The following is a 56169-nucleotide window of genomic DNA, read 5'->3' as shown; positions in this document are numbered from 1 at the left end:
CCCGAGGCGGCCGTGATCCGGTTGTCGAAGCGGTAACCAGGTGGTGTCACCGACTGCCATCCTTCGAGAGCGCCGGGCTGGTTCACGAACGCCAGGTCCCCGGGCTTTCCGACCAATGGGACGTAACGGCGCGGCCGGCCGAGTGTGGCGCGGACCAGGTCGGAGACGATCGGAACCGTGAACCGCAGCAGATGCCGTACCCCCGCCCGTGACACGACGGCACGCCCGCTGAAGACCGGACACTGAACCACCGCGGCGCGAAGGTCATCGTGGCGGGCGGCTGCGGCCAGGACGTGGCTGGCGCCGAATGAGGTGCCCCACAGCGCGATCCGGCGTGCGTCCAGTTCGGGGCGGGAGCGGGCGAAAGCCAGAGCGGCGTCGACATCCTCGGTGTAACGGCGCTGACTCACCAGCTGGCGCGGCTGACCACCGGATTCTCCGAGGTGGCGGAAATCGAAGGCGACCACGGCAAGACCCGCTTCGGAGAACCACTCCTCGTACTGGGCGAGCATCATCTCGTGGGTTGCGCCACCGCCGTGGACGAGCACCACAACAGGATGCGGACCGGGGCCGTCCGGGAGGGTCAGCCATACCGCGCACTCGTCGCGGCCGGAAGTGAAGGTAGTGCGAATGGTCATGACACCTCGATATAGGTACGTTGTACGTGAACAAGCTCAGTTAAACACGTACCTTGTACTTAAACAAGGAGGAGTATGCCCGCCCCCCGAAAATTCACGCGCGAGCAGCTACAGATCGCCGCACTGGCCTTGGTCGACAGCCAAGGCCTGGTCGGCTTGACTATGCGCAGTCTCGCGTCGGCGCTGGGCACCGGTCCGATGACGATCTACAACTACGTCGATGGACGTGAGGGCCTGGAGCAGCTCGTCACCGAGGCCGTGATGGCCGAAGCTCGCTGGGACTGCGTGCCGTCCCTCGACTGGGATGACGAGGTGCTCACCGTCGCCGAGGGAATGTGGCAAGCCGTGCGCGCACATCCCCACGCGATCCCACTGATTCTCACCCGGCGCAGCCTCGATCTGGCGACACTCCGGCCGACCGAAGCCCTATTGCAGGCGCTCGCGCGTAGCGGTAGGTCAGGAGCTGAATTGCTGGTGGCGTTCCGCGCAGTGTCCGGCTTCATCACCGGGTACGCGCAAGCCGAACTCGTCGGTCCCCTATCTGTGGCCCGCGATGAGGACCTCATGACAATCACCGACCGGATCGCGGCCTTGCCGTCCGAGCGGTTCCCCAAGCTCATCGAGATCGCGCACGCCGCCGTATCGAGCGACCCGGCAGCCGAATTCCGGGCCGGGGTACGCATAATCCTGGCAGGACTCATGGCGTAGATGTCGCGCCCGCCAAGGTCGCGGCGTCAGGATCCTGCCCGACGGGAATGTCGGTGAATCCGGTCTCCCTACCGCTGGGTACGTGGTCAGAATTCTTCCTGAGAGTGGTCGAGTGATCCGCTGGGTCTTGACGCGGGCCGGCGATTCCGGGAGGCCGCGGGCGGGGTCGGCGCGAGTGGGCGTGCGTTACGGCAGGCTGCTGTGGACCGGTTGGCCAGGCTCGATCGTGGGGGTTCTGTGGCGGTGGGTCGAGCGCGGCAACTGCCACCGACCCGCTCGACAGCCCTGGTTTGGCTTGCCCCCCACCTCGGGACCGCCCACCCGGTCATAATACATTGTTTTGTGAATCCATTTTCAGATGTACTATCCGGGTTCATGGGGACCCGGACCTTGCTGCATACCGACGCGCTCTCCCGTTTCGGGCACGCGCTATCGGACCCGACCCGCACGCGGATCTTGTTGAGCCTTCGGCAGGCCCCGGGCTACCCGTCGGAGCTGGCCGAGCAGATCGGGGTAACCCGCCAGATCCTGTCCAACCACCTCGCCTGCCTACGCGGCTGCGGGCTCGTGGTCGCGGCACCCGAAGGCCGGCGGGTCCGTTACGAACTCGCCGACGCTCGGATCGCCGCCGCGCTCGGTGATCTGCTGGGACTGGTGCTGGCGGTGGATCCGGCCTGCTGCCCGACCGCCGAGACCGAGGGCTGCTGCTGATGGCCTCCCTCGATATGCCCGCCCTGCCGTCCGCGGTGAACCCCGGGCCCGTTCCGGACCGGAAGGCGGTGTCGGCGCGGCGGATTCGCTGGTTCGCCGCCGAGACCATCACCTACAACGTCATCGAGGCGATCATCGCGCTGACCGAAGGCGCCCGGGGTAAGAGAAGGCCGCAACGCCTGCAAAGGCGACGCCTGCTGTCCCGCACCGACCATCATGACCGCCGCGGGCACCGGCCCGTCCCGCGACTGCTGCGTCCACCTCACCGGAAAGGAACACTGATGTCCCGGCTTCCCGAATCCGCCCGCGCCCGCGTCGGACCGCGGCAACCGATGCCGACACCGCCGGACCCCGCCGCGTTACCGGACCCGACCGCCGCCTGACCCATCGAAGGATTGGGCGGTAGTCGGACCGAGAGATCAACCCACAGATACAGGACGCCGGAGGGCAGGCGCCCACCGGCAAACCAGGGACAAGGAGTGAAACGGGCATGAAAAGACGCACTATCGTGCGCGGGACCGGTATCGCAGGAATCGCGGCCGCCGCCGCATACGCCGTCAGCGACGTCCTGCTGCTCGGCCGCCGCACGGATCCCGAACAACACCCCGCGCTGCGCGGTCTGGAACAGGTCGACAAACCCCTGATGCCGCTGCTGTCGATGGTGCCGGCCCCCACTCGCCAACTCGCCGCAGGTGCGCTGCTCGGGGTTTACGCCACACCGCTCTACCTCGCCGCCGCATGGCACATCCACCAGGGCCTGGCCCCGGCCGGCCCCCGCCGCGCAGTACCGCCTGCCCTGCTGCTGGCCGGTGGACTGGCCTTGACCTCGTTCGCCCACGGCTCGTTCTTCCACATAGGACGGGCCTACCAAGACCTCGAAGCCCTCGACGGCGATCCTGAGGTCCGGCAACGACTGCTCGCCACAGCCGAGGCATTCGAACAGGCCACCGTCAGCGCTTACATCCCACTCGGCGCGGCAACCGCGGCGGCGTCCGTGCTCATACTCGACACCATCCGACGTGGCGATACCGCCTATCCACGCTGGTCGGCGCCCCTCATCGCGCCGCTGATCCCGATCACCGCAGCTACGGCCCTCACCACGACCAAAATCCTGCCCGGGCGAGCTCGTTACGCGCTGCAAGGCGCGGGAGTCAACCTCGGAACCCTGGTCAGCCTCACCGCCAGCACCCTTCTCCTCTGGCGCAACCGCAAAGCAGGAACCGCCCGACCAAGCGGTGACGCGCCGAAAGCTCTGGCCGGCTCATAGGCTGGTGCGGACGCTCGCCGCCGCGCGAGCACCTCGCGAAACCATGCGCGATGGGTTCGGATCCCGGTGCGGCCGGGCCAGGCGATCTGTGCCACGTATGGCGACCGCTGTCCGAAAGCCGGCGCTGACGCCAGGGGGTGGCCGGGATATGCTGCCCTGCACGCGAGTTCACCATCCCGGTGCGACGAGCGGCACTGTCATGCGATCAACCGAGAGGATGTGGCCGGTAGCGTGAGTAGCTATCTGGTTGTCCAGCTGTACTGCACACCCGCGCAAGCCGACTCCGTGTGCTCGGCCGCGGCCGGTGAACTTGCGAAGTTCCCCGAATTCGCCGAGGCGAGAACAGAACTGGCGCCGAAGGCCGGTGGCGAACACCGGATGCATCTGGCCTGGGCCGAGGAGCACCCCGGCCAGGATCCGGGCGAACGCACCTACTTCTCTCTCGAGATGACCTCCCCGGTCGATGCGCCGGAGCCCGTATTGCGGAAAGTGGAGGACCAGATCCTCGAGTGGATCGACACTACCTTCAACGACGAGGCGAACGATATCGCCGAGGTCCAGTGGGCGAGCTTCGCGGAGATCAGACAGAACGCCTGACGGCTCCACGCGCCGCCGCGACGGGTGGCTGCCGGCTCCGGTCGGCCGGATGAGCGACCGCGACGCCGGCCGTAAATCCCGCTGTTCGACGAGGTCGGCCGCCACAATGTGGCGATGCGAACCTATGTCCGTGTACTGACGGCGGCCATCGCCGGAATACTCGTCGTCTTCGCGCCCACCGCTGCGGCGGCCCCGGTTCCCGGTGGCTCGGCTCAGCTCCCGTTTCCACTGACAACGCAACCGGAGGGCGTGCGGGCGCCCGCCGCGGCGCTGGCGGAGGCCGGTACCGGATTGATCGTGTGGTCGCGGCAGCCGGATACCCGCGTCCCGATCGCCAGTATCACCAAGGTGATGACGGCGGTGGTCGTGCTCGAATCCGGGGACCTCGAGCGTCCGGTCACAGTGCCGCGAGCGGCCGTCGACTATGCGGCCGCCTACGGCGGAAGTACCGCCGGTCTGGTTCCCGGAGAGGTGCTCACCGCGCGGGAGTTGCTGTACGCGATGATGCTGCCCTCGGGCTGCGACGCAGCCTATGCCTTGGCCGAGGCATTCGGGCCGGGTCAGGACGCTTTCATCGCCCGCATGAACGCCACCGCGCAACGGCTGGGGATGCCGAACACGCATTTCAGCGATCCCAGCGGTCTGCCCGCCCCCGACGATTTCGCCACGTACTCCACCCCGGCGGAGTTGGTGCGGCTCGGTCGGCATGCGATGGCCGATCCGGTCTTCCGGGAGATCGTCGGATCGCGGGTCCACCACCTGCCCGCCGGTCCCGCCAACCGCGGACACGTCTGGGAGACCACCAACGGACTGCTCCGTGATTATCCGGGTACCACCGGAATCAAAACCGGGTCCACGAACGCTGCCGGGACCTGCTTGTTGTTCGAAGCCTCCCGGGGTGCGCAGCGGCTGATCGGTGTGGTGCTGAACAGCTCACCCGACGACCTGGCCGCCGCGGCGGCCGACGCAGCGCGCATCATGGACTGGGGTTTCGTCCCGATCCTCAGTGGGCTGCCGGTCGGCTGACCGGGCGGCTTTCCGCGCGCCGGTTCCGGAGAAGCAGGGCACTCTGCGAACATCGCACAGCAGAGTGACCGGTGCGAGGCGGACGCCGAACCATCCGGTGCCCCGCCCCGCCCGGAGCCGGCTGTGCCGGTGGACCGGCTTCAGCTCTGTGGTGTCCCGCTGTTGCGGGCCTCGACTGCCTCGACCGTCTTGTGGAACGCCTTACGCAGGACGCCTCGGCCGACAGATCCCACCACTGCCCCGAGCACCCGGCCCGTCGCATTCTTGCCCTCGCGGACCACGACGACATCCACGTCGGTCTTTCCGTCGGGGCGGGGTGTGAACTGGTAGGTGTGGCCGGAACGACCACCCCACAGATTGGAGTCGGTGGTCGTCATGACGACCCGGTGCGGGTTCGACCAGTCGTAGTGCAGGCGTTCCCAGATTCCGCGCGACCCCTCCGTGACGTCGGCTTCGGTGGGGCCGCGGGTGTGCACCTCGAGGTATTTGTCCGCGCTGTTCCCGAACAGTTCCTCCCGGCCGGGCCCGAAGTCGGTGAGCGCGGCGACGAACTGTTCGGGCGTCGCGTCGGTCGTTTCCGTGAAGTGGACAGTGGCCATGGGTGCTCCTGTGCTCGCGGTGGCATCGTCTCGGTGACCAGGAACTACGCGTGTCCTTCCAGGATAGGAAGCGAGCGGGGTGCGGGGGAGTGCCGGCGGTGTCTCCGGACACACGGGCGCGGTATGCGCGCCGGAATGTCAGGGGTGGGGAGTAGGCAGGGGCCATGACTGCTTCCACCGCGGCACCGGGTCCGGTCCGGCCCACACCGGGACCACGCCTGCTGGACATCCGTCGCCTGTGGGCCGAACCGGACGCGCTGGCGAGCCCGCGCGGGCAGCAGGTGCGTGCCCGCTTCCCCGACGCCGAGATAATCCCCGTCGCGTCCCACTGGAAGATCGACCGGTTGCACGGCAACGCGGGCAATATCGACCGCTGGATCCGGGTCAAGACCGAGGACCTGGTGCTCGGGGTCAAGAAGTCACTGACGGCCCGGGAGAACGGGCGCTCGGCCGACTGGATCGCCCCTTCGACCGCCAACGGTTGCGCGATGGCGTGCGCCTACTGCTATGTTCCCCGCCGCAAGGGCTACGCCAACCCGATCACGGTGTTCACCAATATCGACAAGATCGTCGGTTACCTCGGCCGGCATGTGCGCAGGCAGGGGCCCAAGACCGTGCCGAACCAGTGCGATCCGCACGCGTGGGTCTACGACCTGGGAGAGAACAGCGACTGCTCGATCGACGCACTGGTCAGCGACAATGTCGCCGATCTGATCACGGCGTTCCGCGCCTGGCCCACCGCGAAGGCCTCGTTCGCCACCAAATACGTCAACCGTGATCTGCTCGATCTGGACCCGCGTGGCCGGACCCGGATCCGGTTCTCGGTCATGCCCGAGGCCGACTCCCGGCTACTCGACCTGCGTACCACGCCGATCCGGCAGCGCATCGCCGCGATCGACGACTTCGTGGCAGCGGGCTATGAGGTCCACGTCAATTTCTCCCCGGTCGTCGTCCGCCCCGGCTGGGAGCGGGACTGGGCGGAACTGCTGGAGCAGCTCTCGGACGGGACCGGCGCCGCCTTCAAGGCCCAGGCGGCCGCGGAGATCATCATGCTCACCCACAACGAACAGTTGCATGAGGTCAACCTCGGCTGGCACCCGAAGGCCGAGGACCTGCTGTGGCAGCCGGCGACCCAGCAGGCCAAGCGCTCCGGTTCGGGTATGTGGAACGTCCGCTACCGCAACAATGTCAAAGCCGCCGGGGTCGATACCCTCACCCGCCTCATCGCCGAGCGGACCCCCTGGCTGACGGTGCGTTACGCATTCTGAGGCGCCCGCCACCCGGCTTCGGGGCCGCGCTCGCAGGGGTCAGCGAGCGCGGGCGACGAGCACATCGACTCGGCGATCGGGTAATGCCCGGGCCTCGTCCCAGTCCAGGTGTTGTGTCCGGACGTGAGCGTCGGGAAGGCGGCGGCGCAGGTGGTGGTTCGCAGCTCTGAGATACGCCGATCCGTGACCGGAACGCCGCCGGGGGCCGGGCCACCCGGCGGCGTTCGGGGTCAGACAGGGATCGGGGCCGCGCTCACCGTGGCCGCGATAGCGGCGGCCAGTTCCGCGCCCTTGAGCTCGAAGTGGCGGGTGAAGTACTCCAGATGCTCGGCGTGTTCGTGGAAGTGATGCGGGGTCAGGACCGCCGAGAAGACCGGTACATCGGTGTCGAGCTGTATCCGCATCAGCGCGTCCACCACGGTCGCCGCCACGAAGTCGTGGCGGTAGATACCGCCGTCCACCACCAGGGCACAGCCGGCGATACCCGTGTATCGGCCGGTCGTGGCCAATTGTTTTACACGTAGGGGGATTTCGAAGGCGCCGGGGACTTCGAACACATCGATATCGACGAAGCCGCGCTCGGTGAGCCCGGTGCGGCAGGCCGTGACGGCCCGGTCGACGATATCGGCGTGCCACCGGGCGGCGACGAGTGCGATGCGGTTCGGTGTGGGTGACATTCTGTTCCTCCTGCTCGCTGTGTCACCCAGGGCATGACGACGCGAACAGGGGCCACCCGCGAGCGGGCACTCCGGTGCCGCGTTCTCTTTCATCCGGACTGTGACCGTCGGCTCCGGGCTCACACCGGAATCTGCTCGACCCACGGCGTCCGAGGACACCGTGGCGCTCGCGGGCTCGTGCACCGGCTCCGACCGGATGCCATGACCGCCGGTGGGGAATTCCACCCCGCCCTGAGAACGTGTACGAGACGGACAGTAACAATGCCGCGCCCCCGGGACAACCCGAGGCCGTCCGCTCGACCCCCGCGTGGTCATGGTGGTGGGAGATGCTCGCGGCGGTCGTAGCACAGCAGGCGATAGTCGCCGGCCTCCCACGCCCACGCGGTGACCGAGGCATTACCGGCCAGCCCCTGGGCGGCGACGGCGAGTGTCCCGGTGTCGTCGAGGTGCTCGAGCAACCGGCGCAGCAGCAGGATGACCGCGTCGTGCGCGACGATCAGTACCCGCCGGTGCCGGGTATCGGCGGCGATACGGTCGAGCACCCCCGTCATCCGAGCGGCGACATCGTGGAAGGATTCGCCGCCGGGCGGCCGGTAGCCGAGCGGGTCGGCCTGTTCGGCCGCGTATTGCTCGGGGTATCGCTCCCGGACCTCCGAGACGGGAATATGTGCCAATGTGCCGCGGAACCTGTCGTACAGGCGTGGGTCGGTCACCCGGCAGGGCAGTGCGACGCCTGCCGCCCGGAGTTCGGCTTCCGCGAGTTGCCAGGTCTGTACCGCCCGCCGATACGGTGAGCACAGGACAATATCCGGGAATTGCTCGGGCGGTAGCGCGGCAGCCCACCGTCCGAGCGCGGCTGCCTGGCGTTTCCCGAGGTCGGTCAGTTCGATGACCATATCGTCGGCTTCGGCAGGGGTCGCGGGCCGGACACCGGCATTGATGGTGCTCTGGCCGTGCCGGACCGCGTAGAGCAGCCGCGGGCCCGTGTTGTCGTCGTGCGTGCAGGAATTTTCGGGCGCGCCGGGAACCTCGGGGTCGGCGGGCGGCTGCGTACTCATACCCAGAGGATGTACCGGGAGACACCGCGGGTGCCACCGTGCCTGCGTTGCAATGCGGATGGCGGCGATAGAGCGGCCGCTGCCTCCCCCGGGTACGGGCGCAATCACCTGCCACACCATGGGCAAGGCTCCGATATTCGTACGGCAGGCGAGTCACTATAAAGGCACTTGCACTTCGTCGGGGGTCTTGTCGTTGCGTAGCCCCCGCCAGCTCGGATGCCGCAGACCTTCCCCGGTGTACTCGCGGTATTCGATATCGCCGACGAGCACCGGATCCACCCAGTGCGGGGTCCCGGGCCGGCCGAATCGTCCGGGAGTCAGTGGGAACAACGCGTCGGGACGGGCGATCTCATCGAGGCGGGCCCGCAGCGCCCGGCGCGCGGCCGTCGTGAATCCGGTACCCACATTGCCGATGTGCACCAACCGCCCGTCGGCGTCGTGGGCGGCGAGGATCAGCGAACCGAATGTCGCGCCCGCCGAGCCCGTGCCGGCAGTCCAGCCGGCCACGACGGCCTCGGTGGTCTTGCGGATCGGGGTCTTGATCCAGGACCGCGAGCGACGGCCGGGATGGTAGGTCGAGTCGAGGCGTTTGGAGACGATCCCTTCCAGCCCGTTGTCCCGCGCCACGGTGAGCAACCGGTCGGCCGGTACGTCCACCCAGTACGGCGGGGTCTGCAACGGAGCGGTGTCCAGTGTGAGCGCCTGGAGGCGTTCGCGACGGTCGAGGTAGGTCAGGCCGGTCACGTCCGCACCGGCGTCGGTGAGGATGTCGAAGGCGAACAACTGCACCGGCACCGCACTGATCAGCGCCCGGCCCGGCCGCGCCACGTGCATACGGCGCTGCAGCAACCGGAACGACGGCACGCCGGCGGGGGTCTGGGCGATGATCTCACCGTCGAGCACCAGGTCCCGGCCACCGAGGTGATCGGCCAGGGCGGTGACCAGGTCGGGATAGGAGCCGGTGATCTCGCGGAGGTTGCGGCTGTAGAGGCGGTAGTCGGTCCCCGAGCAGATCACGATGGCGCGGACCCCGTCCCATTTCATCTCCACCGCCCAGTCCGGGTCGTCCGGCGGGCGGCCCGAGGTGGCGAGCATCGGCGCCGGGACCGCCGCCCGGCCCGCGGGGCTCAGCGGCCGGTGCTCCGGCAGGCGACCACGGCCGCGGGCGCGCTCGGGCGCCACCGGAATGCCGCGGCCCGATCCCGGCCGCGTTCTATTTCGCCCGCCATGCCTGCCTCCCGCTCGAGTGAAGCCGGATAAAGCCTGGTCGGGCGCAGAATACGGTGTGTTCACGCGGCGGCCGGGCAGACACGCGGGACTGCGGTCGGCGATCCCTTCGGTGCTACCTGTCCGGTTCTCCTAGGCGATTCGTTCGAAGACGGCCGCCAGTCCCTGCCCACCGCCGATACACATGGTTTCCAGACCGTAGCGGGCCTCGCGGCGGTCCAGTTCGCGCAGCAGGGTGGCGAGGATGCGGGCTCCGGTGGCGCCCACCGGGTGGCCCAGTGAGATACCCGAACCGTTGGGGTTGAGGCGTTCGTCGTCGGGCTCGATCTTCCAGTTGCGCAGGACCGCGAGGGTCTGCGCGGCGAAGGCCTCGTTGAGCTCGATGACCGACATATCGTCGAGCGTGAGATCCAATCGGGCCAATGCCTTTTCGGTCGCGGGAACCGGGCCGATGCCCATGGTGCGGGGCGGTACTCCGGCGACGGCCCAGGAGGCGAGGCGAGCGAGCGGCCGCAGGCCCAGGGCACGGGCGCGGGCCGTGGTGGTGACGATACAGAGCGCGGCGCCGTCGTTCTGTCCACTGGCGTTACCGGCGGTCACCGTGGCGTCGGGATCGACACCACCGCGGATCGGACGCAGTCTCGCCAGGGCTTCCACGGTGGTGTCGGCGCGTGGGTGTTCGTCGGTGTCGACCAGGATCGGATCCGATTTGCGCTGCGGCACCGCCACCCCGACGATCTCGTCGGCGAAGCGGCCGGCCCGCTGGGCGGCTACGGCCCGCTGGTGCGACTGCGCCGCGAGTGCGTCCTGTTCGGCGCGGCCGATGGAGTATTCGGCGCGCAGGTTCTCCGCGGTTTCGATCATGCCGCCCGGAACCGGAAAATTGCTGCCTCCCGCGCTCACCCGCGCCCGGGCCAGCCGGTCGTTCAAGGCGAGACCGTCGCCCTTGACGCCCCAGCGCATATCGGTGGCGTAGAACTCCGCCCGGCTCATGGATTCTGTACCGCCGGCCAGCACCAGGTCGCTGCCGCCGGTGGCGACCTGCATACACGCCTGCAGGACGGCCTGCAGTCCAGAGCCGCAGCGCCGATCGACCTGTAGGCCGGGCACCTCGACCCCCAGCCCCGCGTCCAGCGCCGCGACCCGGCCGATTGCCGGTGCCTCGCCGTTGGGGGAGGCCTGGCCGAGGACGACGTCGTCGATCTGGTCCGCGGACAGACCCGTGCGGTCGAGGAGTTCGGTGATCAAGGTGGCGGCCAGGGTCTCCGGGGCGACATCTTTGAACACCCCGCCGAACCGGCCCACCGGGGTGCGTAAGGGTTCGCAGATGACGGCGTCGATCATGGTATTCCTTCGTCGTATTCAGGCGCGGTTCTGGACCTGCGCGAGATCGGTAGTGATGGCCGCGGCCGTGGCCAGCAGCGGGGGCAGCAGGTCGGCCCGGACGCTCTCGGCGGTGTAGCGGGCGGCGTGGGTGGAGATGTTCACCGCGGCGCACACCGTGCCGGTGTGGTCGCGGATGGGGGCCGCCATCGAGCGCAACCCCTGCTCGAGTTCCTGGTCGACCAGGCAGTAGCCGGATTCCCTGGTGCGGCGCACCTGTTCGCGCAGCTCGTCGGCGGTGAGAACGGTGCGGTCGGTGAGCGGGGTGAGGGTCACCTTCGCGAGGTACTCCTCGAATGCCGCCTCGGAGAGCCCGGCCAGCAGTACCCGGCCCATCGAGGTGCTGTAGGCGGGGAAGCGGGTACCGATGGTGATCGAGACGGTCATGATGCGGCTCACCGGTACGCGGGCCACGTAGACGATGTCCTCTCCGTCGAGAATGGAGACCGAGGTCGACTCGTGCACCTGGTTGGCCAGGCTCTCGAGATGAGGCCCGGCGACCTCGGGCAGGCTCAGACTCGACAGATAGCTGTAGCCGAGTTCCAGTACGCGGGGGGTGAGCCAGAACAGCGAGCCGTCGGTGCGTACGTATCCCAGTTCCACCAGGGTCAGCAGGAAGCGGCGCGCGGTCGCCCGGGTCAGGTCGGTGGCCTTGGCGACCTCGCTGAGGGTGCGCCGGGGATGGTGGGCGTCGAAGGATCGGATCACGGCGAGGCCGCGGCCCAGCGATTGCACGTAGTCCGGTGAGGGTTCGGTCATGGTCGATGTATTTCCTCGTCGGCGGGTCCGGCCGCGGTGTCGTCGGCCGGGCGGGACCCGACACCGTCGGCCAGTGCCGCCTTGCCGAGTCCGAAGGCGAGGTTACTGTTCGGCACACCCGCGTAGACCGCGGTGTGCAGGAACACCTCGGCGAGCTCGGCCGGCTCGAGTCCGGCCCGCAGGGCCGCGCGGATGTGCATATCGAGCTCGTGGGTGTTGCCCACGGCGGTGAGCACGGCGAGGGTGAGCAGCCGCCGGGTGTGCTGATCCAGGCCGGGCCGGCTCCAGACATCGCCCCAGGCGGTGCGGGTGATGAAATCCTGGAAGGGCTCGGTGAATTCGGTGGTCCCGGCCACGGCGCGGTCGACATGGGCGTCCCCGAGCACCGCACGCCGCATCCGCATCCCCTGCTCGAATGCCGTGGCGCGTTCGCGCCGCCCGGCGATATGCGTGGTGATCAGCGCCGACACCTGCCCGGCCTGTTCGACATTGGCCAGGTGCGCGGCGGGATCGAGCACGTGCAGTACGGAATTCGCGATCCCCTCGGCGAGGTGGCGCATATCGCCGGGTGTGGTGGCCGGGTCCTGGGCACCGGCGATCACCAGGGTGGGTGCGGTGATCCGGGCGAGATCGGGGCGTCCGTCCCAGTGCGCGAGGGCGACACAGCAGGCGGCATAGCCCTCGTCCGGCGTGGCGGCGACCATGGCCCGGCTGCGGGCGACGAGTTCGGGGTCACGGGCGGCCAGGCCGGTGGTGAACCAGCGGCCCACTACGGCCTCGGCGAGAGATCCGGTGCCCTCGGCGCGTACCGCGGCGGCCCGGTCCAGCCACGTCTGCGGGGTACCGAATTTCGCTGCGGTGCAGAGCAGGGTCAGAGTGTGGACCCGGGTGGGATGGTAGGCGGCGATCCGCTGGGCGACGGCACCGCCGAGCGACAACCCGACCAGGTGCACCGCGTCGCGGCCCAGCCGGTCCAGCAGCGCCAGTACGTCCCCGGCGAGCTCGGCGATGGTGTAATCGCCTGCCGGAGAAGGTGATTCGCCGTGTCCGCGCAGCTCGACGGCGAGTACCTCGTGGCCGGCGGCCAGCGCGACGATCTGCGGGTCCCACATCGACCGGTCCGAACCGAGCGAGCCCAGCAGAACGACGGTCGGCGCGTCACCGGTTGGGCCGAAAGCCCGGTAGGAAAGTTCGACGCCCATGGTTGGATCCGCTGCGGTCGACGCCATATCACCTGTTCCGTTCTGTTTGTTCTTCGTCGCGTATCCGGGTCACGGTGGCCCGGCGGCCTCGGGGGCTGCCGGGCTGCCGAGCTGGTCACCGCGTTCGTCGAGCACCCGCGTGACGAAATCTGCCGCGTGGCCCAGATATCCGGCGGGGTTCAGCAGTTCCCGAACCCGTTCCGCGCCCAGGTATTCGACTATCGCGGGGTCGTTGTGCAACGCCGGCGGGTCGGCAGTGGCCGCGGCGGTGACGATCTCGCGCGCCCGCTCGGTGTGTTCGGACAGTGCCGCGGTCACCCGCTCGGCCAGCAGCAACCCGCCGGTGACCGCGAGATTGCGCGACATCGCCGCGGGATCGACTCGCAGCCCGGCCAGGCTCTGGGCCAGCCGGTGGGCGGCGCCGCCGGTCAGGCGGAGCAGGTCGGTGACGGTTTCCCATTCGGCGTGCCAGGCTCCGGCGGCCCGCTGCATTTCGTGGTCCATCGCGCCGAGCGCGGTCGCGACCAGCCCGGGGACGCGCCGGGCCGCGGCGCGCGCGGTGATCGCGGCCACCGAGTTCCGCTTATGGGGCATCGCCGACGAACCGCCGGGCGAATCCTCGCTCACCTCGCCGATTTCGGTCGCGGACAGCGTCACGATATCGGTGGCGATCTTGCTCACCGCACCGGCGGCCACGCCCAGGGCGGTGGCGAGTTCGGCGAGGGGTGTGCGGTCGGTGTGCCATGGCACCCGCTGCGGCGCCAGCCCCAATTCCGCCGCGAGCGCGGCGGCGACCGCCGGACCGTGCGGGTACAGCGCGGCGAGGGTTCCCGCGGCACCGCCGAACTGGACCGGCAGGTCGGCCAGCGCGGCGGTGACCGAGCCCGCCGCCCGGTCGAGTGCGACGCACCAGCCGGCCGCCAGCGCACCGAAGGTGGTGGGTAGCGCTTGCTGACCGAGAGTGCGCGCGGCCATCGGAGTGTCCCGGTGGTCGCGCGCCAGGGTCGCGGCGGAGTCCGCCGCGCCGCGCAGGTCGTCCACGATCAGCGTCCCGGCCCGCTGGGCCAGCAGCAACAGGGCGTTGTCGAGGATGTCCTGGCTGGTGGCGCCCTTGTGGACGGCCGCCGGTGGCACGTTCGCCGCCGCGCAGGCCCGGCGCAGTTCACCGACGAGCGGAATGACCGGGTTACCGCCGGCCACCGCGGCACCGCCGAGCTGCTCCGGGCCCAGTCGTCCGGCCAACTCCGGTCCGGCCGCGTCGATGGCGTTCGCGTATTCCTCGTCGAGCACCCCGGTGGCGGCCTGGGCGCGGGCCAGCGCGCACTCGACCTGGATCAGTGCGGTGATCCAGGCGCGGTCGGACAGGGTGGCGCCGAGCTCGGCCGCCCCGAAAAGCGGATCGAACAGCTCTCCACGCGGCACTCGGATCCTCCTAGAAGTGGAAGAACGGCGTCTCGGCACCGTCCGGATCGGCGTCCTGTACGACGATGTCGAGGTGGTAACCCTCGGCGGTGGCTCGGGCGATCAGCTTGTTCCGCTGGGTCGCCGGCAGCGCGGCCAGGACGGGATCGGCGGCGTTGGCGGACTCTTCGTCGGCGAAGTAGAGCCGGGTGACCAGCCGGTTGAGCATGCCGCGCGCGAAAATCGACACGTTCAGATGCGGCGCTTCGATTTCCCCGTCGCCGCCGGTGAGGGCTCCGGGTTTCACCGTGGTGAACCGGACTGTACCGGTCGCGTCGGCGGGGCAGCGGCCGAAACCGCGGAAAGCGGGGTCGGTCTGCGGGCGCGCGTCGTCCGGATGCTCGAATACGCCGTCGCGATTGGCCTGCCAGACCTCCACGAGCGCGTCCGCGACCGGGGTCCGGGCCCCGTCGCTCACCGTCACTGTGACGGTGATGGCGCCGTCCGTGCCGGGGGCGACCACGTCGGGACCGTCCGGCCACGGGAGTCCGATATGGAGGAAGGGGCCCACGGTCTGTGACGGGGTGGGGCCGAACTCCACCGTGGTGACATCGCCGGTGGTCACCGGATAGCGGGGGGCGAAATCGGTGTCATTCATCGTGGTCGTCGTCCTCCTCGAACGGGGTCGCGTCGCGGCCGCGCAGCACGATGTCGAACCGGTAGCCCACCGCCCAGTTGTCGGTGGTGGCCTCGTAGTCGAATGCGCTCACCATGCGCTGGCGGGCGCCGTCGGGGACCGAGTTGTAGATCGGGTCCTGGAAGAACATCGGGTCGTCCGGAAAATACATCTGGGTCACCAGGCGCTGGGTGAAGGCACGCCCGAACAGCGAGAAATGGATATGGGCGGGGCGCCACGCATTGTGGTGGTTGCGCCACGGATAGATGCCCGGCTTGATCGTGGTGAACGAGTAGTGTCCGTCGCTGTCGGTGAGTACCCGGCCGACGCCGTCGAAATGCGGGTCCAGCGGGGCCGGCCACTGGTCGCCCTGGTGCCGGTAGCGGCCGGCCGCATTGGCCTGCCAGACCTCGACCAGTGTGTTCGGTACCGGTTTGCGGTCGCTGTCGAGGACCCGCCCGTGGACGACGATGCGCTGCCCGATCGCCTCGCCGCCGCGGGCGAGCGTCAGGTCGGCGTCCGCCTCGGTGATCCGGCCTTCGCCGAGCACCGGACCGGTGAGCTCGCCGAGTCGCTGGGGGAGCAGGATCAGCGGCTGTTTCGGGTGGCGGAGGGCGGTGGTGCGGTAATCGGCGAAGTCGAGCGGTGCTTCCTCGTCCTTGTCGATACCGCGGTACCGCGGGGGCAGTTGGAGCATGCGCGCGACCTCGCGTTCGGGATGTGGACATTGCTACGGGATGCGAACAGCATAGAACCCGGCTCGGGCCGGATCAATGACCGTGTGCGAGGTTCACTATACGCACATGAGTTCACATTCCGCACAATTCTGGCTACTGTGGAGCGCGTGATGGACAAAGTCATTGCCACAGCCGCCGAAGCGGTCGCCGATATCCCCGACGGCTCTTCCCTGGCTGTCGGCGGATTCGGGCTGGTCGGGATCCCGGAAATACTGATCAACGCGCTGCTCGACCAGGGCGCCACCGATCTGGAGGTCGTCAGCAACAACTGCGGCACCAACGGCTTCGGTCTCGGCGTGCTGCTCGCGGCCCACCGCATTCGCCGCACCATCAGCTCCTACGTCGGCGCCAACGAAGAATTCGCCCGCCAGTACCTGTCCGGCGAACTCGAGGTCGAGCTGACCCCGCAGGGCACCCTCGCCGAGCGGATGCGGGCCGGAGGCGCAGGTATTCCGGCCTTCTTCACCCCGGCCGGTGTCGGCACCCAGGTCGCCGAGGGTGGCCTGCCGCTGCGCTACGACGGCGCGGGTGGCATCGCGGTGGCCTCCCCGCCGAAGGAGACCCGGGTATTCGACGGGGTCACCTATGTGCTCGAGCGGGGGATCGTCACCGACTACGCGCTGGTCCACGCCTGGAAGGGCGACCGCCACGGCAACCTCGTCTATCGCGCCAGCGCCCGCAACTTCAACCCGCCCGCGGCCGCGGCGGGCCGGATCACCATCGCTCAGGTCGAGCACCTGGTCGAACCCGGCGAACTGGACCCCGATCAGGTGCACACCCCGGGGATCCAGGTCCAGCGGGTCGTACCCGTCGGCAAGGTCGAAGTAGGAATCGAGAACAGGACGGTGCGCGCATGACGCTGACCCGCGAACAGATGGCGGCCCGGGTCGCCGCCGAACTCGAAGACGGCCAGTACGTCAACCTCGGCATCGGCATGCCGACGCTGGTGCCCAACTATCTGCCCGGCGATATCACCGTCGTGCTGCATTCGGAGAACGGTGTCCTCGGGGTGGGCCCGTATCCGACCGAGGACGAACTGGATCCCGAACTGATCAATGCCGGCAAGGAAACCATCACCGTGCTGCCCGGCGCCTCGTTCTTCGATTCCGCGCAGTCTTTCGGCATGATCCGTGGCGGTCAGGTCGACGTGGCGGTGCTGGGGGCCATGCAGGTCAGCGCCCGCGGCGATCTGGCCAACTGGATGATTCCGGGCAAGATGGTCAAGGGGATGGGCGGCGCCATGGATCTGGTGCACGGCGCCCGGCGGGTGATCGTGATGATGGACCATGTCTCGCGGTCGGGGGAGCCCAAGATCGTCGAAGAGTGCACCCTGCCGCTGACCGGGCTGGGCTGTGTGGACCGGATCGTCACCGATATGGCCGTGCTCGACGTGACCGAGCGTGGGCTGGTGCTGGTGGAAACCGCGCCCGGGGTCACTGTCGCCGAGGTCCGGGCGGCCACGGGGGCGGCCGTCGAGGTCGACGACGCACTGGTCGAACGGGTCGGCTGAGGGCGATGCCGTGATTTCGGCCTGCTCACAGGGCCGGCAGCTTGTCCATGGCCGTCCGGATCACCTCCAGGAAGAAGCGCTGAGCAGTGCTGCGTCCGGGCGCGTGCCGCGTGTAGGCCGCCACCTCGACCGGTTCGATGGACCAGGGCAGCGCGAAGATCCGCACCGAATGGGTCCGGGCCAGCGCGCGGGCGACCCGCTCCGGGACGATCGCGACGAGTTCGCTGTCCTGCACCACGTACGGAAGTGTCGCGAACCGGGTGACCCGGACCGCGATGCGGCTCTCCAGTCGATGTTCGACCAGTGCCCGGCGCGGACCCAGATGACCGCTACCGCCGTCCACCACCACATGCCGCTCCCGCTCGAGGTCGGCGTGTGTCGGTGTGCCGGTGTGCAGCCGGGGATGATCGGCGGCGACCATACCCGCGTATCCCTCGGTGAACAGCGGTGTCCGCCGCAGCCGGGGCGAATCGAGGACCGGGCTGGCCACGATGGCGTCCATCTCGCCGCGGGCCAGCCGATCGGTCGCGGTGTCCATCTCGAACGCCTGGACCCGCAGGCCGGCCCGCGGGGCCTGGGCCGCCAGCTCGGCCAATACCAGCGGCAGCACCGTCACCTCACCCAGATCCGAGAGTCCGAGGGTGAAGCGGGTGGGCCGTCCGGGGTCGAAGTCCGTGGTCGCGCCCAGTGTTTCGGTGACCTCCGCCAGTGCGGCGCGCAATGGGGGGTAGAGCCGTTCGGATTCCGAGGTGGGGATAAGACCGCCGGGCCCGCGGACGAACAGTTCGTCGTCGAGCCGCCTACGCAATTTGCCCAGGCCGTAACTGACGGTCGGCTGGGTCACGCCCAGCAGATCTGCCGCGGCCGTGACGCTGCGTGTCTCGTAGAGCAGGACGAATGTCCGGACCAGGTTGAGGTCCACCTCGGATGTCATAGATCTCCTCTATTCCACTTCAGAAAATCATCTATTGGATTTCTGAGGAACCGGAGCTTAGCGTGAGTGCCGTCACAGACCGGGTCGCGTCGTCCGACCCGAAGATCAGAAGAGAACTCCCATCATGAACAAACTGCTGTCGTGGCCGGCCGCGCTGTGCTGGCTCACCGTGCTCCTCGACGGGTACGACCTCGTCGTCCTCGGGGCGGTCATCCCGACCCTGATCGACGAGAACCACGTCGGGTTCACCGCCTCCGGTGCGACTTTCGCCGCGACCATCTCTCTGGTCGGCGTCGCCATCGGCGCCGCCGGAGTGGGCCCGCTCGCCGACCGCTACGGCCGCCGCTCGGTTCTGCTGGCCTCGATCGCCCTGTTCTCGGTGTTCACCATCGCCGTGCCGTGGGCCGGATCGGTGGCCGTGTTCGGCGCCTTCCGGTTGCTCGCGGGGCTCGGGCTCGGCGCCTGTATGCCGACCGCGCTCACCTTCATGGCCGAGCATATGCCCGCCTCGCGCCGGGCGTTCGCCAGCACCTTCACCATGACCGGCTACCACTTCGGCGCGGTTTTGGCCTCGCTGTTCGCGCTCTGGCTCGTGCCGAACTGGGAGATCCTGTTCTATGCCGGAGGTATCGCCGGATTCCTGCTGTTGCCGCTCATGTGGTGGAAGCTGCCCGAATCCGATGCCTATCTGGCGGCCCAGAGCAAGACCGAACGCGTCGGCCCCACCGTGGTCCTGCAGCCGAAGTACCTGCGCACCACCCTCGGCGTGTGGGTCGGCTCGTTCATGGGACTGCTGCTGGTCTACGGGCTCAACACCTGGCTGCCGAAACTGATGCGCGACGCCGGGTACAACATGTCCACCTCGCTGACCCTGCTGCTGGTCCTGAACATCGGCGCCATCATCGGCCTGATCGTCGCGGGAACCCTGGCCGACCGGCGCGGCACCAAACCGACCATCCTGGTCTGGTTCGGCGCGGCCGCGGTGCTGCTCGCCCTGCTGAGCATCAAGGTGCCCAACACGTTCCTGCTCAATGCCCTGGTATTGGTGACCGGCATCTTCGTCTTCTCGGCCCAGGTGCTCGTCTACGCCTATGTCACCCAGGCCTACCCGGCCGAGGTCCGCGCCACCGCGCTCGGTCTCGCCTCCGCGGTCGGCCGCCTCGGCGCCATCTTCGGGCCGAGTATCACCGGTGCGCTCATCGTGGCCGGTTCCGCCCATCCGTGGGGTTTCTACTTCTTCGCGGTGGTCGCCGCGATCGGATTGCTCGCACTGGCGACAGTCCCGCGCCTGGCCGCCCGGTACTCCGAACCCACGGCACCCACCACCGGACCCGGCGATACGAAGGAGTACGCACTGTGACCACCACTCGGACCCAGGTAGCGATTGTCGGGGCGGGCCCGGCCGGGCTGCTGCTCTCCCATCTGCTGCACCGATCCGGAATCGACTCGGTGGTGATCGATATCCGCAGCCGGCACGATATCGCCACCACGATCCGCGCCGGAATCCTCGAAGCGGGATCGGTGCGCACGCTGGTCGACACCGGGGTGTCGGATCGGGTGATCACCGACGGCGACCGGCACGACGGTGTGGTGTTCCGGTTCGGCGGCGAGAACCACCGTATCGATTTCCAGGAACTGGTCGGCGAATCCGTCTGGCTGTACCCGCAGAACGATGTCTTCGCCGACCTGGCGGCCCGCCGGGAGACCGACGGGGGCGATGTGCGCTACGGCGTCTCCGATACCGCGGTCGACACCTCCGGTGCCCGGCCCGTGGTGTCCTTCATCGATTCCGACGGTCGCCCCGGCCGGATCGAGGCGGAACTGGTGGTCGGATCCGACGGCTCCCGGTCCATCTGCCGCAAGGCCTTCCCGGTCGGAACCCGGGCTGAATGGTTCCGCGAATACCCGTTCGCCTGGTTCGGGTTCCTCGCCGAGGCGCCGCCCTCGCATCCGGAACTGATCTACGCGCAGTCCGAGCACGGCTTCGCGCTGGTGAGCCAGCGCACGCCCACGATGCAGCGGATGTATTTCCAGTGCGCACCCGGCGAACGACCCGAGGACTGGGACGACGACCGCATCTGGGCGGAGATGCGCCGCCGGGTCAACGGGAACGGTTTCGAGATCCAGGAGGGGCCGATCAGCGCGAAGATGGTGCTGCCGTTCCGCTCCTTCGTCACCGCCCCGATGCGCTACGGCCGGTTACTGCTCGCCGGTGATGCCGCGCACACCGTACCGCCGACCGGTGCCAAAGGGCTCAACCTGGCGCTCGCCGATGTCCGTGTGCTGCACGAGGCGATCACCGATTTCCTGGCCGGCGCCGGGGACGAGGCCCTCGACCGCTATACCGAACGGGCTCTGGACCGGGTATGGAAGGCTCAGCACTTCTCCTATTGGATGACCACCATGCTCCACTCCGTGGAGGGGGCCTCCCCGTTCGATATCGCACGGCAGCGCGGCGAGCTTGCGCTGGTCACCGGTTCCCGCCACGGCGCCGCCTACCTGGCGGAGGCCTATACCGGATGGCAGCAGGCGGCCTGACCGCCTGCGGTCGCCCACCCGGCGGCCGCTGACGGATCGCCGCACGACCGAACGGTCGGGGCCTGCCCCGATTCCGGCTCGGCGGAGTCGCGGACCGGGGCGATGAGGGCCCCGGTCCGCGGCGCCGAAGCCGACATTTTTGGACACAGCCGGCGTGTGCCGCGAGGATGGTCGTCCTCGCGGCTACTGCCTCCGATATACGACACCGCAGGAGTTCCTCCATGACCACCCCCGCCGACTCGTCCGACACCGTCTGGCGCGACGCGCTGTTCGACGGCGCCTTCCGTCCCGCTTCCCGCACCCTGACCGTGGTGTCACCCGCCACCGGCGCGACACTCGACACCGTGGGCGAAGCCGGGAGCGCGGACCTGGAGACCGCGGTGCACTCGGCGACTGCGGCGCAACAGGACTGGGCGGCCCGTACCTACGACGAGCGAGTCGCCGTCCTGTTGCGTGCGGCGCAGTTGCTGGGGGAGAACCCGGACCGGCTGGGTTCCTGGCTGGTCGCCGAAGCCGGCTCGGGGCAGGGCAAGGCGGCCTTCGAGGTCGGTTTGGTGCGGAGCGAACTGCAGGAGTCCGCGGCCCTGGCCGCGCACCCGTACGGGGAGATGCTGCGTTCGGGGAAACCTCGCCTGTCGGTGGCCCGCCGGATTCCGGTGGGGATCGTGGGCGTGATCTCGCCGTTCAACTTCCCGGCCATCCTGTCGATGCGGTCGGTCGCGCCGGCGCTCGCCCTGGGTAACGCGGTGATCCTCAAACCGGATCCGCGTACCCCGATCTCGGGCGGGCTGGCCCTGGCCGAACTGCTGCGGGAGGCGGGGTTGCCCGCGGGGGTGCTGCATGTCCTGCCCGGCGGCGGCGAACTGGGCGCGGCCATGGTCGAACACCCGCGTATTCCATGCCTGTCGTTCACCGGATCCACGGCCGCCGGGCGCAGGATCGCCGCGGCGGCCGGGCCGCTGCTCAAGAAAGTTCACCTCGAGCTGGGCGGTAACAATGCTCTGCTGGTGCTGCCCGATGCGGATGTGCAGGCGGCCGCGTCGGCGGGCGCCTGGGGATCGTTCCTGCACCAGGGGCAGATCTGCATGACCACCGGCCGGCATCTCGTGCACCGGTCCGTCGCCGAGGAGTACGTGGCCGCCCTGGCGGACAAAGCGCGGCACATTCCGGTGGGCGATCCCACCGACCCGGGGAATGCGCTGGGACCGATCATCGATGCCGGCCAGCGCGACCGGGTCCACGGACTGGTCACCGCGGCCGTCGAGGCGGGTGCGACGGTGGCCGCGGGTGGGCAGTTCACCGATCTCTTCTATCGGCCGACCGTTCTCACCGGCCTCACGCCGGACAATCCCGCCTGGACCGAGGAGATCTTCGGTCCCGTGGCGCCGGTCCTGGTCTACGACACGATCGAGGAGGCCGTGGACATCATCAACGCCTCCGAGTACGGCCTGTCCGTGGGCATCCTCACCGGCGATGCCTTCAAGGCCTACGAACTCGCCGACCGGATCGTCTCGGGCGCCGTGCACATCAACGATCAAACCGTGGACGACGAGGCGCCGATCCCGTTCGGCGGCCTGAAGGCCTCCGGAGTGGGCGGCCGGTTCGGCGGGCCGACCGCCAACCTCGATACCTTTACCGAAACCCAATGGATCACTGTGCAGTCCGAGATCCAGCGCTATCCGTTCTGATCCGGGCCGCGCAGGTCACTTGTCAGGCGAGCAGGGCCTTGGTTTCCACCGCGTGCGGGGCGGCGAGTACCTCGGCGGTAGGGCCCTGTTCGACGACGGCGCCGTTGCCGAGGACCACGATCTGCTGGCAGTAGGCGGCGACCACGGCCATATCGTGGCTGATGACGAGTGTTCCGATCCCGCGGGTGTGCCGGGTGCGCTCGATCAGATCCATGATCGACCGGGCGGTCCGGTCGTCGAGCGCGGAGGTTATCTCGTCGCAGATGAGGAGGTCGGGCTCGGCGCCGAGTGCGCGAGCGATGGCCACGCGCTGGCGCTGACCGCCGGAGAGCGCACCGGGGTAACGGTGCAATAGTCCGGGGTCGAGGTCGACGCTGCGCAGCAGGGCGGCCGCGCGTTCGGGAATCTCGGCGCGGGCCGTGTTGCCGCTGAGACGTAGCGGTCGTGACAGGGCTTGCAGCACTGTGTGTTTCGGGTTCAGCGTGGACAGCGGGTGCTGCGGGATCAACTGGACGCGGCGCCGGTCGCGACGGGTTCGGCGGGCCCGGCCGACGGCCAGCGGACGGCCGTCGACCAGCAGGGTGCCGGTGGCCTCGGTGTGTATTCCGGTGAGAACCCGCGCCAGCGTGGTTTTCCCGGCCCCGGACGGGCCGGTCAATGCCACCGACCCTGCCGCCGGGACTGTGACAGCCACGGAGCGGAGCAGGCGCGTGCGCCCGGCCGTCGCGGAGATCGCGGCGGCCTCCAGTGCGGGCGGACCGGAGATCGGCGCCTCCGCGGCGCACGCGGCGAGCCGAGCCAGGGCCGTCCGTGACTCGCCCAGTTCGACGACATCGTCGGCAAGACGGTGCAGTATCTCGGTGTTGTGCCCGGAGACCACCAGCGCGATGTTGTCATCGGTGGCCAGTGAGCGCAGGAGGTCGGCGATCGCATTGCGCAGGTTCGCGTGTAGACCGGCGAGTGGTTCATCGGCGACGATGACGCCCACCTCGCGCACGAGGGCGATAGCGAGCGCCACCCGCCGCTGTTCGCCACCGGACAATTCGCCGGGTCGCCGGCCCAGGAATGATTCGGGCAGGCCCACCCGGGCGAGGGCGGCGCGGAGCATGCTGTCGCTGGGCCGGGACGCGGCTTCTCGGAGCAGGGTGCGCACGCGCAGGGCAGGGTTGAGCGCACCGCCCGGGTCCTGATCCACGAAGGCGATGTTCCGCCGCCGGAAGTGTTGCCGTGCGGCGGGACGCAGGGCGAAGACATCCTGCCCCGCGACGTGCACGGTGCCGCCCGTCCGGGTGGCACCGGGGGCAAGGTGCCCGAGCAGAGCCCGCATCAGCGTGGTCTTGCCGGTACCGGACGGGCCGGTCAACGCGGCCACCTTCCCCGGCGGTACCCGCAGCGATATCGGTGCCAATAGTTGGGCGCCGGACAGTGTGTGGATCGACAGATCGTCGACGACTACGCCGTCGCTCATATCGGTCGCTCTCCGGCAAAGGCCGTCACGGCGCTGTTGACGCTCACGGCCAGCAGGCCGATCGCCAGACTCGGGGCCAGCACCGCCGCCGGATTGAGCAGGATGCCCGGCGCGTTCTCCCGTACCATCACCGCCCAATTGGCCTCACCCAACGAGGCCGGCAACTGCAGAAACGACACCGTACTGACGATGTAGATGCCCTCCACGAACCGCAAACCGAGTTGAGTGAGCAGTGTGTGACGCAGGTTCGGCAGCAATTCGCGCAATACCAGGTAACCCAGTCGTTCGCCGCGCGCTCGGGCGGCCTCGACGAAGCCCGAACGCGCGACACCACTCGCGGCCGCGGCGAATACGCGTGCCGAATAAGGGGTTCCCGCAACGACCGCGACAGTGATGAGGCCGGCGGTACCGGACTCGGGCCAGGACAGCATGAACAGCAGAATCGCCAGCACCGGCGGCAGCAGCATGCACAGATCCGCGGCGCGTTCGATCCACGCGCCGGCGCGCGCGTGCAGCGCGGCCGTCGAACCCAGGACGGCCGCGCAGGTGGTGACCAGCCCGGCGATGACCGCTGCGACAACCAGCAACCCCCAGCCACCGTGCAGCAGCCGGCTCGCGACATCCTGGCCGACCCGGTCACCGCCCAGCCAGGCATGGCCGCTGGGCTCTTCGAACGCGATGCCCACCGGATGGTCGACCGGATGCGGCGCGAGGAAGGGGCCGGCCACCGCGAGCGCGGCGATCAGGACGGCGGGGGATACGGCCGCCGCGGCCCTGCGGCGAGTGAGTACGGGCATCATCGACGGCCCCGGTTCGCCCGGATACGGATGCCGTCGGCCGCCAGCAGTACACACATGATGGTTGTGCCGGTCAGCGCCACGATCGCGGCGACCAGCGCCGTATCGCGGTCGGATACGGAGCCGGCGATCAGCGCACCCACCCCCGGGTAGTTGAATATCGTCTCCACGACGAGGGCGCCGCCGAACAGGGTCCCCACCGAGGTGGCGAAGGACGCCGCGATGGCCGGCAGCGCGAACGGAACCACATGCCGGAGCAGGACCGTCCGCTCCGGCAGTCCGTTCAACAGGGCGTTGACGACGTGGGGAGCCGTCGCCGCGTCGAGCACCGCGCCCCGGACGACACGCGCGTTCCAGGCCGCCTGCGGTATCGCCAGCGCGAGGACCGGCAGCACCAGCATTTCCGGGCCGGCCGGGTAGCCCGATCGATCGGTGAAGGTCACCGAAGGCAGGACACCCAGCCACAACGAGAACACCAGCACGAGAAGGATCGCCACGACGAACTCCGGAATCGCGGTGGCGAAGGCTGTTCCCGGTTGCAGTACCCGCGCGGCGAGACCGGAGGGCCGTGCCGCCCACCACATCCCGCACAGCAGCGAGACCGTCACGGTGACCAGCATGGCGAGCGAGGCAAGCAGTAGTGTCTGGGGAAAGTTCTCGGCGAGCAGCTCGTTCACCGACTGCCCATGGGCGGTGGTACCGAAATCGCCCGTCACGGCACCGGTGAACCAGGACCGGAAACGCTCCGGCAACGGGCGGTCGAGACCCAGTTCGTGTTCTTTGGCGGCGATTCGATCCGCCGGCGCGTCCCGCCCGAGCACGGCGCGGGCGGCATTGCCCGGCAGCAGATCGACCACCAGGAAGACCAGGGCGAGCAGGACGAACAGCAGAGCGAGCCGGCGCGCCACCAGACCGGCGACCTTCCTCAACTCGACAACCACGCTCGTTCGAGCTGTACCCGGCCGTACCCGCCGAGGTCGGGCAGCCCCTGAACCGAGGCCGCGGCGATATCGATTCCGTCGGCCATGCCCCACACGATGTAACCACCACGGTCGTACTGGATCTGCTGGATTTCCCGGCTCGCCTCGATGAATTCGGTACCGGCGGGCGCGGCGAGTGCCCGGGCGTAGGCCTTGTCGAAGGCAGGATCGGCGAAGTGGGTCTCGTTCCACGCGGTCTGCGATGTCATGACCTTGCTGGCGAAGAACACCACCGAGTCGTTGGTGCCCCAGTTGACCGTGTAGAGAGGCGCCTGCAGCCAGGTCCGGTCGTAGAAGTCGTTGGCCTCTTGGACGACGACCTCGATCGTCAGGCCGGCATCTGCGGCCTGGGTGGCGAAGACTCGCGCGGAGTCGACTTCGCCGGCGGCCTCCTGTTTGGTCACCAGCCGATAGGTCTTGGACGTGTCGAACTTCGCCTCCGCCAGCAGTGCCTTCGCCCGGTCGATATGGCGCGTGCGCTGTGGCAGGGAGCGGTCGAGGCTCGGATCCGCGGTACCGAGAACATCGTTGGCGACCGTGCCGTACCCCGACAGGACCTGTGCCACCATCGCGTCGCGATCGACGATGAGACGCAGTGCTTCCCGCACCCGCGGATCGGCGAACGGCCCGTCCGAGGTGCGCATCGCGATCGCCACCGCGACATCGTCGGGCCGCCGGACGACCTTCAGATCACCTCGGCGTTCCGCGGTGCGCCCGGCCACCGCGCCGACACTGGAAGCCAGATCGATCTGACCGGCCATGATCGCGTTCGACATCGACTCCGGGCTCTCGAACAAAGTGACCTCGATCGCGTCGAGCAGGGGCGGGCCGCCGTGCCACGCATCGTTACGCACCAGCCGCGCGTTGCCGCGGTCGAAGGACTCGAGCCGGAACGGACCGCTACCCACCCCCCTGGCGAAATCGGTGGTGCCCTCGGGTACCACGAATGTCATCATCCGCAGCAGCAGCGGCAGCTGACTGTTCGGAGCAGCGCAGGTGAGCTCCACCGCAGCCCGGCCCGCGGGCCGGATGTCGGCCACCGAAGACACCGGAACCTTGGTTTCCCCGGCTATCTCGCGCAACCGGCGAAGCGACCACACCACATCCGCCGAGGTGACCGGCCGTCCGTCATGGAAACTCGCACCTTCGGCGAGAGTGAAAGTCCACTTGCGCTGGTCCGCGTCCGCCTCCCAGCGAGCCGCCAGCCGCGGAGCCACATTGGGGTCGGCGCCGGGCACGGTCAGCGGATCGTAGAGAAGCGACATGATCAGGAAATCGCTGTCGTTGCTCAGCGTGGCGTGGGGGTCGCGCTCGATCTTGGACGACTTACCCAGCGCCCCGACGCGCAGAGCTCCGCCACGTCTGGGCGGACCACCGGCGTCGTGACTCGAACCGGGCGAATTGCTTCCGCACGCGGCGACTGCCAGAATCGCGCTCACACCGAGGCCGGCTCGGAGCAGTCGGCGCCTGTTGATATCCACTACCCGACCTCGTCCGCTTGCTCGATCAGAGGTTAGCCTCTGCTAACTCGATTGAGGTTATCGCGCTGTGCACACCGGGACAACAGTTTTGGCCGGCCGTTGCCGACTCAGGCGAGTGCCAGGGCGAACCAGGCGCAGGCGGCGAGCAGGACGAGGGTGATCGCCCATACGGCGCGGGTGGTGTAGGTGTGTCGCACAGTTGGGCCTCCGGATCAGACGAAGGTGAATCGTTCGGTATGAACGCGGTCGGCCGGTACGCCCAGGGCGGCGAGGGCGTCCTCCATGGCGGTGACCATGGGGGTGGGCCCGCAGATGAAGAACTGCCGGTGTCGATATCGGTCGGGGAGGTGGCGCTGCAGCAGTGCGCGGTCCACGAACCCGTTCTCGCCTTCCCACTCCGGTGGTGGGTCCTGGGGGACCGGCACCGTGGTGAGGTCCAGACTCCGGGACAGCGCGCGGATATCGTCGCCGAAAGTCTGTTCGACCATGGTCCGGACCGCGTAGATCAGCAGAAAGGGGCGGCGGTCGCCGCGGTCGGCCATGGTGCGCAGCATCGAGACCATGGGGGTGATGCCGACGCCGCCCGCGATCAGCACGAATCCCGGGCCTTCATGGCGGTCGGGGCTGAACACTCCGTGCGGGCCGTCGAGGAAGGCGTGGGTCCCGGGTGCGATGTCGCCGACGGTGGAGCTGAAATCGCCCAGCGCCTTTATGGTGATCTCGACTCGGTCGGGGTCTTCGACGCTGGATGAGAAGGAGAAAGGGTGCGCCGTGACGGCAAAGGGGGATCGGCCGACGGTCAGCCACCCGAACTGTCCCGGCGCGAACCGCAGACCGTCGTGTCCGGCCGGAGTGAGGATCAGTGTCCGGGCATCACCACGTTCGGCGGTGTTCTGCTCGACGCGCCATGGCCGCCGCAGTCGCCGGATCGGCGCGAGGACCCGCACCCACACCAGCAGCCCGACCAGCGCGAGGGTCATCACCGTCCACAACCACACCTTCCAGAGGGCGTCTAGGTAGTAACCGACCAGCAGCATATGTGCCAGCGCCAGGGCCACCACCGCCACCGAGAGCACGCCGTGCGCCAACTGCCACACTTCGTAGCGGATCCGCAGGCGCCGCCGCCACACCGAGGTCGCCACCACGACCAGCAGCAGCACCGTGGACGCCACCGCGCAGCGGGCCCGCCACGGCGCCTCGGCGAGGTTCAGCAGCGCCACGGTGTCGACGCCCCCGATCTGGAGCAGGATCGGGTGGGCGAGAACGAACGCCAGTGCCACATAGGAGACCTGGCGGTGGAACTGCACCAGGGCGTCTTCACCGAAAGGTGCCGCGACAGCCCGGAAACGGGCGACCAGTGCGAACTGCGCGCCGAGCATCGACATTCCCACGAAGCCCAGCGCCACCGAGAATTCCACCCAGAACCCCCGTCCGCCCTCGACGGGTCCGATGACGGCGAAGATCAGCGGCACCACCGCCACCGCCACGTACAGCGTGATCCACCCGATCCCCCGGATCACCACAGACATCGCTACCTCCCGTCGAAGGGCGCTTCGCTGTGCCCGGCCGGCACGCCGCCCCACGCTAGCCCCGCCTGTCCGCCTACCCCGGTTTCCCGGCTCTCTGCGTGTCCGGGGTCTCCCGGTCGTGGTTTGCGCCGCCCGGCATACTCGGCGGGTGGCGAACGACGAGATCTGCGGTACCGCGGTGGCCCTGGACACCGCTGTGCTGGACGACCCGGTGGGCGAATCACTGCGCGGGCGCCATGCGCATCTGGCCCGCCGGAGCGGCCGGGCCCTCACCTACCTGCCCGATGTCGCGACCTTCGCCGCGGTCGGTGTGGATCCGGATCCACAGGCCTGGGCCGATCTCGCGCGGCTGCTCGGACCGGGCGAACTCGCCGATATGTTCAGCTGTGCGGCGGCGCCGCCGGTGGACTGGGAAGAGGTCTTCACCCTCGCGGGCCGGCAGATGATCTTCTCCGGCGGCGGCTCGCCCGCTCCGACGGCTGATCGCGGGGTGGTCGAACTGGGGGTGGACGACGTGCCCGAAATGCTCGACCTCGTCGCGCGCACCCGGCCGGGCCCCTTCCGGCCGCGCACCCGGGAACTCGGCACCTACCTCGGTATCCGCGACAGCGGCCGGTTGGTGGCCATGGCGGGGGAACGGCTCCGGCCACCGGGGTGGACCGAGATCAGTGCCGTCTGTACCGCCCCCGAAGCGCGGGGTCAGGGCCATGCGGCCCACCTGATCCGTGCGCTCATCACCCGTATCGAGGCCCGTGGCGAATATCCATTTCTGCATGTCGCGGAAGGGAACACGGGTGCGATCGCCCTCTATGAGCGGCTCGGCTTCCGGTCCCGCGTATCCGTGATCTTCCGGGGGTATCGCATTCCGTAGCCGCCGCAACCCGGCGCGTTGTCACGGAACTGCTCGTGTGGAGTCGCGCAGTGGCCGCCGCCTCGGTCGTTCGATGCGGCGGCGTGCTGCGCGGCGGGGCGCGGCGCGGGACACCACCGAAGCGGTGGTCCACCGGGGTCGTCGCCGGGTGCACCCCTCCACTCCTGGGCGCCCTCCCAGGCCGGAGGGACTGCTTCGCCTTGTTCGATGCGTCATATTTTCTACCGGCACCACTTGCACTCCTCTGTGGAGAGTGCTAAAAATTATCTCTGTCAGATGACACAGATAATCTTAGTTCCCTTCGACAGTGAAATGGAGTGAACTGGAGGTGGCGACCATGCTGATGCGTACCGACCCCTTCCGCGACCTGGACCGCCTGACCCAGCAGGTGTTCGGTACCCCGGCGCGCCCGGCAGTGATGCCGATGGACGCCTGGCGTGAGGGCGACGAATTCTTCGTGGAACTGGACCTGCCCGGGATCGACCCTGATTCGCTGGACCTCGATGTCGAACGCAATGTGGTGACCGTGCGCGCGTCACGGCCGGAGCTGAACTCGAGCCGGTCGATGATCGCGGCCGAACGCACCCGCGGGGTGTTCAGCCGACAGCTGTTCCTCGGCGAGAACCTCGATACCGAGGCGATCCGGGCCGACTACCGCGACGGCGTCCTACGGTTGGTCATTCCGGTGTCGGAGAAGGCCAAACCACGCAAGATCGAGGTCGCCCGCCACGACAGCGAGCGGCAGGCCATCAGCGCCTGACGGCCCCGCCCGGCGGCCGTACCGGTGAACGTGAAATGGTTCGGCCGACGCTGTCCATCCGATCTCTCCTAGTCCCTCCGGCGGTGGGCCCGCCGAATGCGCCGGGCCCGCCGCCCGCTGCCCAGGAGTCACCCGCATGTCAGCCAGCAATGTTGTCATGACCAGTACTGCCGCCGCTTCCGTGATCACCGGGTCGGCCTCCGTCGGCGAATCGTCGCCGGGCCGGGTCGTCCCGCGCGATATCGACGTGCAATGGCCCGACCCCAGCCCGCTGCAGAGCTGGTGGACAGAGGTCATGGACGGTGTCCCGATGCCCCGCGGCCGTAGGGCCGCCTGACCCGTTGCCGCCCCGGCGATAGGCCGAGTGGCGTGCCCTTGGCCGATTCGAATCGTGCTCCGGTGGGTTCTCGTCCAACCGGCGGCCGAGGGCTCCGAAAGAAATCCTAGGCGGTGCGCTATCCGGTGTTCCACAGCGAAAACCTCGGCGAGATAGAGGCATTTCTTCGTACCGCGTACCCCGGGGTGTCGATCGGCCACACCGGCCCGCGGCACACCTCGGTGGGCCTGCGCCGCGACGTGCTGGGTCCCGTCACACTGGACCGGATCGCTCTCGGGTTCGATCTCTCCTACGGTGTCGAGCGGTCGGACACGCTGTGTCTGGCGAGTGTGCACGCCGGAGCGATCGCACACAACGGTCCCGGCGGCGGAACCGAGGACCTCACGCCCGGCCGGATCGGGCTGCTCGGTGCGAACGAGCTTCCGTCCGCGGGAATCATCCACGCCGGCCGCTACGACCTCACCCTGTTCGATTCGACACTGTTGGACCGCTTGGCCGCCGGCGAGGGCGGGACACCGGTGCGGATCACCGCTGCCGCGCCGCGCACTCCGGCCGCCACCCGTCGGCTCACCGAGGCGATCACGCATCTGAAGAACCTCGCCGCCGACCCCGCCACCGCGGGCAATCCACTGCTGATCGCGACCGCCACCGACTATCTGGCAGCGACAGTACTGGCGACCGTGTCCACCACCGCGGTCACCGCACCGGGGGCAGCCGACCGCCGCGACGCCCATCCCGACACGGTGCGTCGCGCCATCGCCTACCTGGAAACCAATGTGCACGACGACATTACCGTCGCCGCGGTCGCTGCGGCGGCCTTCGTCACCCCGCGGGCCCTGCAGCTGGCATTTCGCCGCCATCTCGGCACCACTCCGCTGCGTTACCTGCAGCGGCTACGGCTGGCGGGGGCGCACGAACGACTCCTCGCGGCGGCCCCCGGCGATGGACAGACCGTCGCCTCTATCGCCCGTGCGTGGGGATTCGCCCACCCGGGGCGCTTCGCCGCCGCCTACTACCGCTGTTATGGGCGTAGCCCCTCCGACGTTCTGCACCACAGCGGGTGAGTCGGCCCGGAGGCCGAAGCGAAGGCTCCGGCGGTGCGGCGAATCGAGGAGATATGCGCACGATTCGGCGGCCGTGTTCACCGAGGAGGTAGAGCGCGCCCTGCCGAACGGTCCTCGTCCGTGTCGTCGAGTTTGTCGAGGATGCGGCCGGCGATCGACGCCAGGGCATCCACCTGGTCGTCGGTGAGGGCGTCGAAGATCAGCTCGCGCACGGTGTCGACATGTCGCGGCGCGGCTTGTTCGATCGCGGCACGGCCCTGCTCGGTGAGCGCGATGTAGGCGCCGCGGGCGTCGTCCGGGCAGTCCTCGCGCAGTACCAGCCCGCGCCGCTGCATCCGGCCCAGGTGGTGGGAAAGCCGGCTCTTCTCCCATTGCAAGGCCTGGCCCAGCTCGCCCACTCGCATCCGCGGCTCGGACCGGTCGGTGAGCTGGACCAGGACGTCGAAATCGGCCAGCGACAGACCCGAATCCTGCTGTAGCTGCCGGTGCAGGCGGGCGACCAACCGGGCATGCATCGTCAGGTAGCCCCGCCAGGCCCGGCGCTCGCGCTCGTCGAGCCATCGCGTCTCGGTCATACGTCCAGCGTAACCCAGTAGTTGACATATCACCAATAGCGGAGGAGGCTTTATATGACACATCAACAACCAGGACTCGGAGGCACAGGATGACGACCGCGACGAACGTGAACGAGCTGAGCGGTACCTACGTACTGGACCCGACCCACACTCGGGTCGGTTTCGTCACCAGGCACGCCATGGTGACCAAGGTGCGCGGCGCGTTCAACGACTTCACCGGCCGCGCGTTCTTCGACGGCGAGAACCCGGCCAACTCCTCGGGGGAGGTGACGATCCAGGTGGCCAGCATCGATACCCGCAATGCCGACCGCGACAAGCATCTGCGCGGACTCGATTTCCTGGGCCTGGACGAGTACCCCGAGATCACCTTCCGCTCCACGGCGATCACGCCGACCGGTCCGGACACGTTCGACGTCACCGGCGACCTCACCATCAAGGGCGTCACTCGGCCCGTGACCGTCCCCTTCACCTTCGAAGGCCAGGCCACCGACCCGTTCGGCAATGTCCGGGTCGGCTTCGAAGGTTCGGCCACCATCAACCGCAAGGATTTCGGCATCACCTGGAACGCGGCGCTGGAAACCGGTGGTGTGCTGGTGGCCGACAAGGTCGTCCTGGAATTCGAGGTGTCGGCGATCAAGCAGGACCCCGCGGCGAACTGACCATCGCCGCTCCGGATGGCGCGGGCAGGCGCGGTGGAGCGTGTCATGCCTCCACCGCGACGGCTCAGTCGCGCCGGGGACGAAGTGCGTCGGGTTTGTGAACGGCGTCGCGGCCGCTCTTCGCGCTGCGCACCCGGTACTGCGGGTCCTCGTCGGATGCGCGGACCGTGCGGCCGACCGCCTCGGTGTCGGAGGTGATCACCTCTTCCACCTCACCTTCGACCGTGCTGCCGTGGCTGTTCCATTCGACTTTGTCACCTGTGCGGAAGGATTTCTCGCTCACGGCTGCCTCCTGTCCTGTTCAGGCCCCCCGCCGGCCGCCTTACCCGTGGAAAGGCACGAGAAACCGGGTAGATCACCCCGGGCCGCGACCGCCGGGCCGGACCGTGCGGTACCAGTCGAGCAGATCCGGACGGTCCACCGCGCTGGGATCGACGACGCGAGCCGGGTCGGCGCCCTGGAACAGTTTTTTGATCGGTACCTCGAGTTTCTTGCCGGTGCGGGTGTGCGGGATACCGGGGGCGGGAATGATCTCGTCGGGCACGTGCCGGGGGGAGACCTCGGTGCGGATGGTGCCGGCGATGAGCGCCTCGAGTTCGGCGGTGAGTTCGGCGCCGGGCGTCGGGACCACGAACAACGGCATCCAGTAGCCGCCGTCGGGCTGTTCGACGCCGATCACCAGTGCTTCGGCGATACCCGGCAGCCGTTCGACCGCCTGGTAGATGTCGGCGCTGCCCATTCGGATACCGTGCCGGTTGAGGGTGGAATCGGAGCGGCCGTGCACGACGACGCTGTGGCGATCGGTGACGGTGATCCAGTCGCCGTGCCGCCATACACCGGGAAACGTATCGAAATACGCCTCGCGATATCGCACACCGTCCGCGTCGTCCCAGAAGCGGACCGGCATCGACGGCATCGGCGCGGTGATCACGAGTTCGCCCACCTCGCCCCGCACCGGCCGCCCCGCCGGGTCGTAGGCGTCCACCGCGACACCGAGGAAGGGCGCCGACAGTTCGCCCGGCCACACCGGTACGGTGCGTGCGCCGCCGAGGAACGCCGACACCACATCGGTGCCGCCACTGATCGAACAGACCCGTACGTGGTCGCCGGCGTGCTCGCTCAGCCACCGCGCCGAAGAGGCCGGTAGCGCGGAGCCGGTCACGCCGACTGTGCGCAGTGCCGACAGATCGTGGTCGATATGCGGAACCGAGCCCGCTTTGATACAGGCCAGCGCATAACCCGGACTGATACCCAGGACGGTGGCGCCGACGTCGGCGGCGATCCGCCACAGCGCGTCCGGGGCCATGGCGGTGGGGCTGCCGTCGTATGTGACGACGGTCGCCCCGGTGAGCAGACCCGCGACCTGGAAATTCCACATCATCCAGCTCGGGCTGGTGTACCAGAAGAAGGTATCTGCGGGGCCGATATCGGATTGCAATGCCACGGCCTTGAGGTGTTCCAGCAACACGCCCCCGTGCCCGTGCACGATGCCCTTGGGCGGGCCGGTCGTGCCGGAAGAGAACACGATCCATAAAGGATGGTCGAAATCCACGGGTTGCGTGACTATCTCCGGTGGCACTGGCCCGGGGTCGCCGATCGCGTCGTCCCAGGAGATCGCATCCGGTACCGCGAGTCCCAGACGTGGGATCACCACCGTGCCGCGGATCGAGTCCAGGCCCGCACGCAAGGCGGCGATATCGGCGCGTTTATCGTGTGCCCGGCCGCCGAATCGGTAACCGTCGGCGGTGACCAGGACGGTGGGTTCGAGTTGCCCGAGCCGGTCCAGCGCGGCTTTCGGCGAGTAGTCCTGTCCGCAGGCGCTCCATACCGCGCCGATACTCGCGGTGGCCAGGAACGCGACGATCGCTTCGGGAATATTGGGCAGATACCCGGCCACCCGGTCGCCGGCCCGGACGCCCAGGGCGCTCAGGGTACGGGCGAAAGCGGCGGTGTGGTCGAGCAGTTCGGCCCAGGAGATATCGCGGACCGGGGTGTCCTCGCCGACCGCTCTGATCGCGGGACGGTCGGAGCGCGCCTGGCTGATCACCTGGTCGACATAGTTGAGCCGGGTCCCGGGGAACCATCGCGCGCCCGGCATCCGCGTGTCCGCCAGCACTTCGCCCGCGATATCACCGAGTGCGAAATAGTCCCAGAGCGCGTGCCAGAATCCCTCGAGGTTTTCGACCGACCATCGCCACAGCGCGTGATAATCGTCGAAGTCCTCGCCTGTGCGTTCCGCGACGAATCGCGCGAAGTCGGTGAGGGTGGCCTCGGTGAGGTCCTGTTCGGTCGGCACCCACAGCGGTCGCATTCTATTTCTCCTGCCGGGCCGGGCGGCCGGAGCGCGCCCTCATCGCGCGCTCCAGCCGCCGTCCATCGTGTACGCCGCACCGGTGACCATCCCGGCCTCCGGGGCGGCGAGCCAGCTCACCAGGGCGGCGACCTCGTCCGGCTCGACGAGCCGTTTGATCGCGCTCTCGGTGAGCAGGACCTTCTCCAGCACTTCCTGTTCGGGAATGCCGTGCGCCGCGGCCTGATCCGCGATCTGTTCGTCGACCAGGGGAGTGCGCACATAGCCGGGATTGACGCAGTTGCTCGTCACGCCGTGCGGGCCGCCCTCCAGCGCGGTCACCTTCGACAACCCCTCCAGCCCGTGTTTGGCCGTCACATAGGCGACCTTGTAGGGGGAGGCGCGCAGGCCGTGCACCGAGGAGATATTGACGATCCGCCCCCAGCCCTGCCGGTACATATGTGGCAGGGCCGCGCGCACCAGCAGGAACGGCGCCTCGACCATCAGCGTCAGCAGGTCGCGGAACCGCTGTGGCGCGAACTCCTCGATGGGGGAGATGTGCTGCACCCCGGCGTTGTTCACCAGGATGTCGGTGCCCAGTTCCAGTTCCTCCAGTGCCGTGACGTCGAGCAGATCGACCGCCCACGACTCGCCACCGAGTTCCCCGGCGACAGCCGCGGCGCCGGCCGCGTCGATATCGGCCACCGTCACCGTGGCGCCGCGCGCCGCGAGCGCCCGGGCGCATGCCGCGCCGATACCGCTCGCACCGCCGGTGACCAGGGCGCTGCGCCCCACCAGGTCGCTCATCGCGCGGCCACCTCGGTGGCGCGCGGGGCCAGGCTCTCGGCGTCGGCGCGATCGATGCTCTCCAGGTCGAGTCCCTTCGTCTCGCGTGCGGCCAGGACGGCGATCGCGCTGACCGCCGCCGCGCCCGCCAGATACCAGGCGATCGGCACCGAGGACCCGTAGGTATCGAGCAGCTTGACCGCGATGATCGGCGCGAGGGATCCGGCCACGATCGAGGTCACCTGATATCCCAGGGACACACCGGAATAGCGCATGCGGGTCGGGAACATCTCGGCCATGATCGCGGGCTGCCCGGCGTACATGAAGGCGTGGAAGACCAGTCCGATGATGATGGCGGACACGATGATCAGGTTGTTACCGCTGTCCATCATCGGGAAGGCGAAGAAGCCCCAGGTGGCCGCCGTCAGCGCGCCGATCATATAGACGGGCCGGCGTCCGATGCGGTCGGACAGGCTGCCGACCAGTGGAACGACCACGAAGTGCACGGCGTGCGCGGCGAGCAGCCACCACAGGATCACCGAGGTGTCGGCGTGCACCTCGACCTTCAGATAGGTGATGGTGAAGGTGACCACCAGGTAGTACATGATGTTCTCGCCGAACCGCAGCCCCATCGCGGTGAGCACACCGCGCGGGTAGCGGCGCAGCACCTCGACGACACTCAGCGAGGTGGCCTTGATCTCCTCGGCTTCCTGCTGCGCGGCGACGAAGATGGGCGCGTCGGTGATCTTGGTGCGGATGTAGTACCCCACCAGCACCACCACCGCCGACAGCCAGAACGCGACCCGCCAGCCCCAGCCGAGGAACGCCTCGTCGGACAGTGTCGTGGTCAGCACCAGCAGCACGACCGTGGCCAGCAGATTTCCCGCGGGCACGCCCGCCTGCGGCCAGCTCGCCCAGAAACCGCGGCTGCGGCTCGGACTGTGCTCGGCGACCAGTAGTACCGCGCCACCCCATTCACCACCGACCGCGAAACCCTGGATGAAGCGCAGCGCCACCAGCAGGGCCGGGGCCCAGTAACCGATCTGGCCGAAGGTCGGCAGACAGCCCATCAGGAAGGTGGCGCCGCCGACCAGGACGAGACTGAACTGCAGCAGTTTCTTGCGGCCGTATTTGTCGCCGTAGTGTCCGAAGACCACGCCGCCCAGCGGGCGGGCCGCGAAACCGACCGCGTAGGTGACGAACGCGGCGAGGATCGCATCCAGGTCGCTGGTGCCCTCCGCGAAGAACACCTTGCTGAACACCAGCGTCGCGGCGGTGCCGTAGAGAAAGAATTCATACCACTCCACGACTGTGCCCGCCATCGACGCGGCCACCACGCGCCGCAGGCCGGCGGCCGTTCCACCGGATCCGGCGTCCTTCGATACCGCCGGGTCCGGTCCGGCGCTGTGCTCCCTCATCGCACTTCTCCTTTGTGCCCGGGGCCACCTCACCTCTGGTGATGTGACGGGCCCCACATTGCTCGGCTGCATCGAGTATTGGTGCAGACCGAGGGCCCCGCAATGACCATTACTGCAGTGCGGATGTGCAAAACTGCAGATATGAGCACGGCCTTCCCTGGTCGCCCCAGCGCGGACGACCTTCTCGTACTGCTGGCCGTCGGTCGTTCGGGACGATTCGTGACCGCGGCCGAGCAACTCGGCCTCAACCACACCACCATCTCCCGCCGGATCGCCGCGCTGGAGCAGACCCTCGGCGGCCGGGTACTCACCCGGGTGACCGGCGGCTGGGAACTGACCGATCTCGGCAGAGAAGCCCTGGCCGCGGCCGAGGCGGTGGAGTCGGCGGTGGAATCACTCGCTGCGGACGCGGGTGGGAACCGGGTGCTGGCAGGTGTGGTCCGGCTCTCGGCGACCGACGGCTTCAGTGCCTATATCGCCGCCCCCGCAGCGGCGGCGGTACGCCGGCGGCATCCGGATATCGCGGTCGAACTCGTGGCGACTACCCGGCGGGCGTCGCAACAGCGCTCCGGGCTCGACCTGGAGGTCGTCGTCGGGGAACCGCGGGTGCGCCGCGCCACGGCGACCCATCTCGCCGACTACCGCCTGGGCCTCTACGGTTCGCGCGCGTACCTGCGAGAACACGGCGTCCCGGCGACGATCGATGAGCTCGCCCGGTATCCACTGGTGTACTTCATCGATTCGATGCTCCAGGTCGACGATCTCGACCTGGCCTCCGGTCACGTCCCCACCATGCGGGAATCGGTGACCTCCACAAATGTTTTCGTGCACGTGGAGGCCACCCGCGCATCCGCGGGGCTGGGCCTGCTGCCCTGTTTCATGGCCGATCGCCATCCGGACCTGGTACGGGTCCTGGCCGATTCGGTGGCCGTGACTCTCGGTTACTGGCTGGTGGCCCGCACCGAGACCCTGCGTCGTCCGGAAGTCGCCGCGGTCGTCGCCGCGATACGGTCCGTGATCGACGACCAGCGCGACACGCTTCTCGGCGCCGGGTGAATCGTGCCCGGGCGCAGGAGCTCACCCTCTCGTTCGGCCGCCTCGTAGGCGCGGTCGCCCAGGATACGGCGCACGGTATCGATCGTGTTGTAGGGGCGGTCCTACCGATGTCGTCGATCTACCTACTGGGCGATCCTTGGACCGCTCACGACCGTGCGACAGTCCGACGGCCGCGGGCACAGACCTTGCACTGAAGAGCACCGTCCTGTCGCTGGAGTCGTCCACTTGCCCATACCCCCGGCCGTCACCGGCCATCACGCTTCGCCCGCCGGTCGCGACGAGCCCCGCGTACCCCTGTACTCCGCCGAGTTCGCGGCCGATCCGCACGCCGCATACCGCAGGATGCGTGACCGATACGGCTCGCTGGTACCCGTGGAACTGGCACCCGGGGTGCCCGCCACCCTGGTGGTCGGATATCGCGCCGCTCTGCGCATTCTCAACGATCCCGAACGATTCCCCGCCGACCCCCGTGCCTGGCAGCGCAGTATTCCCGCCGATTGCCCGGTGCTGCCCGTCCTGGAATGGCGGCCGAGCGCGATCCGCAGCGCGGGCGCCGAGCATGCCCGCTACCGCGGGGTCAACACCGCCGGTATCGACGGCGTCGATCTGCACGCCTTGTACGGTGTCGTCGGGCGGATCGCCGTCCCGCTGATCAACGCTTTCTGTGAGACCGGGGCCGCTGATCTCGTTACCCAGTACGCGTTTCCGCTGGCGTTCGAGGCGATCAACGCGATGCTGGGCTGCCCACCCGAAATCGGCCGGAAGGTCGCCGAAGCCACCCAGACAGTGTTCGACGGTGTGGACGCCGAACGCGGCAACCGGATGCTCAGCGCCGCGGTGCTCGAACTGGTCGAGTTGAAACGTGCCGAACCCGGTGACGACATCACCTCGCGGGTGCTCGCCCACCCCGCGAATCTCGACGAAGCCGAACTCATCCATCAGATCGTCATCCTCTACGGTGCCGGAATCGAGCCCCTGCAGAACCTCATCATCAACACCGTGCTGCTGATCCTCACCGACGACCGGTTCGCCGGTAGTCTCCTCGGCGGCGCGCTGGCCACCCGGGACGCGCTGGACGAAGTGTTGTTCACCGACCCGCCGATGGCGAATTTCAGTGTCACCTACCCACGGCAACCGATTCTGATCGACGACGTCTGGCTGCCCGCGGACCAACCCGTAGTGATCAGCCTGGCGGGGTGCAACAACGATCCCGCGATCATCAACGGAGACCATACCGGTAACCGGTCCCATCTGGCCTGGGGCGCGGGCCCGCATTCCTGCCCGGCCAGGTCCGCGGCATACCTGATCGCCCAAGGCGCCATCGATCAATTGCTGGACGCCCTTCCCGATCTGCGGCCGGCCGTACCGGCGGACGCGCTCACCCGGCGGCCCGGGCCGTTCCACCGGGCCCTGGCCGGTCTACCAGTGGAATTCCCCCCGTGCCCACCACAGTCCCCGCTGTGAGACCCACGCCGCGTCCGGCCGGGGCCACCGGCGCCATCGCGATCACCCGAGCGAGGCGGGGTCCGCGTCCCGGGCGGTGGTGAAGCGGACCATATCGGCCGGCCTGGCGAAAGTGTCGGCGAAGGCGTTCGCCAGTGCGGGATCGTCCTGCGCGGCCAGCATGAACTGCTGCATCTCGGCCGGCGGGTCGAGCACCGCCGCCGTCCACCGCGCGGCATGGTGCGCGGTCCCGGTGAGCCAGGGCGTCGCGGCCGACATCATCCAGGACCGGTCGAACGGCCCGTCCGGGCAGTCCAGGATCGCGGCGGCGTAGGCCTGCGCGCAGTGGGCGGCGTTGTTCGCGCCCTGGGCGCCACCAGGATCCATCCGGCACACCACGTCACCGCCCCCGAGCACCGGCCGCCCGGAGGGAAGGGTTCCCACCGGCCGGCGCACCGCCGGCTTCACCGCACCCGTCAGTGCGGCACGGGCATCGGTCAATTCGGCCGTGCGATAGCGATCCGCGAGATCGGCGGGCAGATGGGTGTCCAGCAGACGAAGGGCCCGCCGCAACTGCTCCGACGGTGGGTCATTCGGGGCGAAGACATCGAGGGGGCCACCGTGGCGGGCCTCGATCAGCAGCATCTCGCACCGCCGCTCCGCGCCGGGCGCACCGGTGAGCCCGGGATAGGAGATCACTTCACCCAGACCGGGAAGCGATACATAGATTCCGAGGTCGTCCGGGTCCGGGGTCACACCCTCGAGGTAGAGCACGGCCAGCTGCCGGGCGGGGCGGCCGGGCGCGGGCCAGCCGGGGTCGGCGGGAAAGCACGCGGCCAGCTCGCCCGACGCGCGGGTGACCACTGTCAGGTCGTATTCGGCCGCCCGGCGGTCCACTTCGGCCACCGGCGGATCGCCGATCTCCAGATCCCCGCCCGCGTCGACATAGTCGGTGAGCCAGCGCGCGAACACGGTGCGCTGATCGACGCTCTGCGCCGGCCGGGCGAACCGGCCGGTCCAGCCCAATACACGCTGGCCGTCCATCACCGCGGCCAGCCGGATGCCGCGTATCTCGGGTGCCGAAGATCGCCAATGTCCCAGTCCCGCAGTGGTTTCCAGGTCCAGTGTCGCCGGGAACTTGACCTGGGTGCTGGTCACCGTGCCGTTCAGCACGTCGGCGGCCGAACGGGCCGCCACCAGTGTTACCGGACGACCCGCGTGCAGCAGCCGATGTGCCAACGGGAGCCCGCATTCGCCTGCCCCCAGAATCCGGATATGTCCCATCACGCGTCCTCTCCTCTGACGATTCGGCCGGTTCGACGAGATGATCCTCGGCGCATAGGTGGGCTCGGCACATCGGTAACAGCTGCGCGAAATCAGCGGCGGCGATATGCCGGTATCCGCCGCACGAGCTTTCGGCCGCCGAACAGGAGGTGGCCGTCCCGGTTGCGGCGGGCACCTCGGCCGGGGGCTCTAGCAGCGGAGTCCGGCCGGGACAGGCGGAGGGGCCGGGAATACCCTTCCCGGCCCCTCCTGATAAACGAGTGGGATTCGAACCCACTACCGTCGGATCGATAGTCCGATGCTCTACCGGATGAGCTATCGTTCGTTCCACCTGTGATCGCCGAGTACGCGAGTGTGGTTCAGGGTGAGTAACCCCGCGCGTTTCCTTTACGCCACAGCGGCAGGGAGAGCCGCCACCGGGAATCGAACCCGGATCTCGGGGGTGCATCGCAGCACATCCGCCCGTCGTGCGATCGATGGAATTGTTGAGCTTGGAGCAAGAAGCTGAGTTTCTCGGCAGACCCTGGCAGCGTCTGCGCTGTGTAAGAATGAATTTCAGTCTCAGATTGTGCTCCATCCCCCCGCAGGGGGAGTCCGTGTCCCGGCTACCCGAACAGGTAGTCGAGGATGGCCCGGCCGGGCTCGACATCCGTCACGGGCGTCGCGTTCGCCGTCTCCCGGGCGACGCGCACCGCGTCGAGCAGCTTGCCGAGCCGATCGTCGATATCGCCGACCTCCTTCGCCGGCAGCGCGCCGGAGAACTTCGTGGTGGTCCAGCGGCCGACCACGACGTCCTCGTGATACACCTCCACCTGTGCCGGGTGCTTGTCGGTGGCCGGGGCCAGCACGTGGTTGCGCGGCACCTTCTTGGTCCGCACCGTCTGCGACGGCTGGGTGGCGTAGCAATCGCTGACCTCGTCGAACGACCACGACTCCGCCGGATCGAGGGTGGGCAGTTTGGCGACGAACTTCTTCAGCTCGCTGAGCTGCTTCTCCAGGAACAGCAGATAGGTGACCGGCAGGTCCCGCGCGACAGTCACGCCGTCGACGGTCACGTCGGCCTTGGCCGAGCAGTTCGCCGTATCCTTCGTCGCGGTCACATCGAACAACCGTGTCAGGGTGCTCTTCATATCCGCGATCACCTCACGCGCTCGTACCTGCACCCGCTTGGACTCCGCCGGTAGCTCTTCGCCCATATCGTCGAGCGGACGGTAGGTGCGGGAAATACCGGCCAGCAGATCGGCCTTGCCCACTCGCTGATAGGCGGCGGTCACATCCGCATTCGCCTGCGCCTTCGCGCCCTTCTCGATAGCGATGAGCTGATTCAGCTTGGTGGACAACGTATTTCCCTCCTCCGGTCACTTCGTCGCGACCCGGGAAACCGTAGCCGAGCGAGACCGGAGCATGCCACCGAATATCCGGCGCGCGGACCTTGCGGGCCGCGCGGCGGGTGTCACGACCGCGGATCTCCGGCCCTGCCGGGCGGCGTCCGATCAGGCCCGGCCGGGGGCACCGTGCGAGGCGGAACCGGGATCACCGGCGGCTTGCCGCTTTTCGAGCCACAAACTCACCGCCACCGCCACGTACGCGGCGGCGGCCGCCAGCCCCGGCAGGGCGAGCATCAGCGAAAGGAACGAGAGGAACGAAGACACAGGCCCTCCTGGAGCACGCGACGGGAACTGCCGAGCCGGTGCGCCACATTGCGTCACCGTCTCGCCGGGACATACCCATGTGCGGGCCGCGAAACGCACCTCGCCGCGCGGACCGTAGTGACAGTCGCCACCGAGCGCGGAGGAGAGAATGGAGGATTGCAGACGCGGGTTCGAGCGAGAACGCGGTAACCGGTGCCGTGCACCGGCTCGAGAACCTGCGCGCGCTGCGGGCGATCCCGCGTTACGTTCCACACTCGTGACCCCGAGGTGCCGATCGGCTCGGGGGCGCCGCGGTAACGGATCGTCCGCGCGATCACGGCGCACAGCAGGAGCAGTGGGACAGCGACGGTGGAGCCGAGGCCGCCGGTGGGCGCACGGTCGCCATCGTGCTTGCTCCTCACGGCACTCGTGCCCTGGCACGCCGCCCTTCCCGTCACCGCCGACGCCGTGCCGACCTGAGCGATCGCCCGTGCCCACTCCTTGCCGCCCGGTGGGCCGGGCCTCAGCGGTGGGGCACGACGTGCAGTGTTACCTCGATCAACTCCCCGGAGCGGATCTGCGCGGTCAGATAGGTGTGTTCGGGCTGTCGGCGGCGATCGGTCGGCGAACCGGGGTTGAGCAGGCGCAGACCGGTGTCGGTGACGCTGTCCCAGGGGATGTGGCTGTGGCCGAAGACCAGCACATCGGTCTCGGGAAAGGCTGCCGCACAGCGGCGTTCACGGCCTTTCGCGGGCCCGGTCTCGTGCACCACGGCCAACCGGAGGCCGGCGAGGTCTGCCCGGGCGATCTCGGGCAGCCGGGCGCGCAGCTCCGGTCCGTCGTTGTTGCCGTACACGCCGATGAGACGTGTGCTGCGTGCCGCGAGCCGGTCCAGCAGCGCGAGTTCCACCCAGTCACCCGCGTGTACCACGACGTCGGCCGCCTCCACCTCGTTCCAGAGAGTCGCCGGCAGATCCCGGGCCCGCTTCGGTACATGCGTATCGGACATGATGAGCAACCGCATGGGTCCGGTGTAGCACCCGGGCACTTCGCGCCGCATCCGCCCGGGAGCAGGACAGCGGCTAGAGCACGACCGGATGATCGGAGATCACGCGTCCGCCCAGATGAACCCATCCGGCGGGGTCGTGCCGGGTGAACAACTGGGAACCCTGTCCCTGGGTGATGGTCAGGTCGCGACCGAGCCGGGCGGTGAGGGCGATGGCGGCCGCGCCGGTGGCCTCGTCCTCGGCAATGCCCATGGCGGGTGCGAACATGCGGGAACGTATCACGCCACGAGACCGGTCGGTCCAGGCCCAGACGTAGTGGTGGCCCCTGTCGAAATCGGTGGGCGTCACGGTGCCGAGGAGTTCGGTGTCGTCGAATTCGTGGAAAGTGAATTCGGGTGCCCATTCCGGCCGGGCCCGCACCCAGGTGAGACCGGCATCCGAGGTGACGTTCACCGGCCCGGCGGGCACCTCGAGCGTTCCGACCGGCGTGCCCTGATCGGCCAGCCACCAGGCCGTCCCGACGGTGGGGTGGCCGGCGAAGGGGAGTTCGACGGCGGGGGTGTAGATGCGCAACCGGGCGATTTCGCCGGCCGGCGCCTCGACCACCACGGTCTCGCTGTAGCCGAGCCGGGCGGCCAGCGCTTGGTGGTCGTCGCCTTCCACATCGGCGGCCCGGGCGATACCCAGAGGATTGCCCCATCGGCCCGCGGTATCGGTGAAGACCCGGACGACCTCGACCTGTGTACTGTCCTGCTCTGGCGTGCCCACGGAGCCAGACTAGTCGAATGTGACCACCGTTCCGGGGGCCCGGAGTCGCAGCACGCAGCGGCACAGTACGGCGGTAGCGGCGGCGGGTGGATTCACCGTCGCGCACGACGACGGCGGCCGCCCGGTATGTCACCGGTGCGGCCGCCGTCGGCCGGTGCGGGTGTCGGCCGTTACCTGCCCTGATGCGAACGCTGGCGCGTCTCCTCCAGGTCGGCCTCGGAGCGAGCCTTTTCGGCCTCGGCTTCCTTCTGGGCGACCTCGCGTTGCGATTCGGCCTTGTCCTGCTGGGCGATACCCTCGTCCCGCAGGTCGTTGCGCCCGGCCACGGTGCCCGCGACCTCCTTGGCCTTGCCCTTGACGCCCTCGACGGCGCCTTCCAGTCCTTCCCGGGGGCCAGTGCGATTCTCGGCCACGATATCTACCTCCGATGTCGATTGTTCGGGTGGACACGGGGCGCATACCCGGCATGCGCGGGTTCAATCCGGATCGTCTTGGAGTCTCGATAGGCGAGGGCCGGGCTCGATCGCCGGGCGGACATGTGCTGACACATGTCGCCGCGTCGCCGGGAGCGGCGATGCCTCGGCGCACCACCAGGCATCTCGGGACGTAGTGGCGGGTGCCGTGGCGCACGGTCGCCGCGGCGGCGCAGGACACGACCCGTCGGCGCATGCGGGCGGGCCGCGCGGCGATGATCAGGCGCCGAGCAGCCGGATCTCGGTTTCGAGTTCGGCGGCCTGCACGGTCAAGGCGTTGTCGTCGGGGTCCGCGCCGACCCGGTCGACGAGGGCGGCCCGGGTGATGACGGGAAGCCCCTGGGCGGCGACATCGGGATCGGTCTCGACCCGGACCGCGCCGCCTGCCAGCGCCAGTGTGGCCTGCGTGTTCTCCGCGTCGAGCAATCGGCGCAGATCGTCGGGCGTGATCTGGGTGTGTGGTTGCTGTGGGGAGTTTCCGGCGGCCGGCCGATCCTCCGGTGTGGGGCTCTCGGTAGTCATGGTCCCCGGTTGCCCGGCCGGATCGGAGGGAAACCTACGCCGGTCAGCGCCCGTTTCCCGGACCGGTCGCTTATCGCATCTCTACCGGCGCGACGTATCCGGCCGCCTTCGCCGGGCAGGAAGACCCCGGTTATCGGGCGACCGCGGTGATGCTCGCCGAGAGCGATCTGCGCCTGGCCTTCGACGAGGCGGCCTCACCCGAGCGCGCCGGAGTGCTCACACCTACCACCGCACAGGGGAGGCTCTCAGCGACCGGCTGCGTGCGGCCGGGATGAGTATCGAGATGACGGCGGACCGGGCCCGGCGAGCGAATCGGCCGGAATCTCGCGGGCAATGGAAGTCACTCGGTGGGGCGCTGCGCGAGCATCCCCGCGAGAGCCGACGCGATGAGAGCGACGTCGTGATCGGGGTCGTCGGCCAGCTCCCGCAGAACGCCCAGTGCCGGGCTCACCGGCATCTCGGCGAGAGCCTGGGTGAGGCGTATCCGCACCGCCGGCTCGGTGGTGTGCGCGGCGAGCTGCGCGGTCAGGGCGTTCATGATCCGGTCGGTGAGTTCGGCGTCCCGTGCCAGTGAGCCCAGGACCTCGGCGGCATCCACGTCGTTGACGCCCTCGACCACCATATCGACGAGCACCGCGACGGCCGCCGGCTCGCCACGCGCCCCCGCGGCCAGCGCGGCGGGCCGACGCACCGCCGCGTCCGGGTCGGTGAGTGCGCCGGTGAGCGCGGCGCTCGCGTCGTCGCCGGACATCTCGGCGATCGCGAGTACCGCGCGCCGCCGGATAGCGGCGTCCGCGGCGCGCAGACCGGCCCGCACACCGGCCAGACCGTCCCCACCCGCTCGGGCGAGCGCCCAGCGCAGGGCACCGGCGACATTCGGATCGGATTCGGTGAGGACTGCCCCGGCCAGCAGTTCGGTGGATACCGGCATCTCCTCGGCCGAGGCCAGCACGGTTTGCTGCCGGCGCGCGGCATTCGGTGAGTTGAGCCCGTGCAGCAGTTCCACGATGCGCAGCACATCGGGCCAGCCCGCCGGCGTGGAGGCATCGACGGTGCGGAGCCGGTCGAGGAGCTCCTGCTCCCGCCGCACCCGCGCCTCGGTCCGCCGGATGAGCGCGCCGACCAGCTCCGCCGGGGTGAAGGCGGGATCCTGCAGGGCCCGCCCGACCTCCCGTAACGAAAGACCCAGCGAGCGCAGACTTTCCACGTGGAAGATCCGCCGGATGTCCGCGGGGGCGTACTCGCGGTAGCCGCCGACTGTGCGGCCGGTCGGGCACACCAGTCCGAGCGAGTCGTAGTGTCGCAGCATCCGGGTACTCACTCCCGACCGGCGCGCCACCTCCCCGATCAGCATGCCGCCGACCCGGCTTGTTCCGGACCGAGCGCGACGATCCGTTTCGCCTCGGCGATATCCGGATCGAAACCGGCATCCGGGTCGCGCAGCAACCGTTCGGTGGCACGGGCGTGTGCGCGCACCGCCGGATTCGGGTCGGCCATTCTCGCCTGCACCGCCGGTCCGGCATGGTCGCCGAGGGCCACCAGTGCCCGGCTGAGACTCAACTGAACGCTGCGGTCGCCGCGTCCGAGTTGCGTCGCCAGATCCGCGGCCAGCGCCTCGCGCCCGTCGGCCGGTACGAGGATCACGGCAGCGCGCCAGGCGCTCCGGGCGACCTCGTCGTCGGCGTCGTGCAGCAGCGACCGGGTGATCGCCGGCCATACGGATCCGTCGCCGATCTTGGACAGTGTGTGCAGCGCCTGACTGCGGGCCTGCGGGCCCGTGGAACGCAGTTCCGCGCGCAGTACCGGCACGGTGACCTCGGCCGGATGGCGGATCAGCGCCCAGGTGAGCATGTCGCGGACGTAGAAATCGGGTTCGACCGCGCACCGTGCGACCAGTGCGTCGACGAGGCCGGGGCCGGGGTTCGTCCCGGCGGCCAGCGCCGCCTGGAGCCGGGTCGACGAGTCCGGGGCGCGTAACGCCTCGAGCAGGCGCGTATCGGGTGAATCGAATTTCGGGTCGATGGGGACCACCTCCTGCGCTCAGTCAAGACCTTGTCACAGTGTCAGGGTCAAGTACCGGAGGTCCGGGCACCTCACGCGGGAGTCGTCGACGACATCGTCGCGACCTCGTACGGTGTCATCGGGTCGGTATGCCGGAATGTGTTGGGCGACTTGCCCGGATGCGGTATACCTGCGGGGTACCGACCGCACGACGTCACAAGGAGCATCCGCCGTGTCCGACGGCTCTATCGATCTGCGTACCGATGTCGCGCATCCCGCGCGCATGTACGACTACTTTCTGGGCGGCAAGGATTCCTACGATGCCGACCGAGCCGCGGCCGAACAGGCACTGCGCGATTTTCCGGCGGTCCGGCTGACCGCGCGCACCAACCGCGAATTCATGCGCCACGCCACCCGCTATCTCACCGAGCAGGGCATCCGCCAATTCCTCGATATCGGTACGGGTATCCCGACCGAACCCAACCTGCACCAGGTCGCTCAGGGCCTCGCGCCGGAATCGCGGGTGGTCTATGTCGACAACGACCCGATCGTGCTCGCCCACGCGCGGGCGCTGCTGGTGAGCACCGAAGAGGGGCGCACCACCTACATCCAGGCCGACGCGGGTGATCCGGAATCCATCCTCGCCGCGCCGGAACTGCGCACGACGCTGGATCTGTCCCAACCGGTGGCGGTCTCGCTCATGGCCCTGCTGCATTTCGTGCCCGGTGATGTGTACGAGATCGTCGACACGTTGATGGCGCCGCTGGCGCCGGGTTCGTATCTGGCGATGTCTCATGTCACGACAGAGTTCGACGAGGGCCCCGACGACCCCGACGGTATGGCCCGGCTGTTGCAGGTCTATGTGGATCGCGGGATACCGGTGCGGCCGCGTACCCGCGCGGAGGTGGCCCGGTTCTTCGATCAGCTGGAACTGGTGGAGCCGGGCGTCGAAGTGATCCATCGGTGGCGCAACTCGGGTATCGAGCATCCGCGAAGCCATGACAAGAAGGTGTCGCTCTACGGTGCCGTGGGCCGGAAGGTCTGAGACGTAGCGTCGCCCGCGGCGCGGACGGTTGTGGCCGGACACCGGTAGCGGTTCCGGCCACGATGGGCGAATTCACCGGGTGACCGCACCGTGGTCCGATTCGGTGACGGCCGGGATCGGCCGGTATCCCCGGTCGCCGACGCCCTCCGCGTCGGGTGGCGTGGGGCGGCGGGCCCGTTGGGCGTCGACCACCGCTCCCAGCAGCACCGCGAAATTGGCCACCCACAGCCAGACGAGGAAGACGACCGCCGCCGCCAGCGAACCGTAGACCTTGTCGAACGAGTCGAAATGGGCTGCGTAGAACGACAGGCCGGCCGAACCGGCCAGCCACACCGCGACCGCCAGCGCGCTCCCCGCGGTGAACCAGCGGAACGGCTGCCCGGTCACATTGGGCGCGACCCAATACAGCAGTGACAGGGCGAAACTCACCACCAGTGCGAGTACGACCCATCGCAGGATCGCCCAGATCCCGTGCACGAAAGGTAGATCGGCGAGGTCACCGCTGTATCGTCCGGCCATACCGTCGGTGATCACGAAACCCAGGCCGGTGAACACCATCATCGCGATCAGGACCACGCTGAGCGACAGTTGCAGGAGTACCGTCCTGGGCCGGGATCGGCTCTCCGCCACGGAGTACAGGGCGTTGGCGGCCCGGATGAACGCGCCGATATAACTCGATGCCGTCCACAGCCCCGAGACCAGTCCCGCGATCGCGATAGGCGCCGACCAGGCCCGGACCTGTTCGAGGTGGCGCACCGAATCGGCGAGCAGGGTCCGGCTGCCCTGCGGGCCGACATGGCTCGCCGCTCCGGCGAGCACACCGGCCGGCTCGGGTCCGGCCAGGCCGAGCGCGGCGACGGTGAGCAACAGGGCCGGAAACAGCGACAGCATGCTGTAGTACGTGAGGGCCGCCGCCCAGTCGGACAGCTCGTCCGACCATGCCGCCCGCAGTGTGCGCACCAGGATTCGGACCCCGCCGCGCCGCAGCACTTGAACGCGAACTCCGCGATAACGCCGATCCATCCCCGGCAACACCTCCGGTTCCCTCGGCTACCCGTGCTGTGCGCTGCGCAAACGCGACCGCGTCGGTGACTCACATATGAGAGCCTCCGTCGACGCGCACCTCGGTCCCGGTGACGAAATAGGCATCCGGGGAGCCGAGCATCGCCACCACCGCGGCTACCGCGTCGGGTCCGGCGAACGGTGAGCCGGCCGGTAGCGGGAGTGCCGGCGCGGCCTTGGCGAACAAGGCGATATCGGCATCGGCGGGCAGGCCGGGACCGAGGCTCTGTCCGGACGCACCGCTTCCATCGGTCATCCCCGACGAGATGGAACCCGGTTGGACGGAATTGAACCGGATGCCCTGTCGGCCGAATTCCATTGCCAGCGCGTGGGTCATGGCCTGGATACCGCCCTTGGACGCCGCGTAGGCGGACATATATGGGTGGGCGAACACCGCGGAGGTGGAGCTGAAATTCACGACCGCCGGTGCGTTTCCGGCCCGCAGTGCGGCCAGGGACTCGCGCGTGACCACGAAGGTGCCGACGAGATTGATCCGCAGGATCTGCTCGAAGTCGGCGACGGAGGTCTGTTCGAAATGTGCCGACCGTAGGACACCGGCGGCATTGACCAGGGTGTCGAGTCCGCCGAGCCATCGCAGGGCCGCGGCCACTCCGGCGCGGACCGACTCCTCGTCCGCGATATCCATGATCGAGGTGCTCAGCCGTGCCCGATCGGCGCCGGCCTTGTCCAGCGTATCCTCGAGTCCGGCCGCGCTGATGTCCGCGGCGACCACCCGGCCGCCTTCCCGCAGTATGCGCAGCGTTGTGGCCTGACCGATACCGGATCCGCCGCCGGTGACGAGGACGCGGCGGCCGCTGTATCGCTGGAGATCGGTCATGGGAGGGCTCCTGTCGGAAGTTGTGGCTCGGCGGGCGGTGCGAACGGCGCGCCGCCCGACTCCCGAGGATGCGGGCCCGAGCCGACGGCGGACCGCGAGATTCCGCTGAGTGGACGCTCGGCTCCGTGGCCGGTCCGGTGCCCTCGAGAATCACGCGTATGAGCGATGGACTTCCCACACCGGACCAGCTGACCTCGCTGACCGGGACCGTGACCGGCACGGTCACCGCCGAGACCTTGGACGGCGGCGACCATATGAATGTCGTGCAGTACCTGCGATGGGGCACCGCCGGGGCCGACGCGCTCGTCCGGGAAGTCGGCATCGACGACACCTACCGCGCCGAGCGGAAGATGGGGCTGTTCACCACCCGGCACCACCTGGCCTATACCAGCGAACTACGCGAAGGTGATCGATTCGCGGTCGCCGGCCGGATCCTCGACCGCGGCGCGAAGGCCGTGCACATGATGACCTTCCTCGTCGACACCGGCCGCGGCCGGATCGCCAACACGCTGGAGATCCTGCTGGTCCACGTGGACTTGCGGGACCGGCGTGCGGTCGAGCTGCCCGCTGATATCGCCGGCTCGCTCGACGAGCACATCGCGCGCTCCCGTGCGCTGCCCTGGCAGGCCCCGGTCTGCGGCGCCATCGGGATCCGGCGATAAGGCACGAGCCGCCCAGCGGCGCGAACCCCGTCGGGCAGGGCACGGCCCCGGCTGGCTACCGGGTCAGTCCGGCGCCGGCCGCACCGGCGGTGAGCGCCTCGAGACCGAACGCTTCGACGGGGCCCAGCGCACCGGTGCCCCGCAGACCACTGTCGAGCGCGGTCTGCGCGCCCCAGGCGAGGATGGCCGCGGTGAAGTCGTAGGGGTCGCCGCCCGTCAGGGTCACCGAGGCGAGGACCGCCCCGGCTGTATCGCGTGCCTGCGCCACCGCCCATGTCCGGGTCCGGGCCCGCGCGGTGGCCGCCGGACCCCCGGTCGAACCCTTCACGACTCGGGTCAAGGCGTTCTCGGCCAGTCGTTTGACCGGGCCGACGTGGGCGAGGGCGCCCGTGAGCATCGAGGTGATCTGCAGGCCGTGCGCCGCCTTGCTGGGCATACCGAGGTAGACGTCGGCATCACGCAGGTGCGGGTAGGCCCGGGTGAGCGCGAAATGTTCCGAACCGGGCACCGACGCGCCGGTGAACTCTCGGCCGGCGACGTCGAAACTGCGGACGTGCGCAGCCGTACGCTGGGGCACGACCCGGCCGCCGCGCAGGGCGAAACCCTCTTCGAAGAGCATGCCCGCCATCGATGCCCGCGTCCCGCCACTGGTGCCGGGATCGGTGATGAAGTAACCGATATCCGCGCGGACCGCCTCCGGGGCTTCGGCCAGTGCCAGACCGGCGGCCAGATTCCCGGGCACGTAGTCGTACCCGAAGGCGGTGAGCAGGCCGACGCCCGCCCGGCGGGCCACGTCGTCGTGCTCGAAGACGGTGCGGATGAACGGGCCCTCACCGGTGGAGTCGAAATAATGCGCCCCCGCCTCGACGGCCGCGGCCAGTGCGGGGGCGCCGTAGCGCAGGAACGGCCCGACGGTGCTGATCAGCACATCGCCGGGCCCGAGCAGGGCCCGGACCGAATCCGGGTCGGTCACATCGGCCACCGCGGTGTCGGCACCGCCGACGTCCGCAGCCAATTTCTCCAGGGCGGTCGCATTGCGTGCGGCCAGCACGGGTGCGGCGCCCCGGCCGACCAGGATCTCGGCGATGAGCCGGCCGGTGTAACCGGTGGCTCCGAAAAGAACGATCTTCGGCATCACTGGTACTTCCTTCTCTGTGCTCGGTGGGGCGGGACATGACGTCGCAGTGCGCCGGCACGGTCACGCGCGCCTGTCGTGGAGATGTCGCGGCCCCGACAAGTGCAGGGCCAGAAGCGCGGTGTCGTCGGTGACACCGGTGCCGAGCGAATCGAGCAGTTCGGTGACCGCGGCGATGGTTCCGGTGGCGGTCGCGGGAGCGAGATCGCGAGCGAAGTCGAGTAACGCCGACTCCCCGTAGAAGCCCTCGGCAGTGCGCGCTTCGGTGAGTCCGTCGGTGTAGAGCAGCAACGTCGCGCCGGGCTCCAGGGTGAAGGTGACGGTCGAGACCGCGGCGTCCGGGAACACCCCGACCAGTTGCCCGCCGGGAGTGTGCAGGTAATCGGCCGTACCGTCGGCGCGCAGCAACAGGGCCGGAGGATGCCCCCCGGAGGCGAGGGTGACGGTGGCACGGGCACCGTCGGCACCGTCGGTCAGGGTGAGCCGGCCATAGATAACGGTGCAGAAGCGGGGATGGCCGCGGCGGTGGTCACGCACCATGGTGGTGTTCAGATGCCGCAGCACCGCGGTCGGATCCGAGTCGTAGACCGCGGCGGCGCGCAGCGTGTACCGGGCGAGCGAGGTGATGGTGGCGGCGAGCGCTCCCTTGCCGCAGACGTCGCCGAGGAAGAAACCCCAGGTTCCCGGAGAAATGGGGAACAGGTCGTAGAAGTCGCCGCCGACCTCGTCGGGGGAGGCGGCGTGGTAGTGCGCGGCCACATCGGCTCCGGGAACCGGCTCGAGTGCGGCGGGCAGCAGCGAGTGCTGCAGGGTCGCGTTCAGCCGTTGCAGGCGTTCGCGGTCGCGTTCGGCCTCCCGGCGCGCGCGCAGCAGTTCGGTTTCGTAGGCGCGGCGCTCGCGGGCGTCGAAGACTGTGGTCCGGATCAGCAGCGGCTCCTCGTCCGCTCCGGTCTTCACCGTGGAGGTCACCAGTACGGGCAGCCGTGAGCCGTCGGCGGTCCGGAGTTCGAGTGCGATACCGCTGAGATGGCCCTGCATCCGCAGCAGCGGCGCGAAATGGGTTTCGTGGTAGAGACGCCCACCGACGGTGAGCAGATCGCTGAAGTGACGTCGCCCCACCAGTTCTTCGCGCCGGTAGCCGAGCCAGTCCAGCAGCGTCGCATTGATCTTGGCGATCCGCCCGTCGAGCAAGGTGGACAGATAGCCACAGGGGGCGTGCTCGTACAGGTCTTCGACGTCGTCCTCCAACAGGGCGGTGAACTCCGCACGTTGCTCCGGATCGTCCGGTTCGAACCCGGCGCGTTCCGGTCCTGAGCCGCCCGCGCGGCACATCATCATGATAGGTCGCGTACGAAGCCGGTGATCGCGGCGGCGGTCTCTTCGGGAGCCGCCAGTTGTGGACAGTGGCCGGTCGCGGTGAGGGTCACCAACCGGCTGCCGGGGATGCGGGAATGTACGAACTCGCCGACCTCCGGTGGGGCGATCGCGTCGTTCGAGCACTGTGCCACCAGCGTCGGGACCCGCACGGCCGCGAGATCGTCTCTATTGTCGGACAGGAAGGTCACCCGGGCGAAGATCTGGGCGATCTCGGGATCGGTGCGGCAGAACGTCGTCTCCAGTTCCTGCGCGAGTTCCGGGCGCTCCGGATTACCCATGATCACCGGCGCCATGGCTCCCGACCAGCCCAGATAGTTGGCATCCAGTGATTCGAGCAACTCGTCGATATCGTCGGCGCTGAAGCCGCCGCGGTACCCGCTCGCCGGGTCGTCGATGAAGCAGGGACTCGGCGCCAGCAGCACCAGACCCCGGAACAACTCTGGTTCCGCCGTGGCGGCAAGTACACCCATCATCGACGCCACCGAATGACCGACCAGCACCACCGGGCCGAGATCGATCGCCCGGCACACCTGCCGGATGTCCTCGGCGTAGCCGGCCATCGCCGAGTAGCGCTGGGGGTCCCACGCCGAGGGATCCGACCGGCCCGAGCCCACGTGATCGAACAGGACAACTCTGAACTGCTTGGCCAACAGTGGCGCTACCAGGCGCCAGAGGCCCTGGTCACAGCCGAAACCGTGCGCGAGGACCACCACCGGCGCATCGGCGGGACCCAGCACGACCACACGATTTCTGTTCAGCACATCGACCACGGAACTCATCCTCGCAGAAGTACCCCGTCGGGCCGCGCCCAGACGGCCGCCGCGGCTTACTTCGCTTTGCGTACCACCGAGTGGGCGCCGGCGACCCTCCGGGCTGCGGCCGGTGGCTCGGTGACCTCACGCCGTCGCTTGCGGTCCCGCCGGCGCCGGACCCGGACTCTTCCCATACCGGGAGAGTCGTCGTCATCGCGTGACGGACCGCAACGTTTCACACTGGTTCCATGTCTGTGCGCGTCATACCGTGGATGCCGGTCGAACTTATCCACGGCCCGGCCCGGCTGTAGTGACGACAAGCGGAGGCATCGTTGAGCGAGACTCCGAAGGTGAACACCGACGAGCTGCGGGCTTTGGTGACGACGCTGGAGAAGCTCATCTCCGATGCCTCCCGTGTCACCGGAGAACTGAAGGCCGCCATAGCCTCTGCCGAGGCGATATCGGCGCCGGGCACGGCGGACGTCGCCTCCTCGACGGCCGCGGTATCTGCCGAACACGGTGCACCGGTTCAGAATAGGCTCGGCACCGGTGGACTGTCCCGGACCTCGTCCGCTGTGCGCGCACCGGCTTCGAGCCCGTGGGCACGTAAGCGCGCAGCCACATCCGCTGTGGCGCGTCCCTCGGCCTCCGGTACGGCTCCCGCCGCGGCGCTCCTGGCATCACGCGCGGCTACAACAACCGAAATGCCGGCGGCAGCACGGCCGATGCCGGCCGCGCCCTCGCCGGCCGTGGACGGGGTGGGGCGACCCGCTTCGCCGCCGCCCCCCGTCGTGGCCGAACCGGCCGGGTCACGGCAGGCGCCACATCTGGTCGATCCGTCGCCCGGTCCGGTGCAGGCCGCCGCCGAGGGCCTGTCGTGCGAAACCCGGCGCGCGCCGGTACTCCCCGTGACCGGCGGTACGCCACCGGCCGTATCCGGTGCGCACGAACTCCATTCCGCGCTGCCGGACCCTCGCGAGGCGCTGACCGACACCCGTGCCGCTGCTACGGACAGCAGCGTGATCGTGGCCGCGGCGGGCGCAGGTGAGCGGGTGCCCCGAGAGTGCCCGGGTCCGCCCGAGCCCGCGGCCGGTTCCTCGTCGGGCCCGGCGGCGGGCTCGGGCGCTCTATACGCCGAGCCGGTCCTGCCCACGGGCCGAGCCGACGCGTCGGTGCCCGCGGACCGAGCCCAGGTCGCGGTCGGGCCACCCGAACGGCCGCGTATGGCTGCGCACAGCGAAACGACTCGGCCTCCGTCCCCCGAGCCCCGTCCCGCACCGCGCATGATCGAGTTGCCCCCCGAACTGTCGCTGCAACTGGCCCGGATCACGGCACCGGCCGGCGCCGGGCCGGTGTTGCGACCGGGCGGGCGGGTGCGCAAGGAGTCACCGGTCGGACCGGTGCGTTCAGAGGTGCCTGTGCCAGGGGAGTCACCGGTCGAGTCGGTGCGTGCGGAGTCACGGGTCGGGTCGGTGGGTCCGGTGGTACCGGTCG

General features: G+C 69.0%; 58 protein-coding genes, 1 tRNA gene and 1 riboswitch (1 of these 60 only partly in view). Of the genes, 22 read left to right on the top strand and 37 right to left on the bottom strand.

Features of this window, described 5'->3' with window-relative positions; translation table 11 throughout:
• Positions 1 to 638, bottom strand: the 5' portion of a protein-coding gene (locus NS4_RS05945) for an alpha/beta fold hydrolase (RefSeq protein ID WP_063058493.1). 250 nt of this gene lie to the left of the window's left edge; 638 of the gene's 888 nt are visible here — the first part of the coding sequence; its start codon is at positions 636 to 638; the stop codon falls past the left edge of the window.
• Between the two features lie 75 nt (positions 639 to 713).
• Between NS4_RS05945 and NS4_RS05940 the strand changes: the two genes are divergently transcribed.
• The 6 genes from NS4_RS05940 (at position 714) to NS4_RS05915 (ending at position 4947) form a co-directional block, all read left to right on the top strand.
• On the top strand, positions 714 to 1346 hold the full coding sequence (locus tag NS4_RS05940) for a TetR/AcrR family transcriptional regulator (RefSeq protein WP_063058492.1): 633 nt from the start codon (positions 714 to 716) through the stop codon (positions 1344 to 1346).
• Between the two features lie 375 nt (positions 1347 to 1721).
• A complete protein-coding gene (locus NS4_RS05935) occupies positions 1722 to 2057 on the top strand; it encodes an ArsR/SmtB family transcription factor (RefSeq protein ID WP_063058491.1) in 336 nt (111 codons plus the stop codon).
• Positions 2057 to 2440, top strand: a complete 384-nt coding sequence (locus tag NS4_RS05930) for a hypothetical protein (protein ID WP_063058490.1) — start codon at positions 2057 to 2059, stop codon at positions 2438 to 2440. The genes NS4_RS05935 and NS4_RS05930 overlap by 1 nt, the downstream gene beginning before the upstream one ends.
• Positions 2441 to 2547: 107 nt before the next feature.
• A complete protein-coding gene (locus tag NS4_RS05925; RefSeq protein ID WP_063058489.1) occupies positions 2548 to 3324 on the top strand; it encodes a DUF6796 family protein in 777 nt (258 codons plus the stop codon).
• A 231-nt stretch (positions 3325 to 3555) separates the two neighbouring features.
• Positions 3556 to 3921: a hypothetical protein gene (locus tag NS4_RS05920; RefSeq protein ID WP_063058488.1), complete on the top strand. Its 366-nt coding sequence runs from the start codon at positions 3556 to 3558 to the stop codon at positions 3919 to 3921.
• 114 nt (positions 3922 to 4035) lie between these two features.
• A complete protein-coding gene (locus NS4_RS05915) occupies positions 4036 to 4947 on the top strand; it encodes a D-alanyl-D-alanine carboxypeptidase family protein (protein ID WP_063058487.1) in 912 nt (303 codons plus the stop codon).
• Positions 4948 to 5087: 140 nt separating this feature from the next.
• Here NS4_RS05915 and NS4_RS05910 read toward each other — a convergent pair whose 3' ends face one another.
• Positions 5088 to 5546: an SRPBCC family protein gene (locus tag NS4_RS05910; protein ID WP_063058486.1), complete on the bottom strand. Its 459-nt coding sequence runs from the start codon at positions 5544 to 5546 to the stop codon at positions 5088 to 5090.
• Positions 5547 to 5710: 164 nt separating this feature from the next.
• Between NS4_RS05910 and NS4_RS05905 the strand changes: the two genes are divergently transcribed.
• A complete protein-coding gene (locus NS4_RS05905) occupies positions 5711 to 6814 on the top strand; it encodes a spore photoproduct lyase family protein (RefSeq protein WP_063058485.1) in 1104 nt (367 codons plus the stop codon).
• Between the two features lie 230 nt (positions 6815 to 7044).
• Here NS4_RS05905 and NS4_RS05900 read toward each other — a convergent pair whose 3' ends face one another.
• From NS4_RS05900 to pcaH, 9 genes are all read right to left on the bottom strand, one after another.
• Positions 7045 to 7491 carry a 6,7-dimethyl-8-ribityllumazine synthase gene (locus tag NS4_RS05900; protein ID WP_063058484.1) on the bottom strand — a complete coding sequence of 149 codons (447 nt, stop codon included), beginning with the start codon at positions 7489 to 7491 and terminating at the stop codon, positions 7045 to 7047.
• Between the two features lie 77 nt (positions 7492 to 7568).
• A riboswitch (FMN riboswitch) is annotated at positions 7569 to 7734 on the bottom strand.
• Between the two features lie 68 nt (positions 7735 to 7802).
• Positions 7803 to 8549, bottom strand: a complete 747-nt coding sequence (locus NS4_RS05895; RefSeq protein WP_063058483.1) for a histidine phosphatase family protein — start codon at positions 8547 to 8549, stop codon at positions 7803 to 7805.
• A 156-nt stretch (positions 8550 to 8705) separates the two neighbouring features.
• Complete coding sequence (ligD, locus tag NS4_RS05890; protein ID WP_439955760.1) at positions 8706 to 9731, bottom strand: non-homologous end-joining DNA ligase; 1026 nt, start codon at positions 9729 to 9731, stop codon at positions 8706 to 8708.
• Between the two features lie 177 nt (positions 9732 to 9908).
• A complete protein-coding gene (locus NS4_RS05885; RefSeq protein WP_063058482.1) occupies positions 9909 to 11120 on the bottom strand; it encodes an acetyl-CoA C-acetyltransferase in 1212 nt (403 codons plus the stop codon).
• An 18-nt stretch (positions 11121 to 11138) separates the two neighbouring features.
• On the bottom strand, positions 11139 to 11918 hold the full coding sequence (locus NS4_RS05880) for an IclR family transcriptional regulator (RefSeq protein WP_063058481.1): 780 nt from the start codon (positions 11916 to 11918) through the stop codon (positions 11139 to 11141).
• A complete protein-coding gene (gene pcaDC, locus NS4_RS05875) occupies positions 11915 to 13120 on the bottom strand; it encodes a bifunctional 3-oxoadipate enol-lactonase/4-carboxymuconolactone decarboxylase PcaDC (RefSeq protein ID WP_063058480.1) in 1206 nt (401 codons plus the stop codon). Before pcaDC ends, NS4_RS05880 begins: the two co-directional genes overlap by 4 nt.
• A gap of 69 nt (positions 13121 to 13189) precedes the next feature.
• Positions 13190 to 14548, bottom strand: coding sequence for a lyase family protein (locus NS4_RS05870; RefSeq protein ID WP_157105924.1), 1359 nt, complete (start codon positions 14546 to 14548; stop codon positions 13190 to 13192).
• 4 nt (positions 14549 to 14552) lie between these two features.
• The gene (gene pcaG / locus NS4_RS05865; RefSeq protein WP_063058478.1) at positions 14553 to 15179 is read right to left on the bottom strand and encodes a protocatechuate 3,4-dioxygenase subunit alpha; all 627 of its coding nucleotides are present in this window, start codon (positions 15177 to 15179) and stop codon (positions 14553 to 14555) included.
• Complete coding sequence (gene pcaH, locus NS4_RS05860) at positions 15172 to 15894, bottom strand: protocatechuate 3,4-dioxygenase subunit beta (protein WP_063058477.1); 723 nt, start codon at positions 15892 to 15894, stop codon at positions 15172 to 15174. The genes pcaG and pcaH overlap by 8 nt, the downstream gene beginning before the upstream one ends.
• 150 nt (positions 15895 to 16044) lie before the next feature.
• On the opposite strand from pcaH, the gene NS4_RS05855 reads away from it, so the two are divergent.
• Entirely contained in the window at positions 16045 to 16791 is a 747-nt protein-coding gene (locus tag NS4_RS05855) for a CoA transferase subunit A (protein WP_063034781.1), read from the top strand.
• Entirely contained in the window at positions 16788 to 17444 is a 657-nt protein-coding gene (locus NS4_RS05850) for a CoA transferase subunit B (protein WP_063058476.1), read from the top strand. The genes NS4_RS05855 and NS4_RS05850 overlap by 4 nt, the downstream gene beginning before the upstream one ends.
• A 25-nt stretch (positions 17445 to 17469) precedes the next feature.
• On the opposite strand, the gene NS4_RS05845 is transcribed toward NS4_RS05850, so the two are convergent.
• Complete coding sequence (locus NS4_RS05845; protein WP_063058475.1) at positions 17470 to 18378, bottom strand: LysR family transcriptional regulator; 909 nt, start codon at positions 18376 to 18378, stop codon at positions 17470 to 17472.
• A 124-nt stretch (positions 18379 to 18502) separates the two neighbouring features.
• Here NS4_RS05845 and NS4_RS05840 point away from each other — a divergent pair, with 124 nt between their 5' ends.
• The 3 genes from NS4_RS05840 to NS4_RS05830 all read left to right on the top strand — a co-directional run bounded on the left by NS4_RS05840 (position 18503) and on the right by NS4_RS05830 (position 22604).
• On the top strand, positions 18503 to 19738 hold the full coding sequence (locus NS4_RS05840) for an MFS transporter (protein WP_063058474.1): 1236 nt from the start codon (positions 18503 to 18505) through the stop codon (positions 19736 to 19738).
• A complete protein-coding gene (locus NS4_RS05835; RefSeq protein WP_063058473.1) occupies positions 19735 to 20916 on the top strand; it encodes a 4-hydroxybenzoate 3-monooxygenase in 1182 nt (393 codons plus the stop codon). Before NS4_RS05840 ends, NS4_RS05835 begins: the two co-directional genes overlap by 4 nt.
• A gap of 221 nt (positions 20917 to 21137) precedes the next feature.
• Complete coding sequence (locus NS4_RS05830; protein WP_063058472.1) at positions 21138 to 22604, top strand: aldehyde dehydrogenase family protein; 1467 nt, start codon at positions 21138 to 21140, stop codon at positions 22602 to 22604.
• 22 nt (positions 22605 to 22626) lie between these two features.
• Here the strand turns inward: NS4_RS05830 and NS4_RS05825 are convergent, their stop codons facing one another.
• The 5 genes from NS4_RS05825 to NS4_RS05805 form a co-directional block, all read right to left on the bottom strand.
• Positions 22627 to 24072, bottom strand: coding sequence for an ABC transporter ATP-binding protein (locus tag NS4_RS05825; protein WP_063058471.1), 1446 nt, complete (start codon positions 24070 to 24072; stop codon positions 22627 to 22629).
• A complete protein-coding gene (locus NS4_RS05820) occupies positions 24069 to 24872 on the bottom strand; it encodes an ABC transporter permease (RefSeq protein WP_169811728.1) in 804 nt (267 codons plus the stop codon). The genes NS4_RS05825 and NS4_RS05820 overlap by 4 nt, the downstream gene beginning before the upstream one ends.
• Complete coding sequence (locus NS4_RS05815) at positions 24869 to 25798, bottom strand: ABC transporter permease (RefSeq protein WP_063058469.1); 930 nt, start codon at positions 25796 to 25798, stop codon at positions 24869 to 24871. The genes NS4_RS05820 and NS4_RS05815 overlap by 4 nt, the downstream gene beginning before the upstream one ends.
• Positions 25795 to 27330: an ABC transporter substrate-binding protein gene (locus tag NS4_RS05810; protein ID WP_063058468.1), complete on the bottom strand. Its 1536-nt coding sequence runs from the start codon at positions 27328 to 27330 to the stop codon at positions 25795 to 25797. Before NS4_RS05810 ends, NS4_RS05815 begins: the two co-directional genes overlap by 4 nt.
• 212 nt (positions 27331 to 27542) lie before the next feature.
• A complete protein-coding gene (locus NS4_RS05805; protein WP_063058467.1) occupies positions 27543 to 28859 on the bottom strand; it encodes a ferredoxin reductase family protein in 1317 nt (438 codons plus the stop codon).
• A gap of 148 nt (positions 28860 to 29007) precedes the next feature.
• On the opposite strand from NS4_RS05805, the gene NS4_RS05800 reads away from it, so the two are divergent.
• The 4 genes from NS4_RS05800 (at position 29008) to NS4_RS05785 (ending at position 31891) form a co-directional block, all read left to right on the top strand.
• Entirely contained in the window at positions 29008 to 29730 is a 723-nt protein-coding gene (locus NS4_RS05800) for a GNAT family N-acetyltransferase (RefSeq protein WP_063058466.1), read from the top strand.
• Positions 29731 to 30067: 337 nt separating this feature from the next.
• Positions 30068 to 30490 (top strand): Hsp20/alpha crystallin family protein, encoded by a 423-nt coding sequence (locus NS4_RS05795; protein ID WP_063058649.1) that lies wholly within the window; start codon positions 30068 to 30070, stop codon positions 30488 to 30490.
• A 136-nt stretch (positions 30491 to 30626) separates the two neighbouring features.
• On the top strand, positions 30627 to 30827 hold the full coding sequence (locus NS4_RS05790) for a hypothetical protein (RefSeq protein ID WP_157105908.1): 201 nt from the start codon (positions 30627 to 30629) through the stop codon (positions 30825 to 30827).
• A gap of 125 nt (positions 30828 to 30952) precedes the next feature.
• Complete coding sequence (locus NS4_RS05785; protein WP_245665114.1) at positions 30953 to 31891, top strand: helix-turn-helix domain-containing protein; 939 nt, start codon at positions 30953 to 30955, stop codon at positions 31889 to 31891.
• 77 nt (positions 31892 to 31968) lie between these two features.
• Here NS4_RS05785 and NS4_RS05780 read toward each other — a convergent pair whose 3' ends face one another.
• Entirely contained in the window at positions 31969 to 32466 is a 498-nt protein-coding gene (locus NS4_RS05780; RefSeq protein WP_063058463.1) for a MarR family winged helix-turn-helix transcriptional regulator, read from the bottom strand.
• Positions 32467 to 32555: 89 nt separating this feature from the next.
• Between NS4_RS05780 and NS4_RS05775 the strand changes: the two genes are divergently transcribed.
• The gene (locus NS4_RS05775) at positions 32556 to 33125 is read left to right on the top strand and encodes a YceI family protein (RefSeq protein WP_063058462.1); all 570 of its coding nucleotides are present in this window, start codon (positions 32556 to 32558) and stop codon (positions 33123 to 33125) included.
• Positions 33126 to 33189: 64 nt separating this feature from the next.
• Here the strand turns inward: NS4_RS05775 and NS4_RS05770 are convergent, their stop codons facing one another.
• From NS4_RS05770 to NS4_RS05755, 4 genes are all read right to left on the bottom strand, one after another.
• Positions 33190 to 33408, bottom strand: coding sequence for a hypervirulence associated TUDOR domain-containing protein (locus NS4_RS05770; RefSeq protein ID WP_063058461.1), 219 nt, complete (start codon positions 33406 to 33408; stop codon positions 33190 to 33192).
• Between the two features lie 72 nt (positions 33409 to 33480).
• Positions 33481 to 35436, bottom strand: coding sequence for an acetoacetate--CoA ligase (locus NS4_RS05765; RefSeq protein ID WP_063058460.1), 1956 nt, complete (start codon positions 35434 to 35436; stop codon positions 33481 to 33483).
• Between the two features lie 39 nt (positions 35437 to 35475).
• Positions 35476 to 36222, bottom strand: coding sequence for a 3-hydroxybutyrate dehydrogenase (locus tag NS4_RS05760; RefSeq protein WP_063058459.1), 747 nt, complete (start codon positions 36220 to 36222; stop codon positions 35476 to 35478).
• Positions 36219 to 37619, bottom strand: coding sequence for an MFS transporter (locus NS4_RS05755; protein WP_063058458.1), 1401 nt, complete (start codon positions 37617 to 37619; stop codon positions 36219 to 36221). The genes NS4_RS05760 and NS4_RS05755 overlap by 4 nt, the downstream gene beginning before the upstream one ends.
• Positions 37620 to 37760: 141 nt before the next feature.
• Between NS4_RS05755 and NS4_RS05750 the strand changes: the two genes are divergently transcribed.
• Together NS4_RS05750 and NS4_RS05745 are read left to right on the top strand one after the other, a co-directional pair.
• Entirely contained in the window at positions 37761 to 38675 is a 915-nt protein-coding gene (locus NS4_RS05750) for a LysR family transcriptional regulator (protein ID WP_245665112.1), read from the top strand.
• Positions 38676 to 38900: 225 nt separating this feature from the next.
• Positions 38901 to 40139: a cytochrome P450 family protein gene (locus NS4_RS05745; protein ID WP_063058456.1), complete on the top strand. Its 1239-nt coding sequence runs from the start codon at positions 38901 to 38903 to the stop codon at positions 40137 to 40139.
• Positions 40140 to 40181: 42 nt separating this feature from the next.
• Here the strand turns inward: NS4_RS05745 and NS4_RS05740 are convergent, their stop codons facing one another.
• The 10 genes from NS4_RS05740 to NS4_RS05700 form a co-directional block, all read right to left on the bottom strand.
• Positions 40182 to 41402, bottom strand: coding sequence for a styrene monooxygenase/indole monooxygenase family protein (locus NS4_RS05740; RefSeq protein WP_063058455.1), 1221 nt, complete (start codon positions 41400 to 41402; stop codon positions 40182 to 40184).
• A gap of 252 nt (positions 41403 to 41654) precedes the next feature.
• Positions 41655 to 41727 (bottom strand) — tRNA-Asp (locus NS4_RS05735).
• A 280-nt stretch (positions 41728 to 42007) separates the two neighbouring features.
• The gene (locus NS4_RS05730) at positions 42008 to 42742 is read right to left on the bottom strand and encodes a DUF7873 family protein (RefSeq protein ID WP_063058454.1); all 735 of its coding nucleotides are present in this window, start codon (positions 42740 to 42742) and stop codon (positions 42008 to 42010) included.
• A 153-nt stretch (positions 42743 to 42895) separates the two neighbouring features.
• On the bottom strand, positions 42896 to 43054 hold the full coding sequence (locus NS4_RS32005; RefSeq protein WP_157105906.1) for a hypothetical protein: 159 nt from the start codon (positions 43052 to 43054) through the stop codon (positions 42896 to 42898).
• A 502-nt stretch (positions 43055 to 43556) separates the two neighbouring features.
• Positions 43557 to 44057, bottom strand: coding sequence for a metallophosphoesterase family protein (locus NS4_RS05725; RefSeq protein WP_063058648.1), 501 nt, complete (start codon positions 44055 to 44057; stop codon positions 43557 to 43559).
• A gap of 58 nt (positions 44058 to 44115) precedes the next feature.
• Entirely contained in the window at positions 44116 to 44808 is a 693-nt protein-coding gene (locus NS4_RS05720; RefSeq protein WP_063058453.1) for a PhzF family phenazine biosynthesis protein, read from the bottom strand.
• A gap of 170 nt (positions 44809 to 44978) precedes the next feature.
• Positions 44979 to 45221, bottom strand: coding sequence for a microaggregate-binding protein 1 (gene mbp1, locus NS4_RS05715; RefSeq protein ID WP_063058452.1), 243 nt, complete (start codon positions 45219 to 45221; stop codon positions 44979 to 44981).
• Between the two features lie 279 nt (positions 45222 to 45500).
• The gene (locus tag NS4_RS05710; protein ID WP_063058451.1) at positions 45501 to 45803 is read right to left on the bottom strand and encodes a hypothetical protein; all 303 of its coding nucleotides are present in this window, start codon (positions 45801 to 45803) and stop codon (positions 45501 to 45503) included.
• Positions 45804 to 46143: 340 nt separating this feature from the next.
• Positions 46144 to 47157 (bottom strand): HEAT repeat domain-containing protein, encoded by a 1014-nt coding sequence (locus NS4_RS05705; protein WP_063058450.1) that lies wholly within the window; start codon positions 47155 to 47157, stop codon positions 46144 to 46146.
• Entirely contained in the window at positions 47151 to 47825 is a 675-nt protein-coding gene (locus tag NS4_RS05700; RefSeq protein ID WP_218020312.1) for a HEAT repeat domain-containing protein, read from the bottom strand. The genes NS4_RS05705 and NS4_RS05700 overlap by 7 nt, the downstream gene beginning before the upstream one ends.
• A 211-nt stretch (positions 47826 to 48036) precedes the next feature.
• On the opposite strand from NS4_RS05700, the gene NS4_RS05695 reads away from it, so the two are divergent.
• Positions 48037 to 48849 (top strand): SAM-dependent methyltransferase, encoded by an 813-nt coding sequence (locus NS4_RS05695; RefSeq protein WP_245665110.1) that lies wholly within the window; start codon positions 48037 to 48039, stop codon positions 48847 to 48849.
• 72 nt (positions 48850 to 48921) lie between these two features.
• Here NS4_RS05695 and NS4_RS05690 read toward each other — a convergent pair whose 3' ends face one another.
• Entirely contained in the window at positions 48922 to 49872 is a 951-nt protein-coding gene (locus tag NS4_RS05690; RefSeq protein ID WP_084486867.1) for a YihY/virulence factor BrkB family protein, read from the bottom strand.
• A 70-nt stretch (positions 49873 to 49942) separates the two neighbouring features.
• The gene (locus NS4_RS05685) at positions 49943 to 50749 is read right to left on the bottom strand and encodes an SDR family NAD(P)-dependent oxidoreductase (protein WP_063058447.1); all 807 of its coding nucleotides are present in this window, start codon (positions 50747 to 50749) and stop codon (positions 49943 to 49945) included.
• Between the two features lie 158 nt (positions 50750 to 50907).
• Here NS4_RS05685 and NS4_RS05680 point away from each other — a divergent pair, with 158 nt between their 5' ends.
• Entirely contained in the window at positions 50908 to 51411 is a 504-nt protein-coding gene (locus NS4_RS05680; RefSeq protein WP_084486865.1) for a thioesterase family protein, read from the top strand.
• 55 nt (positions 51412 to 51466) lie between these two features.
• Here the strand turns inward: NS4_RS05680 and NS4_RS05675 are convergent, their stop codons facing one another.
• From NS4_RS05675 to NS4_RS05665, 3 genes are all read right to left on the bottom strand, one after another.
• Positions 51467 to 52546 carry a saccharopine dehydrogenase family protein gene (locus NS4_RS05675; RefSeq protein WP_063058446.1) on the bottom strand — a complete coding sequence of 360 codons (1080 nt, stop codon included), beginning with the start codon at positions 52544 to 52546 and terminating at the stop codon, positions 51467 to 51469.
• A 63-nt stretch (positions 52547 to 52609) separates the two neighbouring features.
• Positions 52610 to 53884 (bottom strand): PP2C family protein-serine/threonine phosphatase, encoded by a 1275-nt coding sequence (locus tag NS4_RS05670; RefSeq protein WP_245665108.1) that lies wholly within the window; start codon positions 53882 to 53884, stop codon positions 52610 to 52612.
• Positions 53881 to 54702: an alpha/beta fold hydrolase gene (locus NS4_RS05665; protein WP_063058444.1), complete on the bottom strand. Its 822-nt coding sequence runs from the start codon at positions 54700 to 54702 to the stop codon at positions 53881 to 53883. The genes NS4_RS05670 and NS4_RS05665 overlap by 4 nt, the downstream gene beginning before the upstream one ends.
• Positions 54703 to 55379: 677 nt before the next feature.
• Between NS4_RS05665 and NS4_RS05655 the strand changes: the two genes are divergently transcribed.
• Positions 55380 to 56169, top strand: a 790-nt coding sequence (locus NS4_RS05655) for a hypothetical protein (protein ID WP_439955759.1), incomplete at its 3' end; no start/stop codon positions are given.

It is taken from the genome of Nocardia sienata NBRC 100364, from assembly GCF_001613205.1.
GTDB lineage: Bacteria > Actinomycetota > Actinomycetes > Mycobacteriales > Mycobacteriaceae > Nocardia > Nocardia sienata.
This window is presented reverse-complemented; position numbering and strand designations above follow the sequence as displayed.

Bases quoted from the DNA above. Each gene is read 5' to 3' on its own strand.
- NS4_RS05940 (WP_063058492.1), top strand. From the start codon at position 714: ATGCCCGCCCCCCGAAAATTCACGCGCGAGCAGCTACAGATCGCCGCA.
- NS4_RS05895 (WP_063058483.1), bottom strand. From the start codon at position 8,549: ATGAGTACGCAGCCGCCCGCCGACCCCGAGGTTCCCGGCGCGCCCGAA.
- NS4_RS05750 (WP_245665112.1), top strand. From the start codon at position 37,761: ATGAGCACGGCCTTCCCTGGTCGCCCCAGCGCGGACGACCTTCTCGTA.
- NS4_RS05880 (WP_063058481.1), bottom strand. From the start codon at position 11,918: ATGACCGAACCCTCACCGGACTACGTGCAATCGCTGGGCCGCGGCCTC.
- NS4_RS05805 (WP_063058467.1), bottom strand. From the start codon at position 28,859: ATGTCTGTGGTGATCCGGGGGATCGGGTGGATCACGCTGTACGTGGCG.
- pcaH (WP_063058477.1), bottom strand. From the start codon at position 15,894: ATGCTCCAACTGCCCCCGCGGTACCGCGGTATCGACAAGGACGAGGAA.
- NS4_RS05930 (WP_063058490.1), top strand. From the start codon at position 2,057: ATGGCCTCCCTCGATATGCCCGCCCTGCCGTCCGCGGTGAACCCCGGG.
- NS4_RS05690 (WP_084486867.1), bottom strand. From the start codon at position 49,872: ATGGATCGGCGTTATCGCGGAGTTCGCGTTCAAGTGCTGCGGCGCGGC.
- NS4_RS05910 (WP_063058486.1), bottom strand. From the start codon at position 5,546: ATGGCCACTGTCCACTTCACGGAAACGACCGACGCGACGCCCGAACAG.
- pcaDC (WP_063058480.1), bottom strand. From the start codon at position 13,120: ATGGGCGTCGAACTTTCCTACCGGGCTTTCGGCCCAACCGGTGACGCG.
- NS4_RS05725 (WP_063058648.1), bottom strand. From the start codon at position 44,057: ATGCGGTTGCTCATCATGTCCGATACGCATGTACCGAAGCGGGCCCGG.
- NS4_RS05670 (WP_245665108.1), bottom strand. From the start codon at position 53,884: ATGATGATGTGCCGCGCGGGCGGCTCAGGACCGGAACGCGCCGGGTTC.
- NS4_RS05795 (WP_063058649.1), top strand. From the start codon at position 30,068: ATGCTGATGCGTACCGACCCCTTCCGCGACCTGGACCGCCTGACCCAG.
- NS4_RS05775 (WP_063058462.1), top strand. From the start codon at position 32,556: ATGACGACCGCGACGAACGTGAACGAGCTGAGCGGTACCTACGTACTG.
- NS4_RS05675 (WP_063058446.1), bottom strand. From the start codon at position 52,546: ATGCCGAAGATCGTTCTTTTCGGAGCCACCGGTTACACCGGCCGGCTC.
- NS4_RS05900 (WP_063058484.1), bottom strand. From the start codon at position 7,491: ATGTCACCCACACCGAACCGCATCGCACTCGTCGCCGCCCGGTGGCAC.
- NS4_RS05905 (WP_063058485.1), top strand. From the start codon at position 5,711: ATGACTGCTTCCACCGCGGCACCGGGTCCGGTCCGGCCCACACCGGGA.
- NS4_RS05705 (WP_063058450.1), bottom strand. From the start codon at position 47,157: ATGCTGATCGGGGAGGTGGCGCGCCGGTCGGGAGTGAGTACCCGGATG.
- NS4_RS05915 (WP_063058487.1), top strand. From the start codon at position 4,036: ATGCGAACCTATGTCCGTGTACTGACGGCGGCCATCGCCGGAATACTC.
- pcaG (WP_063058478.1), bottom strand. From the start codon at position 15,179: ATGAATGACACCGATTTCGCCCCCCGCTATCCGGTGACCACCGGCGAT.
- NS4_RS05760 (WP_063058459.1), bottom strand. From the start codon at position 36,222: ATGAGCGACCTGGTGGGGCGCAGCGCCCTGGTCACCGGCGGTGCGAGC.
- NS4_RS05825 (WP_063058471.1), bottom strand. From the start codon at position 24,072: ATGAGCGACGGCGTAGTCGTCGACGATCTGTCGATCCACACACTGTCC.
- NS4_RS05790 (WP_157105908.1), top strand. From the start codon at position 30,627: ATGTCAGCCAGCAATGTTGTCATGACCAGTACTGCCGCCGCTTCCGTG.
- NS4_RS05850 (WP_063058476.1), top strand. From the start codon at position 16,788: ATGACGCTGACCCGCGAACAGATGGCGGCCCGGGTCGCCGCCGAACTC.
- NS4_RS05830 (WP_063058472.1), top strand. From the start codon at position 21,138: ATGACCACCCCCGCCGACTCGTCCGACACCGTCTGGCGCGACGCGCTG.
- NS4_RS05740 (WP_063058455.1), bottom strand. From the start codon at position 41,402: ATGGGACATATCCGGATTCTGGGGGCAGGCGAATGCGGGCTCCCGTTG.
- NS4_RS05680 (WP_084486865.1), top strand. From the start codon at position 50,908: ATGAGCGATGGACTTCCCACACCGGACCAGCTGACCTCGCTGACCGGG.
- NS4_RS05885 (WP_063058482.1), bottom strand. From the start codon at position 11,120: ATGATCGACGCCGTCATCTGCGAACCCTTACGCACCCCGGTGGGCCGG.
- NS4_RS05780 (WP_063058463.1), bottom strand. From the start codon at position 32,466: ATGACCGAGACGCGATGGCTCGACGAGCGCGAGCGCCGGGCCTGGCGG.
- NS4_RS05665 (WP_063058444.1), bottom strand. From the start codon at position 54,702: ATGAGTTCCGTGGTCGATGTGCTGAACAGAAATCGTGTGGTCGTGCTG.
- NS4_RS05685 (WP_063058447.1), bottom strand. From the start codon at position 50,749: ATGACCGATCTCCAGCGATACAGCGGCCGCCGCGTCCTCGTCACCGGC.
- NS4_RS05710 (WP_063058451.1), bottom strand. From the start codon at position 45,803: ATGACTACCGAGAGCCCCACACCGGAGGATCGGCCGGCCGCCGGAAAC.
- NS4_RS05755 (WP_063058458.1), bottom strand. From the start codon at position 37,619: ATGAGGGAGCACAGCGCCGGACCGGACCCGGCGGTATCGAAGGACGCC.
- NS4_RS05935 (WP_063058491.1), top strand. From the start codon at position 1,722: ATGGGGACCCGGACCTTGCTGCATACCGACGCGCTCTCCCGTTTCGGG.
- NS4_RS05855 (WP_063034781.1), top strand. From the start codon at position 16,045: ATGGACAAAGTCATTGCCACAGCCGCCGAAGCGGTCGCCGATATCCCC.
- NS4_RS05925 (WP_063058489.1), top strand. From the start codon at position 2,548: ATGAAAAGACGCACTATCGTGCGCGGGACCGGTATCGCAGGAATCGCG.
- NS4_RS05845 (WP_063058475.1), bottom strand. From the start codon at position 18,378: ATGACATCCGAGGTGGACCTCAACCTGGTCCGGACATTCGTCCTGCTC.
- NS4_RS05765 (WP_063058460.1), bottom strand. From the start codon at position 35,436: ATGCGACCGCTGTGGGTGCCGACCGAACAGGACCTCACCGAGGCCACC.
- NS4_RS05840 (WP_063058474.1), top strand. From the start codon at position 18,503: ATGAACAAACTGCTGTCGTGGCCGGCCGCGCTGTGCTGGCTCACCGTG.
- NS4_RS05820 (WP_169811728.1), bottom strand. From the start codon at position 24,872: ATGATGCCCGTACTCACTCGCCGCAGGGCCGCGGCGGCCGTATCCCCC.